This window comes from Clostridium sp. CTA-1 (assembly GCF_054768215.1).
In genome coordinates, this window is the sequence record NZ_BAAAAP010000007.1 from 173,014 (window position 1) to 214,861 (window position 41,848).

The 41,848-nt window shown below is 27.1% G+C and carries 36 protein-coding genes, 1 other RNA gene, 1 pseudogene, 3 riboswitches and 1 other annotated feature (1 of these 42 cut by a window edge); of the genes and pseudogenes, 30 read left to right on the forward strand and 8 right to left on the reverse strand.

Annotated features, from left to right (window positions below):
- A protein-coding gene (locus ACYUEW_RS07920) for a CotS family spore coat protein (RefSeq protein ID WP_003483992.1) crosses the window boundary here: on the reverse strand, positions 1-610 show its 5' portion. The gene continues 461 nt to the left of window position 1, outside the view; the window shows 610 of its 1,071 coding nt (coding positions 1-610); the start codon lies at positions 608-610; its stop codon lies beyond the left edge, outside the window.
- Positions 611-752: 142 nt separating this feature from the next.
- Here ACYUEW_RS07920 and ACYUEW_RS07925 point away from each other — a divergent pair, with 142 nt between their 5' ends.
- The 9 genes from ACYUEW_RS07925 to ACYUEW_RS07965 all read left to right on the forward strand — a co-directional run bounded on the left by ACYUEW_RS07925 (position 753) and on the right by ACYUEW_RS07965 (position 9,135).
- Entirely contained in the window at positions 753-1,781 is a 1,029-nt protein-coding gene (locus ACYUEW_RS07925; protein WP_003483993.1) for a deoxyguanosinetriphosphate triphosphohydrolase, read from the forward strand.
- A 282-nt stretch (positions 1,782-2,063) separates the two neighbouring features.
- On the forward strand, positions 2,064-3,836 hold the full coding sequence (gene dnaG, locus ACYUEW_RS07930) for a DNA primase (protein WP_003483994.1): 1,773 nt from the start codon (positions 2,064-2,066) through the stop codon (positions 3,834-3,836).
- A gap of 24 nt (positions 3,837-3,860) precedes the next feature.
- Positions 3,861-4,946: an RNA polymerase sigma factor RpoD gene (rpoD, locus tag ACYUEW_RS07935; RefSeq protein WP_003358052.1), complete on the forward strand. Its 1,086-nt coding sequence runs from the start codon at positions 3,861-3,863 to the stop codon at positions 4,944-4,946.
- Between the two features lie 74 nt (positions 4,947-5,020).
- Entirely contained in the window at positions 5,021-5,908 is an 888-nt protein-coding gene (locus ACYUEW_RS07940; RefSeq protein WP_003483995.1) for a PH domain-containing protein, read from the forward strand.
- A 75-nt stretch (positions 5,909-5,983) separates the two neighbouring features.
- On the forward strand, positions 5,984-6,673 hold the full coding sequence (locus ACYUEW_RS07945) for a tRNA (adenine(22)-N(1))-methyltransferase (protein WP_042384413.1): 690 nt from the start codon (positions 5,984-5,986) through the stop codon (positions 6,671-6,673).
- Complete coding sequence (locus ACYUEW_RS07950) at positions 6,664-7,467, forward strand: Nif3-like dinuclear metal center hexameric protein (protein ID WP_003483997.1); 804 nt, start codon at positions 6,664-6,666, stop codon at positions 7,465-7,467. The genes ACYUEW_RS07945 and ACYUEW_RS07950 overlap by 10 nt, the downstream gene beginning before the upstream one ends.
- Positions 7,468-7,605: 138 nt before the next feature.
- On the forward strand, positions 7,606-8,340 hold the full coding sequence (locus ACYUEW_RS07955; protein ID WP_003483998.1) for a zinc ribbon domain-containing protein: 735 nt from the start codon (positions 7,606-7,608) through the stop codon (positions 8,338-8,340).
- A 70-nt stretch (positions 8,341-8,410) separates the two neighbouring features.
- An RNA gene (gene rnpB / locus ACYUEW_RS07960) (RNase P RNA component class A) lies at positions 8,411-8,767 on the forward strand.
- A gap of 122 nt (positions 8,768-8,889) precedes the next feature.
- Positions 8,890-9,135 (forward strand): transporter associated domain-containing protein, encoded by a 246-nt coding sequence (locus ACYUEW_RS07965; RefSeq protein ID WP_321161464.1) that lies wholly within the window; start codon positions 8,890-8,892, stop codon positions 9,133-9,135.
- A 90-nt stretch (positions 9,136-9,225) separates the two neighbouring features.
- Here ACYUEW_RS07965 and ACYUEW_RS07970 read toward each other — a convergent pair whose 3' ends face one another.
- Positions 9,226-10,479: a pyridoxal phosphate-dependent decarboxylase family protein gene (locus tag ACYUEW_RS07970; protein ID WP_003484002.1), complete on the reverse strand. Its 1,254-nt coding sequence runs from the start codon at positions 10,477-10,479 to the stop codon at positions 9,226-9,228.
- 442 nt (positions 10,480-10,921) lie between these two features.
- Between ACYUEW_RS07970 and ACYUEW_RS07975 the strand changes: the two genes are divergently transcribed.
- The 4 genes from ACYUEW_RS07975 (at position 10,922) to ACYUEW_RS07990 (ending at position 15,823) form a co-directional block, all read left to right on the forward strand.
- On the forward strand, positions 10,922-11,896 hold the full coding sequence (locus ACYUEW_RS07975) for a tetratricopeptide repeat protein (protein ID WP_003484003.1): 975 nt from the start codon (positions 10,922-10,924) through the stop codon (positions 11,894-11,896).
- A 239-nt stretch (positions 11,897-12,135) separates the two neighbouring features.
- On the forward strand, positions 12,136-12,873 hold the full coding sequence (locus tag ACYUEW_RS07980) for a glycerophosphodiester phosphodiesterase (RefSeq protein WP_042384416.1): 738 nt from the start codon (positions 12,136-12,138) through the stop codon (positions 12,871-12,873).
- Between the two features lie 322 nt (positions 12,874-13,195).
- The gene (locus tag ACYUEW_RS07985; protein ID WP_003484007.1) at positions 13,196-15,358 is read left to right on the forward strand and encodes a YhgE/Pip domain-containing protein; all 2,163 of its coding nucleotides are present in this window, start codon (positions 13,196-13,198) and stop codon (positions 15,356-15,358) included.
- Between the two features lie 120 nt (positions 15,359-15,478).
- The gene (locus tag ACYUEW_RS07990; protein ID WP_003484009.1) at positions 15,479-15,823 is read left to right on the forward strand and encodes a cupin domain-containing protein; all 345 of its coding nucleotides are present in this window, start codon (positions 15,479-15,481) and stop codon (positions 15,821-15,823) included.
- 235 nt (positions 15,824-16,058) lie between these two features.
- Here the strand turns inward: ACYUEW_RS07990 and ACYUEW_RS07995 are convergent, their stop codons facing one another.
- The 3 genes from ACYUEW_RS07995 to ACYUEW_RS08005 all read right to left on the reverse strand — a co-directional run bounded on the left by ACYUEW_RS07995 (position 16,059) and on the right by ACYUEW_RS08005 (position 17,927).
- Complete coding sequence (locus tag ACYUEW_RS07995; RefSeq protein WP_043032238.1) at positions 16,059-16,580, reverse strand: hypothetical protein; 522 nt, start codon at positions 16,578-16,580, stop codon at positions 16,059-16,061.
- Positions 16,581-16,602: 22 nt separating this feature from the next.
- Positions 16,603-17,046, reverse strand: a complete 444-nt coding sequence (locus ACYUEW_RS08000; protein WP_003484012.1) for a cell wall hydrolase — start codon at positions 17,044-17,046, stop codon at positions 16,603-16,605.
- Positions 17,047-17,249: 203 nt separating this feature from the next.
- Positions 17,250-17,927, reverse strand: coding sequence for a Crp/Fnr family transcriptional regulator (locus tag ACYUEW_RS08005; RefSeq protein WP_003484014.1), 678 nt, complete (start codon positions 17,925-17,927; stop codon positions 17,250-17,252).
- A gap of 101 nt (positions 17,928-18,028) precedes the next feature.
- Here ACYUEW_RS08005 and ACYUEW_RS08010 point away from each other — a divergent pair, with 101 nt between their 5' ends.
- Positions 18,029-18,772 carry an ATP-binding protein gene (locus ACYUEW_RS08010; RefSeq protein WP_003484016.1) on the forward strand — a complete coding sequence of 248 codons (744 nt, stop codon included), beginning with the start codon at positions 18,029-18,031 and terminating at the stop codon, positions 18,770-18,772.
- 275 nt (positions 18,773-19,047) lie between these two features.
- Here ACYUEW_RS08010 and ribB read toward each other — a convergent pair whose 3' ends face one another.
- Together ribB and ACYUEW_RS08020 are read right to left on the reverse strand one after the other, a co-directional pair.
- Complete coding sequence (gene ribB / locus ACYUEW_RS08015; protein WP_003484018.1) at positions 19,048-19,689, reverse strand: 3,4-dihydroxy-2-butanone-4-phosphate synthase; 642 nt, start codon at positions 19,687-19,689, stop codon at positions 19,048-19,050.
- A 172-nt stretch (positions 19,690-19,861) separates the two neighbouring features.
- A riboswitch (FMN riboswitch) is annotated at positions 19,862-19,975 on the reverse strand.
- 418 nt (positions 19,976-20,393) lie between these two features.
- Positions 20,394-20,906, reverse strand: a complete 513-nt coding sequence (locus tag ACYUEW_RS08020; protein ID WP_003484020.1) for a tryptophan transporter — start codon at positions 20,904-20,906, stop codon at positions 20,394-20,396.
- Positions 20,907-21,200: 294 nt separating this feature from the next.
- Positions 21,201-21,457: a binding site (T-box leader), on the reverse strand.
- Between the two features lie 157 nt (positions 21,458-21,614).
- Here ACYUEW_RS08020 and ACYUEW_RS08025 point away from each other — a divergent pair.
- From ACYUEW_RS08025 to ACYUEW_RS08060, 8 genes are all read left to right on the forward strand, one after another.
- Entirely contained in the window at positions 21,615-21,986 is a 372-nt protein-coding gene (locus ACYUEW_RS08025; protein WP_003484022.1) for a GntR family transcriptional regulator, read from the forward strand.
- A gap of 206 nt (positions 21,987-22,192) precedes the next feature.
- Complete coding sequence (locus tag ACYUEW_RS08030; protein ID WP_265203680.1) at positions 22,193-23,050, forward strand: ABC transporter ATP-binding protein; 858 nt, start codon at positions 22,193-22,195, stop codon at positions 23,048-23,050.
- Positions 23,051-23,056: 6 nt separating this feature from the next.
- The gene (locus ACYUEW_RS08035; RefSeq protein WP_265203681.1) at positions 23,057-23,707 is read left to right on the forward strand and encodes an ABC-2 transporter permease; all 651 of its coding nucleotides are present in this window, start codon (positions 23,057-23,059) and stop codon (positions 23,705-23,707) included.
- 1 nt (position 23,708) lies between these two features.
- Positions 23,709-24,398, forward strand: coding sequence for an ABC-2 transporter permease (locus ACYUEW_RS08040; protein ID WP_460276539.1), 690 nt, complete (start codon positions 23,709-23,711; stop codon positions 24,396-24,398).
- Positions 24,399-24,467: 69 nt separating this feature from the next.
- A complete protein-coding gene (locus ACYUEW_RS08045; RefSeq protein WP_003484029.1) occupies positions 24,468-24,749 on the forward strand; it encodes a DUF503 domain-containing protein in 282 nt (93 codons plus the stop codon).
- 66 nt (positions 24,750-24,815) lie between these two features.
- A riboswitch (TPP riboswitch) is annotated at positions 24,816-24,915 on the forward strand.
- 76 nt (positions 24,916-24,991) lie between these two features.
- The gene (purF, locus tag ACYUEW_RS08050; protein WP_265203683.1) at positions 24,992-26,368 is read left to right on the forward strand and encodes an amidophosphoribosyltransferase; all 1,377 of its coding nucleotides are present in this window, start codon (positions 24,992-24,994) and stop codon (positions 26,366-26,368) included.
- 218 nt (positions 26,369-26,586) lie between these two features.
- Positions 26,587-27,900, forward strand: a complete 1,314-nt coding sequence (thiC, locus tag ACYUEW_RS08055) for a phosphomethylpyrimidine synthase ThiC (RefSeq protein ID WP_265203684.1) — start codon at positions 26,587-26,589, stop codon at positions 27,898-27,900.
- 18 nt (positions 27,901-27,918) lie between these two features.
- Entirely contained in the window at positions 27,919-28,209 is a 291-nt protein-coding gene (locus ACYUEW_RS08060) for a thiamine-binding protein (protein WP_003484039.1), read from the forward strand.
- 353 nt (positions 28,210-28,562) lie between these two features.
- Here the strand turns inward: ACYUEW_RS08060 and ACYUEW_RS08065 are convergent, their stop codons facing one another.
- A complete protein-coding gene (locus ACYUEW_RS08065) occupies positions 28,563-29,888 on the reverse strand; it encodes a hemolysin family protein (protein ID WP_265203685.1) in 1,326 nt (441 codons plus the stop codon).
- A gap of 338 nt (positions 29,889-30,226) precedes the next feature.
- Between ACYUEW_RS08065 and ACYUEW_RS08070 the strand changes: the two genes are divergently transcribed.
- The 8 genes and pseudogenes from ACYUEW_RS08070 to ACYUEW_RS08105 all read left to right on the forward strand — a co-directional run.
- The gene (locus ACYUEW_RS08070) at positions 30,227-30,724 is read left to right on the forward strand and encodes a GAF domain-containing protein (protein ID WP_003484044.1); all 498 of its coding nucleotides are present in this window, start codon (positions 30,227-30,229) and stop codon (positions 30,722-30,724) included.
- A complete protein-coding gene (locus ACYUEW_RS08075) occupies positions 30,724-32,349 on the forward strand; it encodes a M20/M25/M40 family metallo-hydrolase (RefSeq protein ID WP_003484046.1) in 1,626 nt (541 codons plus the stop codon). The genes ACYUEW_RS08070 and ACYUEW_RS08075 overlap by 1 nt, the downstream gene beginning before the upstream one ends.
- Before the next feature lie 230 nt (positions 32,350-32,579).
- Positions 32,580-33,188, forward strand: a complete 609-nt coding sequence (locus tag ACYUEW_RS08080; RefSeq protein ID WP_265203686.1) for a CHAP domain-containing protein — start codon at positions 32,580-32,582, stop codon at positions 33,186-33,188.
- Between the two features lie 172 nt (positions 33,189-33,360).
- A complete protein-coding gene (mnmA, locus tag ACYUEW_RS08085; protein WP_460276540.1) occupies positions 33,361-34,422 on the forward strand; it encodes a tRNA 2-thiouridine(34) synthase MnmA in 1,062 nt (353 codons plus the stop codon).
- Between the two features lie 286 nt (positions 34,423-34,708).
- A pseudogene (locus ACYUEW_RS08090) lies at positions 34,709-36,606 on the forward strand (sigma-54 interaction domain-containing protein).
- A 223-nt stretch (positions 36,607-36,829) separates the two neighbouring features.
- On the forward strand, positions 36,830-37,891 hold the full coding sequence (locus ACYUEW_RS08095; RefSeq protein WP_003484057.1) for an NAD(P)-dependent alcohol dehydrogenase: 1,062 nt from the start codon (positions 36,830-36,832) through the stop codon (positions 37,889-37,891).
- Between the two features lie 299 nt (positions 37,892-38,190).
- A complete protein-coding gene (helD, locus tag ACYUEW_RS08100) occupies positions 38,191-40,491 on the forward strand; it encodes an RNA polymerase recycling motor HelD (RefSeq protein WP_043032236.1) in 2,301 nt (766 codons plus the stop codon).
- A 528-nt stretch (positions 40,492-41,019) separates the two neighbouring features.
- Positions 41,020-41,184: riboswitch (glycine riboswitch) on the forward strand.
- A 114-nt stretch (positions 41,185-41,298) separates the two neighbouring features.
- On the forward strand, positions 41,299-41,848 hold a 550-nt coding region (locus tag ACYUEW_RS08105; protein ID WP_460276541.1), incomplete at its 3' end, for an alanine:cation symporter family protein.

Below are 41,848 nucleotides of genomic sequence, written 5' to 3' on the forward strand. Positions count from 1 at the left end.
CTATATCTACAGAGGTTTTGGCTAACAAAATATTTTTTTCAAAATTTTTCAGAAAAAAATCAGAGAATTTATCTTTTTCTTTAAAGGCGTAATTAGAAGAATTTAAAAGGTGAAAAAAATGTTTTTCATGGGATCTATAGATACTATCATTTTTTTCTTTAACTTTACTACCTTTTATAGGAACAAAATTTTCTACACTAACATGCATTTTGCCTAAATTTTCTATAGAATATATAATATGTTCCTTTCTATCATAATCACATTTTTGTCCTTCAATCCAAGGGGTAAGTATAAAAAACATATTATTATAATTTACAAATCTATTGCCATCACAAGCAGGGAGAATTCTAGGAACCTTGATTCCATTTCGATAAAACCATTCTACAGCAGAATAGACAAACAATAGATCAGCTTCATCGTAATATACTTTTTTTAAGCAATAGCAGCTGTTCCCATAAGTAACTTTGTAAACAGCTCTTTGTTTTTCTGTATTTTTAAATTTAATTTGACAAATATCAGCGGTTTGTAAATTATATTTAGGCAGAACGTATTTTTTTACGTTTTCTTCAGATAATAAGTTTATATCAAATGACTTAGCCACATAAGCCATAGAAACACTCCTTAAAAAATATTTTCTTCTATAATGATATTAATCTAAATCATTTATTATAACGGTTTAATAAAAAAAAGGAGTTCTTAACTTAATATAGAATTAATAACACAAAAACATTTTATTGTTAGGATGATATATTATGAATATAAGACAAGGTATTGAAAAAAAAGAACAATTAATATTAAATGCAAAGGCATGTCTTTCTATAAATTCTAAAGGAAGGGAAAGAGCGGAACCTGAGGATGATATAAGGACAGTTTTTATGATAGATAGAGATAGAATTATTCATAGCAAATCCTTTAGAAGATTAAAGCATAAAACTCAAGTATATATAAGAACTTCTGGAGATCATTATAGAACTAGGCTTACTCATACTTTAGAGGTTGCACAGATTGCAAAAACAATAGGGAAAGGTATAGGCCTTAATGAAGACTTAATAGAAGCAATAGCCCTAGGACACGATATAGGGCATGTAGCTTTTGCTCATAATGGAGAAGAAGTATTAAATGAATTACTATCTGATGGCTTTAAACATAATGAAAATAGCATAAGAGTTCTTAAAAAAATTGAAAAGGAAGGTAGTGGATTAAATTTAACTAAGGAAGTATTAGATGGCATACTATATCATAGTGGATTTTCTAAAAACGCTCCTAAGGCTTACACATTAGAAGGTCAGGTAGTTAAGTATAGTGATAAGATTGCATATGTAAACCATGATATAGATGATTCTATAAGAGCAGGACTTTTACTTCAGAAGGATATACCAAAGGATTTATTATACTGTCTTGGAAATACTCATGGGAAAAGAATAGATACTTTAGTTATAGATTGTATAAAAAATACATTAAATAATATAGAAGAGGGATTAATAGAGGTATCCTTAAGTGATGAAAAAGAAAGTGCTTTACATGAGCTTAGAAAATATTTATTTGAAAAAATATATAATGGAAAAATATTAAAGGTAGAGAGAGAAAAGGCTAAATTTGTATTAAAACAAGTTTTTGATTATTTTGTTAAAAATCCTAAAAAAATGCCAAAGCTTTATAAAAATATAGCAGAAGAAGAAGGCATATATATAGGAGTGGCAGACTATATAGCTGGAATGAGTGATGACTACTGTTTATATCTTTTCAATAATATATACGTACCCAAGGTAGTAATATATTAAAAAATTATGAATTGGGCATAATATTTAATAGGAAAAAAAGTAAAATATATAAATTGATGTAATAAAAAATGATGATATATAAGTAAAAAATAAAAATTATTGAAAATTGAAGGAAATTTAGCATTTATAAAGAATATATTATAGTGAGTTTATAACGAAAGTTTAAAAATATTCGAAAACCTAGAAGGAAATATAAAGTTTTTGTCGAATATATTATTTTTGCCTGTGCATTTTTAAAATAATATATTCATAAAATATTAAAGAGTAAGGTGGTAGTAATCATTGATATCGGAAGATGTCGTCCAAAAGGTAATAGAGCTAAATGATATTGTAGATGTTATATCAGGGGACATAAAGCTTAAAAACAGTGGAAGGAACTATTTTGGGTTATGTCCTTTTCATCATGAAAAAACACCTTCCTTTAGTGTGTCACAAGATAAGCAGATATATAAATGTTTTGGATGTGGAGAAGCAGGAAATGTTGTAACTTATGTAATGAAGACTAAAAACGTTGCTTTCCCAGAGGCCATAAAAATTTTAGCAGAAAGAGTAAATATAGATATAGAGGAAGATAAAAAAGAAAATAGAAATAATCCTAAAGATAAAATTTATAGAATAAATGTAGACGCAGCTAGATATTTTTTTAATAATCTTATAATAAATAAAAATGCTATAAATTACTTTTTAAATAGGGGTGTTACAAAAGTAATAATTAAAAGGTTTGGATTAGGGTACTCAAAGGATAGTTGGGATGGGCTTTTAAGACATTTAAAAACAAAAGGCTATACAGAACTAGATATGCTATCTGCTGGTCTTATTATAAAAGGTAAAAATGGATCTTATTATGATAGATTTAGAAACAGAGTCATGTTTCCAGTCTTTGATTATAGAGGAAAGGTAATAGGCTTTGGAGGAAGAGTACTAAATAATGCTAAACCTAAATACTTAAATTCACCAGAAACTATGGTATTTAAAAAAGGTATAAATTTATATGGATTAAATTATGCAGTAAAAGAAAATAAAGATAGAGTATTAATAATAGTAGAAGGATATATGGATTGTATCACATTACATCAATATGGCATAAAAAATTCTGTAGCATCTCTAGGAACAGCTCTAACTACAAATCAAGCTAGACTTTTAAAACGATATGCAGATAAAGTCATAATATCTTATGACGCAGATACAGCAGGACAATTAGCGACTCAGAGGGGCTTAGAAATATTAAAGGATGTAGGATTAGGTGTAGAAATATTAACTGTACCAGATGGGAAAGATCCAGATCAATTTGTAAAAGCCCATGGAAAAGAATCTTACTTAAAATTAGTAAAAGAAGCTTTACCTCTTATAGAGTATAAAATAAAAATTAGTAGGCAGGATTTAAATATTAGGGATAAAAGGCAAGCTATACAATATATAGATAGATATATAAAAATTATAGAAGGTTTAGATCCTGTAGAAAAAGACATGTACATAAGAAGATTGTCAGAGGAAACTAATATAGAAATTCAGACTTTATATGACCAATTAAACAAAAAAAACCAAAATTCTAGGAAAAATGAAAAAGAAGTGAATATGTTGGAAGCTTTTGGACAAAAATTGTATCTAGAACCAGCTTATATAAGAGCTGAAAGATTTATCCTCCAATTAATGTTTAATTATAATAATATTTACGAATATATAAAAAATAATATAAATGAGCAGGATATAATAGAGGAAACTCATAAGACGATATATAAATATATAAAAGATACTTTAGAAGACTCAAATATACAAAATAAAAAATTGCACATAGAAACCCTATGCAATAAAAATGTAGAAACATCTAAAGAATGGGTAAATATATTAAATACCAATTTTATTTACAAAGAAGATGAAAGTAAAAAATTTATAGATGATGCTATTTTAAATATTAAAAAATATAAATTGGAAAAATATAAGGAAGATTTACTTAAAAAGATTAAAGAGTATGAAGCAAAAGGAAATTTAGATGAAACTATAAAAATGAGCCAAGAACTCATAAAAGTAAAGAAAACCTTAGGGGCCATGAAATAATGGCGAAAGGAGGCTACACTTATAATGAAAGAAAAGAAGAATAATGCTAAAGACAAAAATGAAAAAATGAAGTTAGTTAGACGCTTAATAGATAAAGGTAAAAAAAGTGGATCATTAAGTTATAAAGAAATTATGGATGAATTAGAAGAAATAGATTTGAGTCCAGAACAAATCGAAAAGATATATGATGTATTAGAATCTATGGGTGTGGAAGTTACAGGTGATATGAACGATATAGACGTAAAGGAAGAGGATATTGATTTATCAGTTCCAGAAGGTATTGCTATAGATGATCCTGTTAGAATGTACTTAAAAGAGATAGGTAAAGTAGCATTATTAACTTCAGAAGAAGAAATAGAATTAGCACAAAGAATAGAAGCAGGAGATATGGTTGCTAAGAAAAAATTAGCAGAAGCTAATCTAAGACTTGTTGTAAGTATTGCAAAGAGATATGTAGGAAGAGGAATGCTATTTTTAGATCTTATACAAGAAGGTAACCTAGGATTAATAAAAGCTGTAGAAAAATTTGACTATAGAAAAGGTTATAAATTTAGTACTTATGCTACTTGGTGGATAAGGCAGGCCATTACAAGAGCTATAGCAGATCAAGCAAGAACTATAAGAATACCAGTTCACATGGTAGAAACTATAAATAAGCTTATAAGAGTATCAAGACAACTATTACAAGAGCTAGGTAGGGAGCCACAGCCAGAAGAAGTGGCTAAGATTATGGAAATGCCTGTAGATAAAGTAAGAGAAATAATGAAAATAGCTCAGGAGCCGGTTTCTCTAGAAACTCCAATTGGAGAAGAAGAAGATAGTCATTTAGGAGATTTTATTCCAGATGATGAAGCACCAGCACCGGCAGAAGCAGCAGCTTTTACAATGTTAAAAGAACAACTTATTAATGTTTTAGATACATTAACACCAAGAGAAGAAAAGGTATTGAGATTAAGATTTGGTTTAGATGATGGAAGAGCTAGAACCTTAGAGGAAGTTGGAAAAGAATTTAATGTAACAAGAGAAAGAATAAGACAAATAGAAGCAAAAGCTCTAAGAAAACTAAGACATCCAAGTAGAAGTAAAAAATTAAAAGATTATTTAGATTAATGCACCAATATAAGGTGCTTTTTTTTTTTTACTTATAATGATATAATGTTCATGTAATAAGGTAGGTGATAAACATGAAGAAATTTAAGCCTATAAGTGGATCAGGACTAATTTCTATAGTAACTAATACTATAATTTATAATGCAGCAGTAATTTTAATAATGCTTTTAGTTGATTCTTATGAAATAATGGAATTATTAAAAATTTGTTTAATAGGATTGGATATATATTTTATTTACTATATATTGATGTATTCTACAGTTTATTATTGTCTAGACGAAGAAAATATTTATATAAATAGTATATTTGGATTGAAACAGGTTGTAATTCCTATTAAAGAAATACAATGTTACAAAAAACAATCTGGATATATAAAGAATATGAGAATATCTGGATTTAGTAAATATTATTATGCTATAGGAAGAAATATAATAGATAAGTTAGGTAATACCTATATGTATGTGACCTCAAATAAAACTATATTATATTTAAAAACAGATAAAATAAATTATGGTATATCTCCTGAAAATTTAGAAGAGTTTGAACTAATATTAAAACAAGCGGATGTGAAAGAGGAAGATTGGCAATTTAAATTAAATAAAAACACAAATATATTTAAAGATAAAAGGTATTTCACTCCTTTTATAATTGTAACTATTATGATATTAATAATAACTTTAACACCTATGATATTTTATTTATATAATCTTTTACCAGATAAGATGCCCCTTGTGTTTGATGCAAAATTTACTCCAGTAGGTTTTGGAGAAGGGAAACAATTTGCTTTTAAACAAATGATGTATGGAGCTCTAAATATGGTTATATTATTTTGTATGTATTATGTATCATATTTCTATTCAAAATATGATAAAAACTATGCTTACAAATTTTTATATATATCATTGTTTTTTTCAACAGTATTTTTAATATTTCAAATAAGGATATTACATGTTTTTTTATAATATTATAATGTTATAAAATATATAAAATTTTTATTATTTTAAAAGATAAATATAACATATATGCAGGAGTTAGATATGGAAATAAGTTTAAGACTAAAAGAAATAGCTAATATGGTAGACAAATGTGAGTCTGTAGTGGATGTAGGTACAGACCATGCATACATCCCCATATATTTAATTAAAAATAATATATGCAAAAGTGCTATAGCGGGAGATATAAATAAAGGCCCTTTAGATAGAGCAAAAAATAATATTAATTCTCATAGATTACAAAGTAAAATTCAATGTAGACTAGGGCCAGGACTTACTAAAATACATCCTAAAGAGGTTAATGGTGCTATAATTGCAGGTATGGGTGGACATCTTATAAAGGATATATTGAAAGAATCAAAGGAAGTTTTTAAAGATTTAGATTTTTTAGTATTACAACCGGTGCAAAATCCAGAGGCTTTAAGAGAATATATATATAGTATGGGATATAAAATATTAAAAGAATCTTTAGTATTTGAAGACAATAGATTCTATGAAATTATAAAAATAAAATATGATGAAAATCCTAAATCTGTAGATCATATATATTATGAAATAGGAGAATATCTTATAAATACTAAACACCCATTAATAAAGAAATTTTTATATAACAATATTGACAAATATAAAAAAATACTACAATATATAAGAGAAGACACAGAAAGTGCCGCATTAAGAAAAGTAGAAATAAAAGAAAAAATAATTAAATTGGAGGAGCTGGTACAATGTATTTAAATGTTAAAAACATAGAAAATATAATAGAAGAATATGCTCCTTTATATTTAAAGGAAAGTTATGATAATGTAGGGCTTATGATAGGAGATTCAAAAGCTACTGTAAATAAAATATTAGTTGCTTTAGATTGTACCTTAGATGTAATAGAAGAGGCAAAGGAAAAGGAGTGTAACTTGATAGTTACTCATCATCCTTTATTATTTAAAAAACCTTCGTCTATAACTACAGATACTTTATTAGGTAAAAAAATAATAGAATTAATAAAAAATGATATGAATTTATATTCTAGTCATACAAATTTGGACTCTACAGAAAATGGGTTTAATCAAATAGTAGCAGAGTTTTTAAAGTTACAAGATTTAAAAATATTGGATCCTAGCACTTATAATGATAAGGCAGGTATAGGAAGAATAGGATATTTAAAAGAAGAAGTTACTTTAGATAAATTATGTGAAATTGTAAAAGAAGTTTTTAATATTTCTGTGTTAAGATATTCAGGAGAAGACTCTTTAAAAATAAAAAAAGTAGCTATAATAAACGGTAGTGGTCAAGATTATTTTAATAAAGCAAAAGCTTTAGGAGCAGACTGTGTAATAACAGGAGATACCACATATCATTATGTAAGTGACTTAATGGAAGAAAAAATAGCAGTTATTGATGCAGGGCACTTTCATACAGAATGGCCAGCTTTACAATGCTTTTATAAATGGTTAAGAAATAGAATAGAAAAAATGGGTTTTAAAAATGATGTTCTTTTAGCTGAGAATAATTTTTCACCCTACAAGTATAAATAGAAATGAGTTTAGTGTACTCGTTTCTATTTTTTTATATATTCATAACACATCTATAACATACATTTAAAAATTATTAGGTATAATGTAAGGAGGTATCTCTTTAAAATTAAAAATCATATTTTAAAGGAGAATGAGATTATGAAAAATTTAGATTTATTAATTAAACTTCAAAATTGTTATATTGCATTAGAAAATAGTAATAAGGTGCTAAAAGATGGTTCCGATATATATTTTTTAAAAAAATTAAAAGATAAATTTGAAGAAAATAAAATAAAGTATAAATCTAAGGAAGAACAATTAGAGAATATAAAAAAAGAATATAAAGAAATAAGCTTAAAAATAAAAAGAGAAAATAAAAATATAGAAGAAAATGAATACTCTCTTTATAATGAGGCAAAAAGTGATATAAAGCTAATAGAAAGACTTGAAAATGATATAGAAAAAAGTAAGAATACAATAAAAGACCTAGAAAATTTAGCTATAGAATTAATAGAAAAGGATGAAAAAATAAGTACAGAAAAAGAAAATTTAAGAGAGGAACTAAAAATAATAAAAGTAAATTTTGATGACTATAAAAAAACTAGTAGTAAAAAAATAAATGAAGCCAAAATAGAAATAGATTTGTGTGAAAAATCTATAAAAAATATAAGAACTATTATTGAAAAAGATTTTGTAGAAAAATTCGACAAAATAAAAGAATCTAAAAAAATAGCATTAGTTCCTTTAGAAAAAGGAGTATGTACGGGGTGTAGGGTTAGGGTTTCAAGTATGATTTTAGATAAAATAAGAAAAGAAGAAAAGATAGTTTACTGTGATAATTGTGGGAGAATACTTTATAAAGTACAAGAAAAAAAGTTAAAAAAAGTTAAATAGATAAAATGAAACCATATTTTCTAAAAAATAAATTTGATTTTTATTTATAGCTATGATATCATAATACTTGCGAGTAAGCCAGACAATCGCTGCCGTACATTGTACGGGAGAGGAAAGTCCGAGCTCCATAGGGCAGGGTGCTGGGTAATACCCAGTGGAGGCGACTCTAAGGAAAGTGCAACAGAGATATACCGCCAGATTTATCTGGTAAGGGTGGAAAGGCGAGGTAAGAGCTCACCAGCGTATAGGTGACTATACGGCTATGTAAACCCCATCTGGAGCAAGATCGAATAGGAGAGCAGGAAACTTAGGTTTCCAGGGGTGGCCCGTCCCGCTCTCGGGTAGTATCGCTGGAGCCTATTGGTAACAATAGGCCTAGATAGATGATTGTCTAACACAGAACTCGGCTTATAGGCTTGGTCGTGCCATTGAAAACATTAGGTTTTATACCTAGTGTTTTTTTATTTACAGTAAACTTCCAGCACTTTTTATTATTAACTAAGTATAACTATATTGAACAGAGATTATTTATAATAATATTGTATATGAATTAATAATCATACTTTTATAATAGGTAGTATGGTCTCCCTTGATGACCTTAATGATTATTTTAATATAAATATTGAAAACCAAGATTGTGATACAATAAATGGATTTCTAATTGACCTTCTTGGACGTATTTCGATGAGTGCTGAAGAAAAAAATATAGGATATAAAAATTTTACATTTAAGATAGAAGAAATAAAAGAAAAAAGAATTGAGAAAATAAAGTTTTATGATCAAAAAGAAGTTTAATTTTAGGGTGTGTAGGTGGATATGCATAAAAACAAATCTACCTATGTACCCTTTTATTATTCTATAAGATGCAACCAACTTATTTAGTATTTACATTGCTTTTAAGTGTTCTTTATTGAATTTTCTTAAATCGTATACTAAGGAATTTAATATATCTAATTCAACATGTTCCATAACGACTATCTTATACCAGTTATTTGTAGGGTTATGAACTTCTGGTACCAGGAAGTATTTTTCTGCTATTTCTTTATTAACATATTGTTCTTCTATAGTTACTATGTTCATACTGTCCTCTTTGTAATATTTAATTCTCATATCATTCAATTGCTTACATAACCATTTAGTTCTATTTCTTAATTTATTTATCTTTTCCATCCATCCATATGGTCCGTAGCTAGCAAGTACCATCCATATAGCTACAGCATTAGAACCTGAGCGGCTACCACTTAGCGTAACATCTAAATTCTCTATATAAGTTGCTTCCTTTGTAAGAGTATTGTGTATTAAATTTTTTCTGGAAACGAAAATTCCTGTACCATAGGGTGCTTGCAACATTTTATGACCATCTAATGTTATAGAACTTACATTTTTATTAGAAAAATCCGTTTTACACTCTTTATTATCTATAGGATATATGAATCCACCGAAAGCTCCGTCAACATGAATTTTATATTCTAAATTATATTTATCAAAAATATTAGCATATAAATCTGGATCATCTACGGAACCAAACATTGTAGTTCCCATATTAGATATTACTATAAAATATTTTTTCCCAATTTCTTTAGCTTCTTTGACAATGCTATCTAAAGTGTTCTCTTGAATTTTACGACTGTAAAAATCTACTGGAACTTTTATTATATCTATATTTAATAAATCAGATCCTTTATATGCTGAATAATGAGTATCAGCAGATGTGATTATAGCTATTTCCTCATGTTTTGCTTTTCTTTCTTTTTTAAAATAATTTCTATAAACCCACATAGCTTGTATATTAGCTTCGGTTCCTCCCTGAGTTACATATCCATCAAATTCTTCATCATTTCCATTAAGAACATCAATTGCTAATAATTGAATGAGCTCTCTTTCTATATCAAAGGTTCCTCCGAATAATATATCTGCTTTATCATATGTGTGGCACCCTATATGATTTGGATTTTGTATAAATGTTCTTAGATATGGTGAGTGCTTTACAAAGCTATGATCGTCATAAAAAACAGTATCATCCAATTTAGTTCCTGGTATTCCTATAGTTTTAGTGTTGTCATAGTTTAAAGTTTTCTCTAAAGATTCAGTTATTTTTTCATCCATTTCTTGTTGAGTATATTTTCTCCAAAACTTCATTTATTAATCCCCCTTATTGGTTATGTCTAACACGACATTAATATTTTTAAGTACATTCTTAATTCAAAAACTTTCCAAAATAATAATAACATATAATTTAGAAAATATAAAATACACGAGCAATGCTAAGTTAATATTTGGTAATTATTTACTTCAGTTAATATAAGAAATTACAATAGAGTGGCCTATATATAATTAATATACAATTCAAATTAAATTTTAATGGATAATTCAGAACATAGTCTAAAATCATATAATTTCTATAAATAAAAAATAAATTTTATTATAAAGATTAAATGTAATATATGTGAAAAAGATAATAGATAAATCTATGGATGAATTTGTAAACTATAAATTTTAAAAGAATATATTAAAAGTGTAAGTAATATTTATATTAATATAATATGCTAAAACAAAATACATGTAAGAGGAGAGAATTCAAGTGAATAAATTAAAGAACAAAAAGGCTATTATTTTAATCACGATTGTAATTGCATTATTAATAAGTTTAGGGTTGTACAGATATAATAAAGTTGAAGCTTATAATAGAGTTCTAGCAACAGCTAATAATTATATGGAAAAAGGAGAATATGAAAAAGCTATAGATAGCTTTAAGGAATCATTAAACTATAAAGAAGATAAAGAAATAGATAAAAAAATAAAAGAAGCAGAGGATCTTAAACATAGTCAAAAAGTGTATAATGAGGCTGTAAATCTATTAGAAAATAAAAAATATGAAGAAGCTTTAGAAAAATTAAGTTCTATAGATGAAAATAGGGGTAAAGTATACATTTTAGCAAAAGATAAAATAGATGGTTGTGTAAATGAACTAATAGACTTAGCTAATGAAGAATTTAGGAAAGAAAATTATGATAGTTCTAATAAATATTTAGATATAGTTTTAAAATATGATAAGGATAATGAAAAAGCATTGGATATAAGAAATAATATAAAAACTAAAATAGAGGAAAAGAAGAACAATGAAGAAAAACTAAAAAAACAACAAGAAATAAAGACTTTAAAAGAAAAGAAGGATAATGAATATAATCAATCTAAAGTAAATAATAAACATAAGGTAAATAATAAACATAAGGAAAGAACAAGTAAGTCTAAAGAAGAATCTAGTTCCAAGAATAATTATATAAGTGAAAGTAAAGCTAGAGCTTTAGTGGAATCTGTTAAGCCTTCTGATGTTACTCTAAATTATTTAGGGATTCAGACAGTCCCATACTCTCACATAACTACACCTTATAAGGCATTCCCACAGGAACTTAAGAATAAAAAAGTCTATGTGTTTGAAGGCGTATATGGTAAAGGTGATGGAAGCTATGCAGTGAGTCAATATTATGTAGACCTTAGTGGTAAAATTTACAGAGATACCTATCCAAGCGATGGTAAATGTATCAGAGTAAAATAAAATTGAAAAGCTATGAATTTTGATATTGTATTTCAAAATTCATAGCTTTTGTTTTTTTAGTGCTAAATTAAGTTGTAGGTATAATACTGAAAATTTATTATAATATTATTTTAGATTTTTCAACTTTTTATATATAATTTTTTTATTTTTAGAAGGAATGAAAACTCCTATAGAGAATTTTTCATTAAGTAATGCATATAAATTATACTAATAAAATTTTATTAGATAGGAGAAAAAATATGAAATATACTAAAATTCTAGCCCATAGAGGGGCCAGTGCTTATGTTCCAGAGAATACTATGGCTGCTTTTAAAAAAGCTATAGAAATGAATGCAGATGGAATAGAGTTAGATGTTCATTTATCTAAGGATGGATATATTGTAATTATCCATGATGAAAGAGTGGATAGAACTACAGATGGAAAAGGTGAAGTAAAAGATTTTTCATTAGATGAATTAAAAAAGTTAGATGCAGGCTCTTGGTTTAGTAATGAATATAAAGGTGAAAAAATACCTACTTTAGAAGAACTTTTAAGTCTAATAAAAAATACAGAGATTTACTTAAACATAGAAATAAAAGCAGGTTATAGAGTTTATCCTAATATAGAAGAAAAAGTTATAGATATGATAGAAAAATATAAAATGTTAGATAGAGTGATAATATCCTCTTTTGATCATTATTCTTTAGTGAGAGTTAAAGAAATAAATTCAAATATTAAAACAGGGATGCTTTATGAAGCGTCTTTGTATGAGCCCTGGGAATATGCTAGATCTATAAAAGTAGAAGCACTTCATCCTAATTATATTACTCTTACAAAGGAATTTATAGATAAATGTTACATTAATAATTTGGAAGTAAACCCTTATACAATAAATGATGAAACTAATATGGAAAGCTTAATAAAAAATAAAATAACTAGCATCATTACTAATTATCCTGATAGAGCTTACCGTATTATTTCAAAATTAAAACTATAAAATTTCCAAATTAAAATTTAGTTAAATATTTAAAGGGTGAAGATTTTAATACATATTTATTATGAATAAATATATATGTATTAGTTAAAATAAAAATATTAAATAGGTTTAGGTTTAAAGTTTTAATAGCATGAATAATGTCATTAAATTTTAGGCCTTATTGTTTTGCTTAGAAATAGTAAGTTTATATTAATAAAAATCATGAGATAAAATATATTCGAAAATTAGGTATTTAAAGTTGTAAATATAGAAATACTAAGCTTTATAAGAGAGATTTTTATTGTAATATACTTTTCGGTAAAAGGTAAAAAGGGGGTATTTTGTGAAGAATATTTTTAAGATTTATAGAAGAGATCTACAAAATATAATAACAAATTGGGTAGCTATAGTTGTAGTGTTAGGGCTTATGATATTACCTTCCTTATATGCCTGGTTTAATATAAAGTCTTCTTGGGATCCATACGCTAATACAAAGTCAATATCTGTAGCCGTAGTAAATAAAGATAAAGCTGCTGTTTTTAAGGGCCAAAGCATTAATGTAGGAGAAGAGCTTGTAAATAAACTAAAAATAAATAAAAATATTGGATGGAAATTTGTTGATGAAAAAGAAGCTGAAAAAGGAGTAAAGTATGGAAAGTATTATGCCAGTGTAATGATACCAGAAGACTTTTCTTATAAAATTTTATCTATAACGAGAGACAAACAAGAAAAACCTACCTTAATTTATTCTGTAAACGAAAAGAGCAATGCAGTGGCACCTAAGATAACAAGTAAAGGCGTTACAACAGTACAAAATGAGGTTACAAAAACCTTTGTAAAAACAGTAAATGGTATTATATTTGAAATATTTAATAAGTTGGGAATAGAGTTAGAAAAGGGAAAACCAAAACTTAAAGATTTAATGAATATGATTTTTTATGTTAATGATAAGATACCTGAAATAAACGCTTCTATAGATAATCTAGAAAAAGGTGCTATAACCTTAGAGGAATTTATAGAAAAAATAAATAAGGATATTCCTCTAATAAAGGATACTATAAATAAGGCTTTAAGTGCAGGGGATAAAACAAAATTATTTTTATCAAAATCTAAAGAAGGAATAAATAATGTAGCACCCTATATAAAACAGGATTTAATTATAGCTAAAAAAATAAATAATACAGCAGAAGTTTTAATAGGGGAAGGTGTAGGAGTAATAGAAAAAAATTCTCAGCAAGCTAAAGAGGATTTAGTAGCATCAAAGGATAAGTTAACTAATGTAAAAGAAATTTTAAATAGTACATTGGAATTAGTTGATATTATAAATAAAGATAAAAAAAATATTATACTGAACGATTTTGAAAATAGAATTAAAGATATGAAGGAAAGGGTAAATAATAAAATAGAAAATATAAATACTGTAGTATCTTCCATAGATAGAGGCGAAAAAGTATCTGTAGAAGTACTAAATAGGCTAAAAAATAAAGCCAATGGTATAGATTCTATACTAAAACAGATTATAGAGGATTTTAATCCTAAAATAGTACCAGCTATAAATAACGTTCTTAATGATTTAATAGTTGTAGCAGATAATGCTATACAACTGTTAAAGAATGCTAATGAAAATTTACCAGAGGCAACTGAGCTATTAGATAAAGGATATACTGGAGCAGAAAAAGGTATAAAAGGCATAAAAATTCTTAAATCTAATTTACCATCTATAGAAAAATCTATAGGAGAAGTATCAAATAAGCTTAAAACTTTAGATGATGATGAAAGATTAAATGAAATAATAAAATTAATGAAAAATAATGCAAAAATAGAAAGTGATTTTATATCCAACCCTGTAGAAATAAAAGAAAATAGAATTTATCCTATTCCTAATTATGGATCAGCCATGGCTCCCTTTTTTACAACTTTATCCCTTTGGGTAGGAGCATTAATTTTAGTTTCTATACTTTCAGTAGATGTAAAAGATATAAAAGGAGCAAAAAAACTAAAAGTATATGAAAAATACTTTGGTAGATATCTTACATTTATGACTATAGCTATATTTCAAGCTTTAATAGTTAGTTTAGGGGACATATATTTATTAAAAGTATATGTATCAAATAAACCAATATTTATTTTATTTTCAATATTTATAAGCATAATATTTTCTATGATAATATATACATTAGTATCTGTGTTTGGTAATGTAGGAAAAGCTTTAGGAGTAATACTTCTGGTGCTTCAAATATCTGCTTCAGGAGGAACTTTCCCTATAGAAGTTACTCCAGGATTTTTTCAAAGGATAAATCCATTATTACCTTTTACTTATGCTGTATCAGGTATGAGAGAAGCGGTGGGAGGAGTTATAGAAGGTATACTTTTAAGAGATATAGTAGTATTGCTAATTTATTTTACTCTATCAATACTATTAGCCTTATTATTAAAGAAAAAACTAGAAAAAATAAACAGGAACTTTATGAGAAAGTTTAAAGAAAGTGGTCTAGTTGAAGAATAAACTAATTAATAAGTAACATTAGTTACGGAATTTTTAATTGAAAAATATTATTATATAAATATAGAAAATGTAATCCCTTTAGTTCATGCTATAGGAGAGATTTGAAGGAGGAGTTATTACATGACAAAAAAACCATTAATAAAAAATATAGATTTTGCAAGACCCATAGAGATGGAATCTTTAGTAAATTATGAAGATGGTACAGTAGTAAGTAGAACTTTGGCACAAGGGAAGCCACTAAGCGTAACTTTATTTGCTTTTGATAAGGGTGAAGAAATAAGTTCTCATTCAGCTTCAGGAGATGCTATGGTTTATATTTTAGATGGTGAAGCAGAAATAACTATAGGAGAAGAAAAGTTTAATGTTAAAAAAGGAGAAACTATAGTAATGCCAGCTAATGTACCACATGCATTATTAGCTACAGAAAGATTTAAAATGCTTTTAACTGTAGTTTTTAGTTTATAATAAATTTTTCATAATTATCAAGTGAAGAATTTATTTAGATGTTATCTATTAAAAGGAGATATATAAAGGTTAAGTTTATGATATTTTACAAACTATAAATTTTATTTTAGATGAAAAAGCTATGAAATTAAGGTATTAACCCTATTTTTCATAGCTTTTATATTCTTGGATTGTTCATTTTAAATCAAATCTAAAAAATATTAATTTAAAATGAACTTATTGTATAAGAGATTATTTAATCAAATATTGTTACAAATTTTATAGAGTACATATCAGCCATAATCAAATGATTAGTGTCTACTTCATCTATTAAAACATAGCTTATTCCAACACCTACTAGGGTACCTTCTTTGTCTATGAACATATTAGTACCTATTAAAAAATCTATTTTTACTCTTTTACCTATTTGAGTTTTTAAAAAGCCTTGATTATATAAGATATCATCTTGTATAGAAGGCATAAATTGAGCATTAGGGCTAGGTGCTGGTGCAGGTGCAGGTGCAGGTGCAGATTGAGGTTCATTAGTGACCACAGGTGATGCAGCATCAGTATACATATAATCTTCATTTTTATTAGCTATGTTATTGTTGCATCTATTCATATCATTATAATTTATGTTATCCATAGAAGAAGCCATATTAGGCATATATGGATTATACATTGGAGAATTACCCCAAGTCATGTAAGGCATAGGCCTCATATTCATATTTTCATCACCAGGATTATTTTCTAAATAAGAATAATCATCAATAAACATAAAATTCCTCCTAATTTATTTATTAAGTTTGTGCATATAACTCAGTGGGATTATAAAAACAATGCTGAACAACTCTTACTTGGAAAGAACCAGTACCATTTGCTGGAAAAGTATAAGGGCAACTTGGCCTAAAAGGATTAAAATACCAAAGAGAATATCCTATATTATATAGTCTATTACCAGATAATGCCCAGTCGGCTATATCATAGTGTACTTGCTCTGGTGGAGTAGCCCAAATAGTTTGGGGGTTAGGAATTCCTCTTAATACATCTCTCACACAATCAAATTGGCCAGGTTGATAAATAACATTTCTTAAATTACCTTGACCAATTCTGTGATATTCACCATAAGGCACTCTAACTCTATTCATAACTACAGTAGCTACGGCTTGCATTCCATTTTGCCCTTCACCACCAGCTTCACATTTTATAATTCTAGCTAATAATTCCCTATCGGAATATGCCATAAAAATACACCTCATAAAAAGTCATTACAATATTAATTTATTCATAGTATCAAAAAAAGTACTAATTATTTTAAACTTTTGTTGAAATAGTATAAGTTGAAGAGATTATTATTCTAATAGACGCTTTTTTTAAAGAAATATTTACTGTGAGGATAGTTTATAGAGTGATTTATTAATATTACAGTTGGTAATTGTTATTAAATTTAATATAAAATTTCTTCTAAGGCGTCTAAGTCTTTTATAGTTATTATATTTTTCTCAACATCTATTAACTTATCATTTTTCATATTAATAAGTTCCCTTGATAGAGAAGGCCTGGGTATACCGAAGGTTTCAGCTAAAGCCTGTCTGGACATATTTAATTTTAAAGTCAAACTATTTTGAGTTCTATATTGATCCAATAAAAAACTAGAAATTTTTTGACGAATAGTTTCATAAGATAAATTTTTTACTTTTTTATTTAACATTAATATTTTATTAGATAGAAGTCCCATTAAGTTATTTAAAATTAAAGAGTCTAAACCACAAAGTTTAATGATATCTTCCTTAGATATAAACATAACCTTACTATTAGAGTTAGATAGTATAGTAGAAGGATATTTATTCATAGAAGAAAATACAATAACTTCACCAAAAATATCTCCAGTGACTAAGGTTGTAATAGTAACAGTCTTTCCAGAAGAAAATAATTTTTGTATTTCCATGCTCCCATCTAATATAATACCTATAGTAGAGCAGGCATCACCTTCTATAGCGATTATTTCATCTTTCTTATAATCTTTTACTTTATAATTTATATTCTTAAGAATTTTTTCTATGCATTTTTCCTCAAAATCTTTAAACAATATACATTTACTTAAAACACAAAAAATATTATTCATAAACGAACCTCCGTAAATTTTATGGTGGTAACATTAGTTACAGAATTATTTACATAATAGTACTATAATAAATATATAAAATCAACAGGAGGAATATAAAAATGATTAGAAAGATAGTTAATATAGATAAAGAAAAATGTAATGGATGTGGATTATGTGTAACAGCTTGTCATGAAGGAGCTATAGAGCTAATAGATGGCAAAGCAGTTTTAGTTAGTGATGAATATTGTGATGGGTTAGGAGATTGTCTTCCAGAATGTCCAACAGGAGCTATAAAGATAGTGGAAAGAGAAGCTGCAGAATATAATGAAGAATTAGTAGAAAAAAGAATGGCTATGAAAAAGTCAGCAGAAGAAAATAAAGAAAAAATGCCCTGTGGATGTCCAGGAACTATGGCAAAAGCTATTAAGAGACCAGTAAAAAATGTTAACTTAAATATAAAAGAAAAAACCAAAAAAAGTGATGAGAAAATGGATATGGATTCAGAATTACAACAATGGCCTGTACAAATAAAATTAGTCAATACAAAAGCTCCATATCTACAAGATGCAAATTTATTAATAGCAGGGGACTGTACAGCATATGCTTATGGTAATTTTCATAAAAAATTTATAAAAGACCGTATAACGTTAATAGGATGTCCAAAACTAGATGATAATGAATACTATAAAGAAAAAATAGCAGAAATATTAAAAAACAACAACATAAAAAGTATAACTGTAGTAAGAATGGAAGTACCTTGTTGTGGCGGCATAGTAAATGCAGTTAAACAGGCTATGTTAAAATCAGAAACTATAGTACCATTTAATGAAGTAATAATAAGTACAGACGGAAGAATAAAATAAAGAAATTACGACTTAAAAGGAAGTTATACTACCCTTGGTTTAAAAAAGGGATATGTGGTTAGAAAGGCAACTCACTTCAATAAGAGATTCTAATTTGTTTTTTCTTAAAATATATGGTTCCAAATCATAACTCGCTGAACGCTCAGACAATAATTTGGAACATACATATATTTTGCAAAAACAACTAAGAATCTCTAATTTTGTTCAAATGCCTTTTACACCACATATCCCTATTTTTTAAACTACGGGAAGCTAGAATAACTCTTTAAAAGTTGTTAAGTCACAATTTCCTTATATTTTATAATATCCTCAATGGAAAGAACGGTTAAATTATGTTTCTTAGCAAAATCAATTATTTGTGGTAGGCGAGCCATAGTTCCATCAGGATTTGTAAGTTCGCACAAAATTCCTGCAGGTTTATATCCTGCTAAATGCATTAGATCAACGGTGCCTTCTGTATGGCCAGGTCTAGTTAATACACCTCCTGTACGGGCACGAAGTGGGAAAACATGACCAGGATGACATAAGTTTTCAGGCTTGCAGTCATCTTTTATTGCAGTAAGAATTGTAGTAACTCTATCTGTAGCGGAAACACCTGTAGTTACGCCTTCTTTAGCTTCAATTGAGATAGTGAATGCGGTTTCGTACTTACAGGTATTATTAGGTACCATTTGAGTTAAACCTAATTTTTTTACTTTTTCATCTGTTAAGCAAAGACAAACAATACCGCTACATTCTCTTATTAGCATAGCCATTTGAGGTACTGTAATAGTTTCAGCAGGAAAAATAAGATCTCCTTCATTTTCACGATTTTCATCGTCAACAAGAAGTACTCCCTTGCCATTTTTTAGATTATCTAATGCTTTTTCTACACGGTTTAAAGAATTGCCAAACTGAGTTAATAGTGATTCATTCATTTAAAATTCCTCCATATTGTGAAAAAATTTATATAAAGCACCTCAGTTCTTTATTATACGTATATTATTTTTATACTTTTTTCTAAATAACACATAAAAACTCCCCTTAAGTAGCCTTAAGGGGAGTTGAAAACACAATAAATATACATAATAAAAAAATACGCATAATTGTATTTACCTTCTTTCATCCAGACTATACTGTCGGCTTCGGAATTTAACCGAATCTGCCTTATGGCTCGCGGGCTATACCGCCGATAGGGAATTTCACCCAACCCTGAAGGATACTTTATATAACTTTATTATTAATATAACATCTCAAAATTACCTTGTCAAACCAAAATATAAATTAATATACAAATTATAAAACAATAGGTAATTAGAGAATGAGGTAAGTTCTGATACTTATTTATATTGTACCTTTCTTGACTTACAGAAAATTATCTTTAAAAAGTTATACTAGCTTCAGTATATTAAAAATTTGGATATATGGCGTAAAAGGTATTCGAAAAAGCTTAGATATTCTTATTTGTTTTTTGAAAATATATTAGAAAAAACTGATTGTTTGAGCGGTCAGCGAGTTATCATTTTTTTCAATATATTTTATAAAAAACAAATTTAGAATATCTTAGCGAATTAAGTTGCCTTTATAGACATATATTCCTTTTTAATAGACTGTAGGTAAACTTACTTTAAGTGGTAATTCCCTAAAATGTTATTGAAGATCTTTTAAGAGCTGCACTTATTGCATTATAAAGTATTACTGTAGCAATTGTATTTATTACACAAGCAGGTAACACAACAGTTAAAACTAAAGTCATAAATGGAGCTGGTAGAGAAACTAATAATAAAGCAGAACCTAAGAAAACAAAACCACTTATAAAGGTTCCTGTGATTGATAATATAATCATTCTTGCTTGATTTTTAACTTTACCATCTGTGAATTTAACTAATAGGAATAATATATTTGTAGTAACTATTTTATCTATTAGATTAGGAATTTGTCCTGCAGGAAAAGTTGTAGTAGCTGCTGTTAAAATTCCTGATAGAAGACCAATTACTAATGTAGTTTTATAATCCTTTGCAATTATTAGGGCTATAAACATCATAGCTAATAAAAAATCTGGTTTCATTCCAAATAGTAGTGGAGGTGAAATTTGATGTAATAATAAGCCTATGGCTAAAAGTAGTGAACAGATTATCATTTTCTTTAAATTCATAATAATATCCCCTTTCGAATATAAAAAATAATTTGTTTTAAAATATAAATTCCATTGCCAATCACATTCTTCAGTTCAAGCCATAGTTACACCTCCTTTTAATATTTCTTATGAAGTTTGATTATAAAAACCCATAAAACAGTTTCTTTAACTACTATTTCACAAATTTATGGTTATAGTTAGTATTTTCATTTTTTATACTATAGTTAAAAAATTACTTGAATTATCAAATAAAAGTATTTATTCTGTTATAAATTAATTTTGACAAATAAAAAAATCCTCTATCCTAATATTTATTAGGACGAAGATTATATTTCGCGGTGCCACCTAATTTATGTTTAAATAATAGTAATTTAAACATATCTCAAATTCAGGTACTAACATACCCTATCCCTTTTAACGGTAGGCTTCCGATAAATACTACTTTCTGTAAAAGATTTCGCTTTATTTCTCCAAGGCCCATTCACTAAAACTCCTATTGTTAAGATTACACCATCCTTAACTCTCTTTAAATATTCCTCTTAGTTACTCTTCCTTATCAATGAATTAGATTATTTATTTTTAAAAAGTATAACATAATAACTTAACAAAGTAAAGTGATAAATAAAAATTTTATTATATTATTTATAAGTAAAGGTTGACAAAAAAACATATACTGTATATATTATATATATACAGTATATACGATATAAGGTAAGGTGTTTATGAATGAAGATATTAATATCTAATGCTTCAGAGCAGCCTATATACGAACAAATCCTTTGCCAAATAAAAGCCGCTATAATACAAGGAGAATTAAAAGAAGGGGAGATACTTCCATCTATAAGGAATTTAGCCAAAGAAGTTGGGGTAAGTGTTATAACTACAAAACGAGCTTATGAAGAGCTTGAAAAGGAAGGCTTCGTAGAAACGGTAAAAGGAAAAGGAACTTTTGTAGCTGCTCAAAATAAGGAGCTTTTAAGAGAAAAGAAAATAAAAATTATAGAAGAAAAATTAAATGAAGTTATAGAGGAAAGTAAATTATTGGACATATCTTATGAGGAAATTTTAGAAATACTTAAAATATTATATTTTCAATAAAATACTTACCTATGTACTTATCAGCGCTTAGAGTCCCTTTTATAGAAAAATAGATAACTCAAAGTTTAATCCAGAAATCTAAATCTATGATTTAAAGTAAGTGATTTACATAGACTGCTGATTTAGAGTTTGTTTCTTACATAGAGTGTTATGTATAAATGATATAAATAGGGTAAATATCCGTATGAAAAAGGAGGATATAATATATGAATAAAATATTAGAAGTAAGAAATTTAAAAAAAGAGTATAAGGATTTTTCATTGGAAAATATAAATTTTCAGTTGGATAGAGGATATATTATGGGATTCATAGGGCCTAATGGGGCAGGCAAAAGTACTACTATAAAATTAATTATGAATTTAATAAAAAAGGATTCTGGAGATATAAAAATATTTGGTATGGATAATGTAAAGGGGGAAAAAGAAGTAAAAGAAAAAATAGGCTTTGTATATGATGAAAATTATTTTTATGACCATGTAAATATAGAAACTATGAAAAAAATAATAGCTCCTTTTTATAAAGGGTGGAGTGATAAAACTTTTAGTAAATATTTGAAAACTTTTGATTTAGATCCTAAGAAAAAAATAAAAAATCTATCTAAGGGTATGAAAATGAAATTTTCATTAGCTCTAGCTCTTTCCCATAACGCGGAACTTATAATAATGGATGAGCCTACAGCAGGATTAGACCCTGTATTTAGAAGAGAAATTTTAGATATACTATATGATTTAATCCAGGATGAAAATAAAAGTGTATTTTTTTCTACACATATAACTACAGATTTGGAAAAAATAGCAGATTATATAACTTTTATAAATAAAGGGAAAATAGTGTTTTCAGAAAACAAGGATGAAATAATGAGTAAGTATTCTCTAGTAAAGGGGGGATTAGATTTTTTAAATGAAGAAACAAAAAAATATTTTGTAGGTATAAATAAAAATTCTTTTGGTTTTGAGGGGTTAACTACTTCAGCTAATATTATAAAAGAAATAACTAGAAAGGGAGAACTTATAATAGAAAAACCAAGTTTGGAGGATATTATGGTTTATACAGTAAGGGGGTAGGAATAAATGCTAAATTTAATAAAAAAGGATTTAATTATTACTAAGTCCTATATAATAAAAATTTTAGCCCTTTTGGCACTTTATATATTTATTTTTGATAAAACAGATAAACAAGGTATATGTATACTTAGTATTTATTTAATAGTGTCTATGCTTATTTCAATCTCATTTTATTATGGAGAAGGAGCAAAGGAAGATTGTATGTTAAAGTCTCTTCCAGTTAAGAAAAAAGAGGTGGTTTTAGCTAAGTATACTTCTATAATAGTATACTTTATAATATCTTTAATATTACTGTATATAACTAATTTTATAGTTTATGCACTAAATTTTAAAGATATAATTCAATTTCCACAAATTAGCACTATTTTTTCTAGCTTAAGTGTTATATTTACTTCTATGGCAATACAATTACCTATATATTTTAAACTTGATTATAGAAAAGGAAGACTTTTAAATACTTTTATATATTTTTGTGTTTTTTCAGTGATATATGGTATATATGATAATAATCATTTGAATAATTATAGAACAACTTATAATATTAGTAATAATGTATATGAAAAATTTGTTTTAATAATCACACTAATAAGCATAATTTTATTTGTTATATCTTCTGCTTTATCCATAACAATATATGAAAAGAAAGAGAGCATGTAATATGAAGAATATTATTAATTTAATAATTAATGATTTAATCTTATGTAGAAAAATTTTTTTAGTTTCCATACCTATGATAATGTCTTTGGTTTTTTTAGGGTTAGAGTGTAATATGAGTGGAGAGCAACATTATATATATATTTATGTCATAGCTATGACTTCTTATATATTAATAAACTATGTAGAACAAGCTATAAGTAAAAATAAGAGTAATATGTTTATATATAGTTTACCTATTGAAAAAAATAATATAGTTTTAGAGAAATATTTATTTGTAATTAGTATAAATGTAATAAATTGGGTGATATGTATTTTGACAACTGTGGTATTTTCAATTATTCTAAAGGGAAGACTTATAGGAAATATATGTTCTATAGGTGATTTTGTTTTTGCAACTACTTTAGTTTCTATATATTATAGTGTATACTATCCATTATATTTCAAATTAGGATCTAATAAACTAAATCTTTTTAATAGATATATCTATATGCTTATAATTCTTTTACCTGTAATTATTCAAAAAATAGTAGGGATTTTAAATATATCTATATCTAAAAAAGATTTTTATAGACAAATCAATATCATTCAAAATGAGTTTTTATGGATAATATTATTTGAGATTATAATGGTTACTATTTCAGTATATATATCTATAGTAATTCATAAAAATAAAACTATTATGTATGAATAATATATTAAAATTTTAAAATAATAAAGAGGTAAAATTAATAGTATATGATTATTTTGGGGAGAGATATATATGATTATAGGTACAGCTAAAATACATTTATACGCTAATTGGGTTCATTCCTTAAAAGAAAAGAGAATGATTGTAAAAAGTATAATTTCTAAAACAAAAAATAAATTTAATGTGTCTATAGCTGAAGTGGAAATGCAGGATATACATCAAAGTATTGTTATAGGTGTGGCCTGTATAAGTAATAATACAAAACAAGCAGACAGCATAATACAAAATGTAGTAAATTATATAGAAGGAAATACAGAAGCCATAGTTCAGAATATAGAAACTGAAATTATATAAAGAAATTTGATAAACCTTTACAAAAAAAAATTTAAAGTATATAATGAAAACATAAAAGAGAATAGTATGTAAATGCAGGGGTGCCGTAAAGGCTGAGAGGAAAACTTTCTAACCCTTTGAACCTGATGTAACTAAGATTACCGTAGGGAGCATTATAGTATATATAGTAGATTATATATAGTATAAAAAGCTTACCTTCGGGTGGGCTTTATTTTTTTATTTTTAAATTAGAAGGGATGCAAATGTTATTTGATAAAAAACAGGATAAATTTAAAGAGGAATGTGGAGTTTTTGGCATTTATAAAAATTATACCTCAGAGCTTGGAGAAGTATTTTATCCTGGGTTAGTATCTCTTCAGCATAGAGGAGAGGAAAGTTCAGGAATAAGCTATACAAATAGTGAGGGTATGAAAACTGAAAAAGCTTTTGGTATGATTTTTAACTTATTTTCTAAAGAAGACTTTTATAAAACTCAATATTTTTCAGCTATAGGGCATGTTAGATATTCAACTAGTGGAGATATTTCTATTAAAAATGCACAACCTTTTCAGGAGGAAACTATAGAGGGATCTATTTCTTTAGCTCATAATGGAAATTTATTAAATTATTTAAATGTTAAGTATGAATTAGAGAAAAAAGGTAAAATATTCAAAAGTAATTCAGATTCTGAAATTATACTAAAGTTTATATTAGAACAAATTGAAGAAGGAGATGAAATAGAAAAAGCCATATCCTGTGCTATTGATACTTTAAAGGGTGCTTTTTCAGTACTTATTTTAATAAAAGACAAGCTAATAGGTTTTAGAGACAAAAAGGGGATAAGGCCTTTATGTCTAGGAAAAGTAGAAGGCAATTATGTTTTATCTTCAGAAAGTACTTCCATAAATGTTGCAGGAGGAGAATACATAAGAGATGTACAGCCAGGAGAAATAGTGATTATAGATAAAAAAGGAATAAAATCCATAAAAAATGAAGAAGCTTATTGTAATTGCATATGTGCCCTAGAATATATATATTTTTCACGACCAGATAGTATCATAGATGGAATAAATCTATCTCAATTTAGAATTAAATGTGGAGAAAAGCTATATGAAAAATACAAATTAAACTCAGATATTGTAATGGGAGTACCTGAATCGGGGAATTTTGCAGCTTTAGGTTATTCTAAGGCATCAAATATACCCTATAGTATAGGTCTTATTAAAAATTCTTATGTAGGTAGAAATTTTATAAAAGCTACAGAAAAAGAAAGAAAAAGAGATATAAATATAAAAATAAATGCTATAAAAAATATAGTTCAAGGCAAAAGTATCATTGTGATAGATGATTCTATTGTAAGAGGCACTAGTAGTAAAAAGGTAGTGTCCGCATTAAGAAAAGCAGGGGCAAGGGAGGTCCACTTTATGGTGGCATCTCCTAAAATAAATTATTATTGTAATTTGGGTATAGATATAAAAAGTAAAAAAGAGCTTTTATCTTTCCAAAAGACAAAGGAAGAAATGAGAAATTTTATAGGGGCAGATAGCTTAGAGTTTTTAAGTTTAATAGATATGGAACAGTGTTTAAATAACTCTAACATTTGTACAGGTTGTTTTAATGGAGGTTATGCTGATTATTAAATTTTATAGTTAGTGTAATGTGTGTGAAAATTTGTAACAGAACATAAATTTAATTAGCTTTTAGCATTGATTCCTTTTTCCTTTCTAGAAGGTAATGTTTTGGTGGTAAAGTTAACTATTATTATATTTCAATAGGTTTAGGGAAATCAATGTACATATAAACAAATAAAATCTCTGTAGAATATTCTACAGGAGATATGAAAAGGAGAAATGTTATTATGAATTATACAACTCAAATGGATGCTGCTAAAAAGGGAATGGTTACAAAAGAGATGGAAATAGTAGCTAAAAAGGAAAACATGGATGTAAAAGATCTTATGGAATTAGTATCCAAAGGTAAGGTTGCTATACCTGCTAATAAAAATCATAAAGCTTTAGATCCAGAAGGAATAGGACAAGGTTTAAGAACTAAAATAAATGTAAATTTAGGGATATCCAAAGATTGCTACAATATAGACATGGAATTAGAAAAAGTACAAAAAGCAATAGACATGAAGGCAGAAGCTATAATGGATTTAAGTTGCTTTGGAAAAACAGAAGAATTTAGAAAAAGATTAATAGATATGTCACCAGCTATAATAGGGACTGTTCCGATATATGATGCAGTAGGTTTTTATGATAAAGAATTAAAAGATATTACATCAGAAGAATTTTTAAAAGTAGCCGAAAAACATGCAGAGAATGGGGCAGACTTTTTAACAATACATGTAGGTATGAATAGAAAAACTGCAGCTACATTTAAGAAAAATCCAAGAAGAATGAATATAGTTTCAAGGGGAGGATCTCTTTTATATGCATGGATGGAACTAAATAATAAAGAAAATCCATTTTATGAAAGATTTGATGAACTTTTAGATATATGTGAAAAGTACGATGTTACATTAAGCTTAGGAGATGCTTGTCGTCCAGGCTGCATAGAGGATTCTACAGATGCAAGCCAGATAGAAGAGCTTATAGCTTTAGGGGAACTTACTAAAAGAGCATGGGAGAGAAATGTACAAGTTATAATAGAGGGACCGGGACATATGACTTTAGATGAAATAGAAACAAATATGAAAATAGAGAAAAAACTATGTCATGGAGCTCCTTTCTATGTTTTAGGACCAATAGTTACAGATATAGCCCCAGGTTATGATCACATAACATCAGCTATAGGTGGTGCTATTGCAGCAACTCATGGTGCAGATTTTTTATGTTATGTAACTCCAGCAGAACATTTAAGATTACCAAATTTAGATGATATGAAGGAAGGAATAATAGCATCAAAGATAGCAGCCCATGCAGCAGACTTAGCTAAAGGAATAAAAGGAGCGAGAGATTGGGATAACGCTATGGCTAAAGCTAGAAGAGAATTAGATTGGGAAAGAATGTTTGAGTTATCTATAGATGAAGAAAAAGCTAGAAGATATAGAGAAGAATCTAAGGCGAAGAGTAAAGATTCTTGTACAATGTGTGGAAAAATGTGTGCAGTAAGAAATATGAATAGAGTTACAGAAGGAAAAGATTTAAATATGTTAAGAGATGAGGAGTAATGGATAGAGGTGACTATAATGACAAATATAAATTTAAGTTTACAAATACTACCTGTAGTTAGTGAAGAAGAGATATATCCAGTAGTAGATAAAGTTATAGAACTTATAGAATCTTCTGGAGTTAAATATGAGGTAGGACCTATGGAAACGACCATGGAAGGAGAAATGGATACTCTTTTAGATATTGTTAAAAAAGCTCAGGATGTATGTGTTAAAGAGGGAGCTAAAAGAGTTATTTCTGTTATAAAGATAGATTATAAACCAGATGGTGTTACAATGGATGAAAAAACTTTTAAATATAAAAAATAGATTACAGTTATAAGAAGGAAAAATCATTATACATGGCGAACTTTATATGAGGTAAGGTTGGAAGGGTAAGTTATACGTACTAAAAAAACTTACTACTTCCTTGCAAAAAGTCATTAACAATGCAGATTTGCCTCTTATAATAAGGGTAAAATGCAAGAGTGAAGCTAAGCAAGAAGTAAATAGGTGTTTTCGTACAAGTTCACCATTAGGATTAATGGATGCTAAATCAGATTTTAAGTTACCTTTACAACGATCACACAATTTTTCAACTTTTTCTAATTTCAACAAAATTAAAAGAAAGACCATAATGTACTTTAATTTTATAGAACCTCTAAATAGAGGTTCTACTTTTTTTACTCACTTATATATAATTTTATTTTTTCTATTCTATTATTAGATACTTTTTCTATTTTGAATATTAAATTATTATATTCTATTTGCGAACTTACATTACATTTAGGGATAGCTCCAGTTATGTCTAATATAAATCCACCTAGAGTATCAAAATTTTCTGAGGGTAGTTCTAAATTAAGTTTTTCATTTAAATTATCTATGGTTATGGAAGCATCCAATAAGAAAGTATTAGCATCTATTTTTATTATTTCTTCAGTATTATCTTCATCATACTCATCAAATATATTTCCCATAACTTCTTCTATTAAATCTTCCATAGTAACTATACCAGAAAATCCTCCATATTCATCAATAAGTATAGAAATATAACTCTTATTTGTTTGCATTTCTTTAAATAAAGAATCGATAGCTTTTGTTTCTGGTATAAAATAAGGGGCTCTTAATATGTTTATTAAATCTTCCTTTTTTATATTTTCTTTATTTATAATAGAAAACATATCTTTTATATGTAGAATTCCTATAATATTATCGATATCATCTTCATATATAGGAACTCTAGAATAACGTTCTTCTAACATATTATTAATAAGCCTTTTAGGAGAATCATTTATATCCATTGCAAATACACTAGTTCTAGGTGTCATTATTTCTTTAGCAAGAGTATTGTCAAAATCAAAGATACTATTGATCATTTCTTTTTCTGTGGAATTAAAAACACCTGTTTCTTCACCTAAATCAATCATTTTTTTTATTTCCTCTTCTGATATTTTTTCTTCTATATTCTTATAGTCAATTCCTAAAATTTTTAATAAAAAATTAGTAGAGTAGGTCAATATATTTACAAAAGGAAGAGATATTTTCATAAAGATGATTATTGGTTTAATTGAAAACAATGCTATTTTTTCTGAATTACCTAAAGCTATTCTTTTCGGTAGTAATTCTCCAAAGACAAGAGTTAAATAAGACAATAAGAGAGTAGTTAAAAACAATGCTACACTACTGCTTTTTGGAATATTTAAGCGCTTAAAAAATATCTCAATATATTTTGATATACTTGTAGCGGCAGAAGCACTGGCCAAAAATCCTGCTAAAGTTATTCCAACTTGGATAGTAGCTAAAAATTTACTAGGTTCTTTTAAAAGCTTTAGTAGAATTTTTGCTTTTTTCACTTTATTCGTGAAAGAGTTTTCCTCAGTAGCATCATCTATTATAGTATTTAATTTGTTTTTATTTAAAGAAATTATTGCCATCTCTGCAGAGGAAAAAAATGCATTTATAATTATTAAAATTAATATTAAAAATAATTGCATACTAATATTATTCATAAAAATTCACTCCTTCTTATATAGTGTATCTTCTATTAAAGTTTTTATAATAAAAAATCATAACAAAAAATAAATGTAAAATTAAAGTATATATGGTAGCAATATAGATAAATTCTTAAAATAACTTTGCTACGCTTCAATTTATTCAATGTTAATAAGATAAATAATACAATATATAAATTGAGGTTATAAATATAACAATATATAATGAAGATAAGAATCACTTTATTAAAATAATTATTTCCAAAGAAATATATTTAATGTTATAAGATATCAATATTAAGTTTTTTATAATATGTAAAGCTTTAAATCATAAATAAAAAGGGGGAAAATTAAAATTGTTTATATTAGAGGATTTTAAGGGGCTAACAGAAGAGCAAAAATATGAAAACATGCTCTTATTTTTGAAGGGACAATTACTTGGTGAAAAAGATGTAATAGCAAATCTTAGTAATGCTTCAGCTATAATAATGGCTTTAACAGATAATTTAAATTGGGCTGGATTTTATTTAATGAAGGATGAAGAATTAGTTTTAGGACCATTTCAAGGAATGCCAGCCTGCAACAGAATAAAAATTGGCAAGGGAGTATGTGGAGTAGCCATATCATCTAGACAAATTCAAAGAATAAATGATGTACATAAATTTGAAGGTCATATAGCTTGTGATAGCTTAACTAACTCTGAATTAGTAGTTCCTATAATTAAAGAAGATAAAGTTTTAGGAGTGTTGGATTTAGATAGTATAGAGTTTGGAAGATTTACAGAACTTGAAGAAAAATATTTTGGAAAATTTGTACAAATCCTTGTAGAGAATATAGATTGGAGTGAAAAATAATGAGAGATAAAATAATTAAAACTTTAGATAGATTAGTAAAAGTACCGAGCATATCAGGAACAGAAAAAGAAAATTTAGCAGTAGATGAAATTTACAATATATTAATGGAGATAGATTATTTTAAAAATAATAAGAATAATGTGAAAATACATAATATAGAAGGGGATATGCATAACAGATGCTTTTTAACAGCATTATTAGAAGGCAGTAAACCATCAAAGGACATAATAATATTAACAGGACATTTAGATGTAGTAGATATAGATGAGTTTGGTACTTTAAAAAACATAGCTTTTAATTATAAGGAGTATACTAAAAGAGTATCGGAGTTGATATTAGATCAGGATTCAAAAGAAGATCTAGGTTCTAATGAATGGATATTTGGTAGAGGTACAGCAGATATGAAATATGGACTAGCTCTTTATATAGAATTAATAAGAGAGTTATCAAAAGATAGAGATTTTAAGGGGAATATATTGTTTTTAGCAGTACCAGGAGAGGAAAGCAACTCAGAAGGAATGTTAGGAGCAATACCTTATTTATCTAAATTAAAAGAAGAGGGGTATAACTTTAAATCTTTATTTTTATCAGAATGTTGTATACCTAAATATGAGGGAGACGATGCCAAAAGAATCTACATAGGCTCTGTGGGAAAAATAATGCCAACCTTCTTTTGTGTAGGAAAAGCAACTCATGTAGGAAATTCTTTTGGAGGGTTAAATCCTAATTTATTAGTATCTGAAATAAATAAACTCATGGAATATAATGTAGAGCTAAGTGATAAATATGAAAAAGATATAACACCACCACCTGTTTGTTTAAAACAATCAGATTTAAAAGAATTATATTCTGTACAAAATCCTGTATATGCATATTCTTATTATAATTTATTAACTATACAAAAGACTCCAGAAGAAATCATGAAGACATTGAAGTCTATAGCAAAGGAAGCTTTTTATAATACTCTTGAAGTAATCAAAGAAAATTATAAAAAATACAAAGCAATATATGAAAGTAAACTAGAAGCAGATTTAGATATAGAACCTAAAATCATAACCTTTGAAGAATTATATAAAGAAGTATTAAAGGAAGAAAAAGACTTTGAAAAACATATAGAAGAATCTATAGGAAAATGGAAAAAAGAAAAATTAGATAATCAAACTATAGGAATAAAAATAATAAAAGAGACCTTTGAACACTATAAATATCAACAACCTATGATAGTAATTGCATACAATGTACCTTATTATCCACATAGGTATTTTGATAGTGAAAATCCTAAATACACTAATTTATTAAGCTCATTAGATAATATGAGAAATTATGCAAAAGAAAAATATAATGTGGATATAGAGAAGGAAAACTTTTTCATGGGTATAAGTGATTTAAGCTATACAGGCTTAGATGAAAAATTCAATATAGAAAGTATTTGTGGAAATATGCCTGGATTAGGTTATACATATAATTTCCCAGAAAAAGAGCTAAAGAAATTTGATATACCATCTGTAGTATTTGGAGGTTTTGGAAAGGATTTTCATAAATATACAGAAAGATTAAATATCCCATATTCTATGGATATAGTTCCAGAATTGTATATGTATATTTTAAAGGAAATACTACAGTAAATAAGGAAATTGCGACTTAACAGCTTTTAAAGTTCGAGAATTAAAATAAGAAATACTTTTGCTCAATATATAGCTATAAAAATAAAGTATTCTAATTATTTTTTAGATACCTATTTTCACTAAAAGTATTTCTTATTTTAATACCTTTAAAAGCTGTTATAATAATTTCCTTATTTAGAGTACAGAGTACAGATATGGTGTTGAACTTATAAAATGATAAGGAGAGATAGATGAGAAAAATACATAAGGGATTAATATTTTTAATTATTATCATTATTTTATTTATAGTTGGAGGAACTTTTGTTTCAAATAAATTTCACCAAATGTTTTTGTATAAAGAAAATAGTATAGGAGATGTATTAGATAGTTATAAAGGAGTGAATGTTTTTTATAATGGTAATAATTATGGAGAAAATCATGGTAAGAGTTATAGTAAAGATGGATATTATTATGGATATAAATGGCAGTGCGTTGAGTATGTAAAAAGATTTTATTATGAGGCTAAGGGGCATAAAATGCCAGATGTCTATGGTAATGCTAAAGATTTTTTTGATATTAATACAGAGCATGGACATTTAAATAAAAGAAGAGGGTTAATTCAACATAGAAACGGAGAAAATGAAAAGCCTAAAGTAGATGATCTTTTAGTATTTACAGACACCAAATTTGGACATGTAGTAATAGTTACAGAAGTTGGAGATGATTATATAGAAGTAATTCAACAAAATATGGGGAGTTCATCAAGAGATAAATTTACATTAAAGTATAAAAATAAAAAATATTTTATTGGAGGAAAAAGATCACCAGCAGGATGGCTCAGGAAAGTTAATTATAATTAAAGATTTTGTGTAGATAATCGAAACAAAATCCTCCACATCTATTCTTTGTACGCTATACTCTGTACTCTGAAAAGTGTAACGCACTTTCCTTAAGTGTTGACAAAAACATGTAGTAACAATAAAATAATCATATTGAATTATTGTGAATTAAAATAGGAAATTAGGTGATAAAATGTCAAAGGGTACAGTTGCATTAGCTATGAGTGGAGGAGTAGATAGTTCTGTATCTGCTTATATATTAAAAGAAAGAGGATATGATGTAATCGGAATTTACATGGATTTATGGAGAGATGAAAGAGAAGAATACTGTAATAAATCAGCATCAGAAGATGCTAGAAGGGTAGCAGAAAAATTAAATATTCCCTTTCATGTTATAAATATTGAAAAGAAATTTAAAGATAATGTTATTGATTATTTTATAGATGAATATTTAAGTGGTAGAACTCCTAATCCTTGTGTAGCTTGTAATAAAACTATAAAATTTGAAGCTTTTTTTAATGCAGCCAAAGAATTTGGAGCAGATTTTATGGCAACAGGACACTATTGCAAAATAGAAGAAAGAAATGAAAGAAAAGTTATAGTTAAAGCTGAAGATGATAAAAAGGATCAAACCTATATGATGTATAATCTAAAACAGTATCAGCTAGAGAGAACTATAATGCCTTGTGGTGAATATAAAAAAGATCATATAAGAGAAATAGCTGAAAGTATAGGACTAGATGTGTATAATAAAAAAGATAGTCAAGAGATATGCTTTATACCAGATAATGATCATGGTGGATTTATAAAAAGAAATTATAAAAGGAAAATAAGTGAGGGAAATTTTGTTGATAAAGAAGGAAATATAATTGGAAAGCATAAAGGAATAATATATTATACTATAGGACAAAGAAAAGGACTGGGCATTGCTTTAGGAAAACCAGCCTATGTAATAGATATAAACCCTATTACTAATGAGGTAGTTATAGGAGAGGAAGAAGATATTTTTCGTACAGAATTAATAGCAAAGGATGTAAATTTTATTCCTTTTGATAAATTAGAAAAACCTATGGAATTAGAATCTAAGGTTAGATATTCTGCTAAGCCGTCTAAGGCTACTATAATACCTTTAGAAAATAATAAAGTGAAAGTAGTTTTCGAAAATAAACAGAGAGCTATAACAAAAGGACAATCTGTAGTGTTTTATGATAAAGATGTCCTAGCAGGGGGAGGCATAATTGAAGGAATAGTGTAAAGAGAATTTTTAACTTCACGTGGAGTTTCAGCTTTAATTGAAGATAAAAAATTGACATCTACAGATGGTAGTAATCATATAAAAAGACCTTAATGGATCTTTTTATTATGGAATTTATATAAAATAATTGTATAATTTTAAATTATGAAAAAATCTATGATTAACTAATGGTTAGTATAGATTTTTTTTGTGTTATAGTAAATGTAGATTTAATTTAATACTTATAAATTTATAGTACAATTATTAATAAATTATTTATAGCTATGAGGAGGGTTTAAAGGATAAAATGTATAATCATGATGAAATAATAAGAAGCTCTCACAATAGATGTATGAAATATGGTATAAAAAAAGAAAAAATTTTTCCTACTACAATTATTAAAGGAGATAAATTTAAATTATTACTGAAAAAAAACAATGAACTAATAAAGGTCGCAAAGCCTTTTATAAAAATACTTTATGATTTTTTAAAAGGATCTGGATTTGCATTATATCTTACAGATAAAAAAGGTTTTCCACTTATAATTATAGGGGATGAAGATATAATGAAAGATATGGCAGAGATGGGAATTGTGGAAGGGGCGGATATGAGTGAAAAAAGCACAGGTACTAATGCCATAGGTACTGCTATCAAAGAAAATTGTTCTCTTCAAATTTCAGGAGATGAGCACTATATATATATTTATAATGTGTGGACATGCTCTGCAGCTATCATCCACAACGAAGAAGGAAATATAATTGGATGCCTTAATTTAACTGGAAGACGTCAATTGGTTCATCCTCATTCATTAGGACTAGTTGTAGCAGCTGTAAAGTCTATTGAAAATCAATTAGAGGCAGAAAAATCTCAAAATGAACTTTTTAAAACATATCAATATTTAAATAAGGTTATAGATTCCATAAATTCAGGAATCTTTGCTGTAGACACGAATGGGTTAATAAAAGCCATAAATAATAGTGCATGTGTCATGTTGAATATTAAAAAAGAAAATATTATAAATGAAAGTGTACAAAATATTTTATGCAATTGGGAATATATATTAGATACACTTAACAGTGGAAAAAGATATGAAAATAAAGAGATTATATATTCAAATATTAATAAAAAGAAAAGATTTAATTTAACAGCCTATTCTATAAGAAATAAAAATGGAATTATAACAGGAGTAGTAGTAATGTTTAAAGATATGATGAATGTATATAATTTGGTTAATAAATATACAGGAATGATTGCTACCTATACTTTTGATGACATAGTTGGTAAAAGTGAAAAATTTATAAAAGTAATGAGACAGGCTAAAAAATATCTAATAGTCCTTCTACAGTTCTTATTCAAGGGGAAAGTGGAACGGGTAAAGAACTCATTGCTCATTCAATACATAATAATAGCAATAGAAAAAATAATAGTTTTGTAGCTATAAATTGTGGAGCTATACCAAAGAGTTTAATAGAAAGTGAACTCTTTGGCTATGAAGAAGGTGCCTTTACTGGTGCTAAACGTGGTGGATATGCAGGGAAATTTGAGCTTGCTAGCGGAGGTACTTTGTTTTTAGATGAAATAGGGGAAATGCCATTAGATATGCAGGTGAATCTTTTAAGAGTACTTCAAGAAGGTTTTTTTACAAGAATAGGTGGAAATAGATATATAAATATAGATGTAAGAATAATTGCTGCTACAAACAAAGATTTAAAAGCTGAGGTTAAAAAAGGCACTTTTAGAGAGGATTTATATTATAGACTAAGTGTAATTCCTATATGTGTTCCACCATTAAGAGAAAGACCAGAAGATATTGAAATACTTATAGAACATTTTTTAAATACTAAATCCATAAAATTAAATAAGCCTATACCTAATATAGAGAGGGATCTATATGAAGAGCTTATAAATTACAGTTGGCCAGGAAATGTTAGAGAAATAGAAAATTGTATTGAAAACATAGTAAATATGGATGGAAATGTTTCTTTAAATTTTGAAACAAAATTTTTTGATAAGCAACAACAAAATTTAAACAGAAACAATTTAGAACTTGAATTGTATTCCTTAGCTCAATTAGAAAAGAAAGCAATAATAAATTGTATACAAAAATGCAATGGTAATATTACTAAAGTTTCCAAGATTTTAGGTATAAATAGAAGTACTTTATATTCAAAAATAAAAAAATACAATATAATTTTGAAAAGATAAAGCTTAATATAAAAATAGTGTTTAAAAAAACAACAATGTTGTTAAATGCAACAATATTTTAAATGAAAAACTGTTGTTTTTTTGAACAAATTTTATTTATAAAGCAATTTTATTATGCAATCCAACCTATAGATAAAAAAAAATCCTTCGGCATGTTAATTGCTAAATAAAAGTATATAAACATATTAATATTTAAAAATTATACTTAGGAGGGAATTATATTATGAAAGGTTTTGCAATGTTAAGTATCAATAAATTAGGATGGATTGAAAAAGAAAATCCCAAAGCGGGTCCTTATGATGCAATAGTACGTCCTTTGGCTATATCACCCTGTACATCAGATATACACACTGTGTTTGAGGGAGCTCTAGGTGATAGGCAGAATATGATATTAGGACACGAATCCGTAGGTGAGGTTATTGAAATTGGCAGCGAAGTTAAAGATTTTAAACCTGGTGATAAAGTTATTGTGCCTGCAATAACTCCTGATTGGAGATCCTTAGAAGTTCAAGCCGGATTTCATCAACACTCAAATGGCATGTTAGCAGGTTGGAAATTTTCAAATTTTAAAGACGGAGTGTTTGCAGAATTATTTCATGTAAATGATGCGGATATGAATCTTGCAATTTTACCTGATAATATATCCTTAGAAAGTGCCGTTATGATAACAGATATGATGACTACAGGATTTCATGGAGCAGAACTAGCAGATATACAATTAGGATCAAGTGTTGTAGTAATTGGAATAGGCGCTGTTGGGTTAATGGCTATAGCAGGTGCTAAATTGCGAGGGGCTGGTAGAATTATAGGTGTAGGAAGTAGACCGATTTGTGTTGAAGCTGCAAAATTTTATGGAGCATCAGATATTGTAAACTATAAAAATGGAGATATAGTTAAGCAGGTTTTAGAATTGACTAATGGAAAAGGTGTTAATCGTGTCATTATGGCTGGAGGTGGAGCTGATACTTTGGCACAAGCAGTGGCAATGGTTAAACCTGGAGGGGTAATTTCAAATGTTAACTATCATGGAACAGGTGAGATACTTCCGATACCTCGTGTAGAATGGGGATGTGGAATGGCTCATAAAAGTATTAGAGGAGGCCTTTGTCCTGGGGGACGTCTTAGAATGGAAATGCTTGCAGACCTTGTAAGGTATAAGCGTGTTGATTTAAGTAAATTAGTTACTCATGTATTTGAAGGCTATGATAATATAGAAAAAGCTCTACTGTTAATGAAGGATAAACCAAAGGATTTAATTAAACCGGTAGTAATATTAAACAAATAAAATTTAAATATGTTTTAAAATAAAATTTGTTTAATTTGAAAATTAAAATAAATCTATAATATTTTACAGTGTAATAAAGTTTTTTATTGCACTATTTTTTATTGTTTATAATAATGATATATTAATTTGGTATAGTATATAGAATTTTCTATAATTATAGTTTATTATATTTTAATTTACACACTCTAAAATATACTCCTCTAGAGACATCATAAAATAAGAAAGTTAAATAAAGTGAAAAAATTAGTGTTAAATATGTTAAGATATTAAGGGCGTCTTTATATTTAGGGAGGTATATTATGTCTATTGAAAAAGAAAGTTTTAATATTGAAAAAGAAAAACTAAATGAAACTATCGAATGGATAGAAGAAAAAATAACGTCTTTAAAGGAAAGAGAAGAACATATATCTAATAAAATAAATGAAATAAATAAGGAAGTTAAAGGGGCATATAATTATGAAGTAGAGTCTCTTCAAAATTCTTTACAGATAAATAAAAAGAATCTAAATTCTTATAAATCATCAGTTTCTGTGCCTTATTTTGCCAGAATCGATTTCAGGGAAAAATTAAAAGATAGTGAAAGTTTTTATATAGGAAAAGTAGGTTTATTAGATGAAGAAGATAAAGAAGAGATGGTTGTAGATTGGAGATCACCTATAGCAGATCTTTATTATAGTGGTGTACAAGGTAAGGCTTCTTATGAAGCACCTATTGGAAATATAGAAGGTGAACTTTTACTTAAAAGAAAGTTTATTATAAAAAATCAAAAACTAATAGATGCCTTTGATGAAGGTATAAATGAAATTATATTAAATTTTAATGAGGAAAATGAACGAAATGGAGAAAAGGCTTTAATAGATGAATTCTTAAAAATTAACTTAGAAGAAAATAGAGGCAACAAACTAAAAGATATAGTTTCAACTATACAAAAGGAACAGAATGATATTATAAGGGCAGATATGTATAAGCCACTTATAATACAAGGTTCTGCAGGTTCAGGGAAAACTACCATAGCTCTTCATAGAATAGCCTACTTATTATATAAATATAAAAATAAAATTACAGGAGAGGATATAGTAATATTAGCTCCAAATAAATTATTTTTAGATTACATATCTGAAGTTCTTCCTAATTTAGGAGTTGATAAAGTAAAACAAAGCACTTTTAATAAACTTTCTAAAGAAATATTAAATTTTAATTATGAAATAATAGATAAGGATGAAAAATTATCTAAAATTATAGAAAATAGAAATAGTAAAGAAAATAAATTTATAACTAATGCTAGTAAAATAAAAGGCTCTTTAGTTTATAAAAAAATGTTAGATAGATATATAAAATATTTAGAATTAAATGATATGTTCATAGATAATATAAAAATACAGGGCTATGTATTATTCCCTTCTAGAGAAATAATAAGGCTTTATAAAAATGATTTAAAGCATCTTCCTTTAAATAAAAGAAAAATTGAAATAAAAAGATATTTAAACAATAAAATAGATGCAAAAATTCAAAATGTATGGAATGACATAGATAAAGAGTATATCTTAAAAATAAGAGAAGTTAAATCAAAATATAAAGAAGATGAAGAGGAAGAGAAAAGAAACAATGTTATAAAATTATATGAAGAAAGAGATAAAAAGAAAGAAGAAATAAAATTAGAAGCAGAAGAAGTATTAAAGGAAACTATTAAAGAATGGTTTATTGATGATGTAGTTGATGTATATAGGGATATGTATATGGAAGAAGAAAATTTAAATTACGCCACAACAGGCATAATACCAGAGGCTTTAGTTAATTATATGAAAAATAAAATAGAAGAGGATGCAAATAAAGAAAAAATAGATGAAGAAGATTTAGCAGCTCTTTTATATTTAAAAATTAATATAGATGGAGTAGATAATTATAAATTTTCTCATATGGTCATAGACGAGGCTCAAGATTATAGTCCTCTGGAATTATATGTTTTAAAATTGCTTTCAAAGGCTAGAGGATACACTATAGTTGGCGATTTAGGTCAAAGTATATATTATTATAAAGGCATAGATAAATGGGAAAAACTAATTAAAGAAGTATATGAAGAAGGAGAATATATTCCTTTAAAACAAAGTTATCGTTCTACAGTAGAAATAGTAGATTTTGCAAATAAAGTACTAAGAAAACAAAAAAATAATTTACAGCCAGCTAAAGCAGTGTTACGTCATGGAAAATATCCAGAAAAGATTCAGTACCAGGATGAAAAAGATTTTTATGAAAAATTAAATAGTGTCATTGAAACTATAGAAAAAAAGGAAGATAAAACAATAGCAATAATTTGCAAGGATTATGAGCAGTGTGAAAGTTTAAAAGAGTTTTTACATTTAAAAGAAGAAAAACAATGGGAGATAGTAAATAAAAATACTGAAATATTACCCAAAAGAATAGTTATACCATCCTATATAACAAAAGGTTTAGAATTCGATTGTTCTATAATTTATGATTGTAGTGAAGAAAATTATAGTGAAACTGAATTAGACAAAAAGATTTTATATGTAGTTTTAACAAGAGCATTGCATGAAGAGTATATTTTTTATAAAGGTAAAATAACTAAATTATTAATATAAGAAATAATAAAAGGAAATTAACAAAATTATTATAATTAAGGAAATGATGACAATAATTTAACAATATTATCTATATTTAGAGTTTTTTTAGTTTGTAATTACAAAAAAGTGGAAATCAAAACAAGAAATATAAATTAAGTTATATTTCCTAATAAGTAATTTTAAGGTCTTGATTAATAGCATGATTTTTTGTAAGTAAATTAAATTCAATCTTAGAATTACTGGGGTTTTTACAAAAATAAAAAAATCCGCATTTACATGCGGAGGGGAGTAATGGGTTTATATTTGTTAGAGTTCTTTTTAGTGTACCCGTATAACAATTTCATCATAGCACATAATGAATATGACAGTCAATAATTTAACAATTTAAAATTTGCTAATTTATTGACTATTCTATAAATAAAATGTTATAATCTAAAAAACAATTTAATATAGTCGTTCGGATGAAGGTAATGGGAGAGATACAATTTTGTACACCGAAGAAGTTAATCTTTCAGGTTTCCTAATGTTAGGATGAAGACCGTTACTGGACGGGCCTCTGGAGAGACTCTTAAAGAGCACCGAAGGAGCAAGTTTATTAATTTACTTTTGCAATATCTTTAATAAATAAATTTTTATTGAGAATATTACACTAACCTTTACAAAAGTAAATTTATAAATGAAACTCTCAGGTAAAAGGACAGAGGATGAGTTACAGTGTAACTAGGAGGCCTTTTTATGTATTATTTTTATACATTAAAGGCCTTTTTTTTAGTTTTAGTTATCTCTTTTGTCCTCATTATTCAATTAGAAAAAGGAGGAATATGTATGGATTTTTTAAATGCTGTGAAAGGCATAAACAATGTTCTATGGAATTATGTACTGATTTTTTTATTGTGTGGAACAGGTGTTCTGTTTACTGTGTCTTTGAAATTTGTTCAGGTTTCTAAATTCAAAGAGTCTTTTAAAAAAGCTTTTGGAGGAATGAGTTTAAAAGGAAAAAAAGCGGGTAAAGACGGAATGAGTTCATTTCAATCTTTAGCGACAGCGGTAGCTGCTCAAGTAGGTACAGGAAATTTAGCAGGAGCAGCGACAGCTATAGTATCAGGAGGGGCTGGAGCAATTTTTTGGATGTGGATTAGTGCGTTTTTAGGAATGGCAACTATTTTTGGAGAAGCGGTTTTAGCACAAATTTTTAAAGAAAAAGTTAATGGAGAAGTGACAGGAGGGCCAGCCTATTATATAAGCAAAGGACTTAAAAGTAAATTTTTAGCTAGTTTTTTCTCTATAACTATAATATTAGCCTTAGGATTTATAGGTAACATGGTTCAGGCAAATTCTATAGGGGCAGCTTTTTCAAATATTTCTAATATACCAT

What these genes read in the sequence shown, in the direction of transcription:
- ACYUEW_RS07940 (WP_003483995.1), top strand. Translation starts at nt 5,021, where the DNA reads ATGAAGAAATTTAAGCCTATAAGTGGATCAGGACTAATTTCTATAGTA.
- ACYUEW_RS07970 (WP_003484002.1), bottom strand. Translation starts at nt 10,479, where the DNA reads ATGAAGTTTTGGAGAAAATATACTCAACAAGAAATGGATGAAAAAATA.
- ACYUEW_RS08040 (WP_460276539.1), top strand. Translation starts at nt 23,709, where the DNA reads ATGAAGAATATTATTAATTTAATAATTAATGATTTAATCTTATGTAGA.
- ACYUEW_RS08060 (WP_003484039.1), top strand. Translation starts at nt 27,919, where the DNA reads ATGACAAATATAAATTTAAGTTTACAAATACTACCTGTAGTTAGTGAA.
- ACYUEW_RS07995 (WP_043032238.1), bottom strand. Translation starts at nt 16,580, where the DNA reads ATGTTTATTGATGATTATTCTTATTTAGAAAATAATCCTGGTGATGAA.
- ribB (WP_003484018.1), bottom strand. Translation starts at nt 19,689, where the DNA reads ATGAATGAATCACTATTAACTCAGTTTGGCAATTCTTTAAACCGTGTA.
- ACYUEW_RS08045 (WP_003484029.1), top strand. Translation starts at nt 24,468, where the DNA reads ATGATTATAGGTACAGCTAAAATACATTTATACGCTAATTGGGTTCAT.
- ACYUEW_RS08035 (WP_265203681.1), top strand. Translation starts at nt 23,057, where the DNA reads ATGCTAAATTTAATAAAAAAGGATTTAATTATTACTAAGTCCTATATA.
- mnmA (WP_460276540.1), top strand. Translation starts at nt 33,361, where the DNA reads ATGTCAAAGGGTACAGTTGCATTAGCTATGAGTGGAGGAGTAGATAGT.
- ACYUEW_RS07980 (WP_042384416.1), top strand. Translation starts at nt 12,136, where the DNA reads ATGAAATATACTAAAATTCTAGCCCATAGAGGGGCCAGTGCTTATGTT.
- ACYUEW_RS08000 (WP_003484012.1), bottom strand. Translation starts at nt 17,046, where the DNA reads ATGGCATATTCCGATAGGGAATTATTAGCTAGAATTATAAAATGTGAA.
- ACYUEW_RS07955 (WP_003483998.1), top strand. Translation starts at nt 7,606, where the DNA reads ATGAAAAATTTAGATTTATTAATTAAACTTCAAAATTGTTATATTGCA.
- helD (WP_043032236.1), top strand. Translation starts at nt 38,191, where the DNA reads ATGTCTATTGAAAAAGAAAGTTTTAATATTGAAAAAGAAAAACTAAAT.
- ACYUEW_RS07945 (WP_042384413.1), top strand. Translation starts at nt 5,984, where the DNA reads ATGGAAATAAGTTTAAGACTAAAAGAAATAGCTAATATGGTAGACAAA.
- ACYUEW_RS08005 (WP_003484014.1), bottom strand. Translation starts at nt 17,927, where the DNA reads ATGAATAATATTTTTTGTGTTTTAAGTAAATGTATATTGTTTAAAGAT.
- ACYUEW_RS08065 (WP_265203685.1), bottom strand. Translation starts at nt 29,888, where the DNA reads ATGAATAATATTAGTATGCAATTATTTTTAATATTAATTTTAATAATT.
- ACYUEW_RS08020 (WP_003484020.1), bottom strand. Translation starts at nt 20,906, where the DNA reads ATGAATTTAAAGAAAATGATAATCTGTTCACTACTTTTAGCCATAGGC.
- ACYUEW_RS08095 (WP_003484057.1), top strand. Translation starts at nt 36,830, where the DNA reads ATGAAAGGTTTTGCAATGTTAAGTATCAATAAATTAGGATGGATTGAA.
- purF (WP_265203683.1), top strand. Translation starts at nt 24,992, where the DNA reads ATGTTATTTGATAAAAAACAGGATAAATTTAAAGAGGAATGTGGAGTT.
- ACYUEW_RS08030 (WP_265203680.1), top strand. Translation starts at nt 22,193, where the DNA reads ATGAATAAAATATTAGAAGTAAGAAATTTAAAAAAAGAGTATAAGGAT.
- ACYUEW_RS07925 (WP_003483993.1), top strand. Translation starts at nt 753, where the DNA reads ATGAATATAAGACAAGGTATTGAAAAAAAAGAACAATTAATATTAAAT.
- ACYUEW_RS08075 (WP_003484046.1), top strand. Translation starts at nt 30,724, where the DNA reads ATGAGAGATAAAATAATTAAAACTTTAGATAGATTAGTAAAAGTACCG.
- ACYUEW_RS08080 (WP_265203686.1), top strand. Translation starts at nt 32,580, where the DNA reads ATGAGAAAAATACATAAGGGATTAATATTTTTAATTATTATCATTATT.
- ACYUEW_RS07950 (WP_003483997.1), top strand. Translation starts at nt 6,664, where the DNA reads ATGTATTTAAATGTTAAAAACATAGAAAATATAATAGAAGAATATGCT.
- thiC (WP_265203684.1), top strand. Translation starts at nt 26,587, where the DNA reads ATGAATTATACAACTCAAATGGATGCTGCTAAAAAGGGAATGGTTACA.
- ACYUEW_RS08025 (WP_003484022.1), top strand. Translation starts at nt 21,615, where the DNA reads ATGAAGATATTAATATCTAATGCTTCAGAGCAGCCTATATACGAACAA.
- ACYUEW_RS07990 (WP_003484009.1), top strand. Translation starts at nt 15,479, where the DNA reads ATGACAAAAAAACCATTAATAAAAAATATAGATTTTGCAAGACCCATA.
- rpoD (WP_003358052.1), top strand. Translation starts at nt 3,861, where the DNA reads ATGAAAGAAAAGAAGAATAATGCTAAAGACAAAAATGAAAAAATGAAG.
- ACYUEW_RS08010 (WP_003484016.1), top strand. Translation starts at nt 18,029, where the DNA reads ATGATTAGAAAGATAGTTAATATAGATAAAGAAAAATGTAATGGATGT.